The 57,671-nt window shown below is 62.7% G+C and carries 47 protein-coding genes and 1 pseudogene (1 of these 48 running past the window's edge); 17 read left to right on the top strand and 31 right to left on the bottom strand.

What is annotated here, in order from left to right; all coding sequences use genetic code 11:
- Positions 1 to 422: 422 nt before the first annotated feature.
- Positions 423 to 1,595: a porin gene (locus SB764_RS33795; protein ID WP_065057965.1), complete on the top strand. Its 1,173-nt coding sequence runs from the start codon at positions 423 to 425 to the stop codon at positions 1,593 to 1,595.
- Positions 1,596 to 1,694: 99 nt separating this feature from the next.
- Here the strand turns inward: SB764_RS33795 and SB764_RS33800 are convergent, their stop codons facing one another.
- The 4 genes from SB764_RS33800 to SB764_RS33815 all read right to left on the bottom strand — a co-directional run bounded on the left by SB764_RS33800 (position 1,695) and on the right by SB764_RS33815 (position 6,744).
- A complete protein-coding gene (locus tag SB764_RS33800; protein ID WP_410866074.1) occupies positions 1,695 to 2,090 on the bottom strand; it encodes a PPC domain-containing DNA-binding protein in 396 nt (131 codons plus the stop codon).
- A gap of 265 nt (positions 2,091 to 2,355) precedes the next feature.
- Positions 2,356 to 3,513 (bottom strand): porin, encoded by a 1,158-nt coding sequence (locus tag SB764_RS33805; protein WP_065057963.1) that lies wholly within the window; start codon positions 3,511 to 3,513, stop codon positions 2,356 to 2,358.
- Between the two features lie 540 nt (positions 3,514 to 4,053).
- On the bottom strand, positions 4,054 to 5,607 hold the full coding sequence (locus SB764_RS33810; protein WP_410866075.1) for a DHA2 family efflux MFS transporter permease subunit: 1,554 nt from the start codon (positions 5,605 to 5,607) through the stop codon (positions 4,054 to 4,056).
- 195 nt (positions 5,608 to 5,802) lie between these two features.
- Complete coding sequence (locus SB764_RS33815; protein ID WP_065057961.1) at positions 5,803 to 6,744, bottom strand: carbon-nitrogen hydrolase family protein; 942 nt, start codon at positions 6,742 to 6,744, stop codon at positions 5,803 to 5,805.
- Between the two features lie 78 nt (positions 6,745 to 6,822).
- Between SB764_RS33815 and SB764_RS33820 the strand changes: the two genes are divergently transcribed.
- The 8 genes from SB764_RS33820 (at position 6,823) to SB764_RS33855 (ending at position 13,235) form a co-directional block, all read left to right on the top strand.
- Positions 6,823 to 7,764 (top strand): LysR family transcriptional regulator, encoded by a 942-nt coding sequence (locus SB764_RS33820; protein ID WP_321852766.1) that lies wholly within the window; start codon positions 6,823 to 6,825, stop codon positions 7,762 to 7,764.
- Between the two features lie 176 nt (positions 7,765 to 7,940).
- The gene (locus SB764_RS33825; protein ID WP_321893531.1) at positions 7,941 to 8,258 is read left to right on the top strand and encodes a YXWGXW repeat-containing protein; all 318 of its coding nucleotides are present in this window, start codon (positions 7,941 to 7,943) and stop codon (positions 8,256 to 8,258) included.
- Positions 8,259 to 8,398: 140 nt separating this feature from the next.
- The gene (locus tag SB764_RS33830; RefSeq protein ID WP_373681590.1) at positions 8,399 to 9,154 is read left to right on the top strand and encodes an RNA polymerase sigma factor; all 756 of its coding nucleotides are present in this window, start codon (positions 8,399 to 8,401) and stop codon (positions 9,152 to 9,154) included.
- Positions 9,151 to 9,657: a hypothetical protein gene (locus SB764_RS33835; protein WP_410866076.1), complete on the top strand. Its 507-nt coding sequence runs from the start codon at positions 9,151 to 9,153 to the stop codon at positions 9,655 to 9,657. The genes SB764_RS33830 and SB764_RS33835 overlap by 4 nt, the downstream gene beginning before the upstream one ends.
- Complete coding sequence (locus SB764_RS33840) at positions 9,654 to 10,202, top strand: periplasmic heavy metal sensor (RefSeq protein WP_321868329.1); 549 nt, start codon at positions 9,654 to 9,656, stop codon at positions 10,200 to 10,202. Before SB764_RS33835 ends, SB764_RS33840 begins: the two co-directional genes overlap by 4 nt.
- Positions 10,203 to 10,312: 110 nt before the next feature.
- Entirely contained in the window at positions 10,313 to 11,776 is a 1,464-nt protein-coding gene (locus SB764_RS33845) for a DUF1800 family protein (RefSeq protein ID WP_410866077.1), read from the top strand.
- 3 nt (positions 11,777 to 11,779) lie between these two features.
- The gene (locus SB764_RS33850) at positions 11,780 to 12,931 is read left to right on the top strand and encodes a DUF1501 domain-containing protein (RefSeq protein WP_410866078.1); all 1,152 of its coding nucleotides are present in this window, start codon (positions 11,780 to 11,782) and stop codon (positions 12,929 to 12,931) included.
- Positions 12,932 to 13,019: 88 nt separating this feature from the next.
- Complete coding sequence (locus tag SB764_RS33855; RefSeq protein WP_065059919.1) at positions 13,020 to 13,235, top strand: YXWGXW repeat-containing protein; 216 nt, start codon at positions 13,020 to 13,022, stop codon at positions 13,233 to 13,235.
- 106 nt (positions 13,236 to 13,341) lie between these two features.
- Here SB764_RS33855 and SB764_RS33860 read toward each other — a convergent pair whose 3' ends face one another.
- Positions 13,342 to 14,754, bottom strand: coding sequence for a carbohydrate porin (locus SB764_RS33860; RefSeq protein WP_410866079.1), 1,413 nt, complete (start codon positions 14,752 to 14,754; stop codon positions 13,342 to 13,344).
- Positions 14,755 to 15,927: 1,173 nt separating this feature from the next.
- Here SB764_RS33860 and SB764_RS33865 point away from each other — a divergent pair.
- Positions 15,928 to 17,190 carry a multidrug effflux MFS transporter gene (locus tag SB764_RS33865; RefSeq protein WP_321941475.1) on the top strand — a complete coding sequence of 421 codons (1,263 nt, stop codon included), beginning with the start codon at positions 15,928 to 15,930 and terminating at the stop codon, positions 17,188 to 17,190.
- 6 nt (positions 17,191 to 17,196) lie between these two features.
- Here the strand turns inward: SB764_RS33865 and SB764_RS33870 are convergent, their stop codons facing one another.
- Positions 17,197 to 17,697: a plasmid fertility inhibition factor family protein gene (locus tag SB764_RS33870; protein WP_110326723.1), complete on the bottom strand. Its 501-nt coding sequence runs from the start codon at positions 17,695 to 17,697 to the stop codon at positions 17,197 to 17,199.
- 227 nt (positions 17,698 to 17,924) lie between these two features.
- Here SB764_RS33870 and purU point away from each other — a divergent pair, with 227 nt between their 5' ends.
- The 3 genes from purU to SB764_RS33885 all read left to right on the top strand — a co-directional run bounded on the left by purU (position 17,925) and on the right by SB764_RS33885 (position 20,411).
- Positions 17,925 to 18,803, top strand: a complete 879-nt coding sequence (gene purU / locus SB764_RS33875; RefSeq protein ID WP_410866080.1) for a formyltetrahydrofolate deformylase — start codon at positions 17,925 to 17,927, stop codon at positions 18,801 to 18,803.
- Between the two features lie 36 nt (positions 18,804 to 18,839).
- A complete protein-coding gene (locus SB764_RS33880) occupies positions 18,840 to 19,157 on the top strand; it encodes a hypothetical protein (protein ID WP_065059925.1) in 318 nt (105 codons plus the stop codon).
- Positions 19,158 to 19,304: 147 nt separating this feature from the next.
- Positions 19,305 to 20,411, top strand: coding sequence for a GlxA family transcriptional regulator (locus SB764_RS33885; protein ID WP_080180220.1), 1,107 nt, complete (start codon positions 19,305 to 19,307; stop codon positions 20,409 to 20,411).
- 10 nt (positions 20,412 to 20,421) lie between these two features.
- On the opposite strand, the gene SB764_RS33890 is transcribed toward SB764_RS33885, so the two are convergent.
- The 13 genes and pseudogenes from SB764_RS33890 to SB764_RS33950 all read right to left on the bottom strand — a co-directional run bounded on the left by SB764_RS33890 (position 20,422) and on the right by SB764_RS33950 (position 36,422).
- Positions 20,422 to 21,414 (bottom strand): GlxA family transcriptional regulator, encoded by a 993-nt coding sequence (locus SB764_RS33890; RefSeq protein ID WP_065059926.1) that lies wholly within the window; start codon positions 21,412 to 21,414, stop codon positions 20,422 to 20,424.
- A 138-nt stretch (positions 21,415 to 21,552) separates the two neighbouring features.
- Positions 21,553 to 22,449 (bottom strand): choline ABC transporter permease subunit, encoded by an 897-nt coding sequence (gene choW / locus SB764_RS33895; RefSeq protein WP_065059927.1) that lies wholly within the window; start codon positions 22,447 to 22,449, stop codon positions 21,553 to 21,555.
- A pseudogene (locus SB764_RS33900) lies at positions 22,442 to 23,719 on the bottom strand (quaternary amine ABC transporter ATP-binding protein); the annotation flags it as partial. The pseudogene SB764_RS33900 and the gene choW, both read right to left, overlap by 8 nt.
- A gap of 223 nt (positions 23,720 to 23,942) precedes the next feature.
- Positions 23,943 to 24,803 carry a glycine betaine ABC transporter substrate-binding protein gene (locus tag SB764_RS33905; protein WP_065059928.1) on the bottom strand — a complete coding sequence of 287 codons (861 nt, stop codon included), beginning with the start codon at positions 24,801 to 24,803 and terminating at the stop codon, positions 23,943 to 23,945.
- Between the two features lie 124 nt (positions 24,804 to 24,927).
- A complete protein-coding gene (locus SB764_RS33910) occupies positions 24,928 to 26,076 on the bottom strand; it encodes an FAD-binding oxidoreductase (protein ID WP_410866081.1) in 1,149 nt (382 codons plus the stop codon).
- A 31-nt stretch (positions 26,077 to 26,107) separates the two neighbouring features.
- Positions 26,108 to 27,349 carry an aromatic ring-hydroxylating oxygenase subunit alpha gene (locus SB764_RS33915; RefSeq protein ID WP_410866082.1) on the bottom strand — a complete coding sequence of 414 codons (1,242 nt, stop codon included), beginning with the start codon at positions 27,347 to 27,349 and terminating at the stop codon, positions 26,108 to 26,110.
- A gap of 50 nt (positions 27,350 to 27,399) precedes the next feature.
- A complete protein-coding gene (locus tag SB764_RS33920; RefSeq protein ID WP_110326721.1) occupies positions 27,400 to 28,191 on the bottom strand; it encodes an electron transfer flavoprotein subunit beta/FixA family protein in 792 nt (263 codons plus the stop codon).
- Complete coding sequence (locus SB764_RS33925; RefSeq protein WP_322007211.1) at positions 28,188 to 29,381, bottom strand: electron transfer flavoprotein subunit alpha/FixB family protein; 1,194 nt, start codon at positions 29,379 to 29,381, stop codon at positions 28,188 to 28,190. The genes SB764_RS33920 and SB764_RS33925 overlap by 4 nt, the downstream gene beginning before the upstream one ends.
- 4 nt (positions 29,382 to 29,385) lie before the next feature.
- The gene (locus tag SB764_RS33930; RefSeq protein ID WP_183713798.1) at positions 29,386 to 31,314 is read right to left on the bottom strand and encodes a (Fe-S)-binding protein; all 1,929 of its coding nucleotides are present in this window, start codon (positions 31,312 to 31,314) and stop codon (positions 29,386 to 29,388) included.
- A 3-nt stretch (positions 31,315 to 31,317) separates the two neighbouring features.
- On the bottom strand, positions 31,318 to 33,381 hold the full coding sequence (locus SB764_RS33935) for an NADH:flavin oxidoreductase (protein ID WP_110326715.1): 2,064 nt from the start codon (positions 33,379 to 33,381) through the stop codon (positions 31,318 to 31,320).
- A gap of 77 nt (positions 33,382 to 33,458) precedes the next feature.
- On the bottom strand, positions 33,459 to 33,992 hold the full coding sequence (locus tag SB764_RS33940) for a DUF5943 domain-containing protein (protein ID WP_065059933.1): 534 nt from the start codon (positions 33,990 to 33,992) through the stop codon (positions 33,459 to 33,461).
- A gap of 99 nt (positions 33,993 to 34,091) precedes the next feature.
- Entirely contained in the window at positions 34,092 to 35,063 is a 972-nt protein-coding gene (locus tag SB764_RS33945) for a dipeptidase (protein WP_110326713.1), read from the bottom strand.
- 75 nt (positions 35,064 to 35,138) lie between these two features.
- Entirely contained in the window at positions 35,139 to 36,422 is a 1,284-nt protein-coding gene (locus SB764_RS33950) for a serine hydroxymethyltransferase (RefSeq protein WP_176080153.1), read from the bottom strand.
- A gap of 542 nt (positions 36,423 to 36,964) precedes the next feature.
- Here SB764_RS33950 and SB764_RS33955 point away from each other — a divergent pair.
- The gene (locus tag SB764_RS33955; RefSeq protein WP_183713804.1) at positions 36,965 to 37,987 is read left to right on the top strand and encodes a GlxA family transcriptional regulator; all 1,023 of its coding nucleotides are present in this window, start codon (positions 36,965 to 36,967) and stop codon (positions 37,985 to 37,987) included.
- 99 nt (positions 37,988 to 38,086) lie between these two features.
- Here SB764_RS33955 and fdhA read toward each other — a convergent pair whose 3' ends face one another.
- The 8 genes from fdhA to SB764_RS33995 all read right to left on the bottom strand — a co-directional run bounded on the left by fdhA (position 38,087) and on the right by SB764_RS33995 (position 47,904).
- Complete coding sequence (fdhA, locus tag SB764_RS33960) at positions 38,087 to 39,283, bottom strand: formaldehyde dehydrogenase, glutathione-independent (RefSeq protein ID WP_110326705.1); 1,197 nt, start codon at positions 39,281 to 39,283, stop codon at positions 38,087 to 38,089.
- 160 nt (positions 39,284 to 39,443) lie between these two features.
- Entirely contained in the window at positions 39,444 to 39,887 is a 444-nt protein-coding gene (locus SB764_RS33965; RefSeq protein ID WP_065059938.1) for a dihydroneopterin aldolase, read from the bottom strand.
- Positions 39,884 to 40,519 carry a sarcosine oxidase subunit gamma gene (locus tag SB764_RS33970; RefSeq protein WP_074982569.1) on the bottom strand — a complete coding sequence of 212 codons (636 nt, stop codon included), beginning with the start codon at positions 40,517 to 40,519 and terminating at the stop codon, positions 39,884 to 39,886. The genes SB764_RS33965 and SB764_RS33970 overlap by 4 nt, the downstream gene beginning before the upstream one ends.
- On the bottom strand, positions 40,509 to 43,517 hold the full coding sequence (locus tag SB764_RS33975) for a sarcosine oxidase subunit alpha family protein (protein ID WP_410866083.1): 3,009 nt from the start codon (positions 43,515 to 43,517) through the stop codon (positions 40,509 to 40,511). Before SB764_RS33975 ends, SB764_RS33970 begins: the two co-directional genes overlap by 11 nt.
- A complete protein-coding gene (locus SB764_RS33980) occupies positions 43,514 to 43,825 on the bottom strand; it encodes a sarcosine oxidase subunit delta (protein ID WP_065059941.1) in 312 nt (103 codons plus the stop codon). Before SB764_RS33980 ends, SB764_RS33975 begins: the two co-directional genes overlap by 4 nt.
- Positions 43,826 to 43,847: 22 nt before the next feature.
- On the bottom strand, positions 43,848 to 45,092 hold the full coding sequence (locus tag SB764_RS33985) for a sarcosine oxidase subunit beta family protein (RefSeq protein ID WP_065059942.1): 1,245 nt from the start codon (positions 45,090 to 45,092) through the stop codon (positions 43,848 to 43,850).
- A gap of 40 nt (positions 45,093 to 45,132) precedes the next feature.
- A complete protein-coding gene (locus tag SB764_RS33990) occupies positions 45,133 to 46,518 on the bottom strand; it encodes an L-serine ammonia-lyase (RefSeq protein ID WP_065059943.1) in 1,386 nt (461 codons plus the stop codon).
- 243 nt (positions 46,519 to 46,761) lie between these two features.
- Positions 46,762 to 47,904, bottom strand: coding sequence for a porin (locus SB764_RS33995; RefSeq protein ID WP_110326697.1), 1,143 nt, complete (start codon positions 47,902 to 47,904; stop codon positions 46,762 to 46,764).
- Positions 47,905 to 48,260: 356 nt separating this feature from the next.
- Here SB764_RS33995 and betI point away from each other — a divergent pair, with 356 nt between their 5' ends.
- The 3 genes from betI to betA are packed head-to-tail and all read left to right on the top strand — an operon-like array spanning position 48,261 to position 52,091.
- Complete coding sequence (betI, locus tag SB764_RS34000) at positions 48,261 to 48,872, top strand: transcriptional regulator BetI (protein ID WP_065059945.1); 612 nt, start codon at positions 48,261 to 48,263, stop codon at positions 48,870 to 48,872.
- 16 nt (positions 48,873 to 48,888) lie between these two features.
- The gene (gene betB, locus SB764_RS34005; protein ID WP_065059946.1) at positions 48,889 to 50,358 is read left to right on the top strand and encodes a betaine-aldehyde dehydrogenase; all 1,470 of its coding nucleotides are present in this window, start codon (positions 48,889 to 48,891) and stop codon (positions 50,356 to 50,358) included.
- An 11-nt stretch (positions 50,359 to 50,369) separates the two neighbouring features.
- A complete protein-coding gene (betA, locus tag SB764_RS34010; protein ID WP_074982577.1) occupies positions 50,370 to 52,091 on the top strand; it encodes a choline dehydrogenase in 1,722 nt (573 codons plus the stop codon).
- A gap of 127 nt (positions 52,092 to 52,218) precedes the next feature.
- Here the strand turns inward: betA and SB764_RS34015 are convergent, their stop codons facing one another.
- The 4 genes from SB764_RS34015 to SB764_RS34030 all read right to left on the bottom strand — a co-directional run.
- Entirely contained in the window at positions 52,219 to 53,865 is a 1,647-nt protein-coding gene (locus SB764_RS34015) for an APC family permease (protein ID WP_410866084.1), read from the bottom strand.
- A gap of 217 nt (positions 53,866 to 54,082) precedes the next feature.
- Entirely contained in the window at positions 54,083 to 55,033 is a 951-nt protein-coding gene (locus tag SB764_RS34020; RefSeq protein WP_183713814.1) for a choline ABC transporter substrate-binding protein, read from the bottom strand.
- A 418-nt stretch (positions 55,034 to 55,451) separates the two neighbouring features.
- A complete protein-coding gene (locus SB764_RS34025; RefSeq protein WP_065059949.1) occupies positions 55,452 to 56,633 on the bottom strand; it encodes a transglycosylase SLT domain-containing protein in 1,182 nt (393 codons plus the stop codon).
- An 832-nt stretch (positions 56,634 to 57,465) separates the two neighbouring features.
- On the bottom strand, positions 57,466 to 57,671 hold the 3' portion of the coding sequence (locus SB764_RS34030; RefSeq protein WP_410866085.1) for a hypothetical protein. 205 nt of this gene lie beyond the right edge of the window; 206 of the gene's 411 nt are visible here — the last part of the coding sequence; its start codon lies beyond the right edge, outside the window; it ends in the stop codon at positions 57,466 to 57,468.

Here is a 57,671-nt window from a genome sequence, read left to right on the forward strand (position 1 = left end):
AGCGCGTCAATCAGCGCGTCAATCAGCGCGTCAATCAGCGCGTCAATCAGCGCGTCAATCAGCGCGTCAATCAGCGCGTCAATCAGCGCATCAATTAGCGTCGCTCCCGCGCCACACATTCTGCAACGTGGCGCGGTTCGCCTGCCCTGTGCATCCGCTTTCAAGACCTTTCGGTGTGCTTCTCCGCGCACCTCGCCGCCCCTGTTCCGCGCGGTGTTCACGCCTGCCGTGCGCGATTCTAAATTTTCCGCATCAACAACTTAAACCATGTTTCATTTTTCAGGCCGTTTTCGACACGGACCTGTAATTGCATTTCCTTAAATTCTCGGTTCCCGCCGCACGGGCTCACAGCCCCCCATCGGACTACTAATCACACGCTCTCCTGTCCGCGCGGCGAAATTCTTTTCATCTACGGAATCGACATGAAAAAAGCGTTGTTGAATACTCTCGCCCTCGCCACCGTGGCAGCGTCGTCGATGGCGCACGCACAAAGCAGCGTCACGCTGTACGGTACCGTCGACGCAGGGATCGACTACATCAGCAACCAGAAGTCGTCGGCGGGTCACGGCACGGCCTGGGCCGTGCAGTCGGGCAACCTGAGCACGAGCCGCTGGGGTCTGCGCGGCTCCGAAGATCTCGGTGGCGGCCTCAAGGCGATCTTCCAGCTCGAGAACGGTTTCTCGGTCGTCAACGGCAAGGGTTCGAACGGCGGCTATCTGTTCGGCCGGCAAGCCTGGGTCGGCCTCGCCAGCGATCAATACGGCTCGCTCACGCTGGGCCGCCAGTATGACGCGCTCGTCGACATGATCGCGCCGATGTCGGCAACGGGCTCGGGTTTCGGCGGCAATATCGCCGATCACCCGTTCGACAACGACAACCTGAATAACGACGTGCGCATGAACAACGCCGTCAAGTACCGCAGCCCGATCTACTCGGGCTTCCAGGTCGAAGGCGCCTACGCGTTCAGCAATCAGGGCGGCGGCTTCTCGATGAACAACGCGTACACCTTCGGCGCGTCGTGGAACGGCGGCCCGATCAACCTCGCGGTCGCGTACTTCCAGGGCAACAACCCGGGCTCGACCACGGGCGGCGCACTCTCCGCGGGCAGCAGCACCGACAACGATCCGATGTTTGTCAGCGCGCGTACGCGCACGCTCGGCGCAGGCGGCAGCTACACGATCGGCGCGGCCAAGGTGGGCGTGGTGTTCACGCGCACCATGATCGCTTCGCCGACGGAAATCGCGCAGGGCGGCTCGCTCAACACCTTCGACGCCGACTACCTCACGTTCAACAACTACGAAGTGAACGGCCGCTACCAGCTCACGCCGCAATTCAGCCTGGGCGGTTCGTACACCTACACCGACGGTTCGCTGAGCCGCGCGGCAGGCAATGCGTCGCCGCACTGGAACCAGTTCATGCTGCAGGCCGACTACGCGCTGTCGAAGCGCACCGATCTGTATCTTGAAGGCACGTATCAGCGCGTCTCGGGCGCGAACGGCATCGCCGTGCTGGGCAACGCGTCGATCTATAACCTCGCGGCTTCGTCGAGCAACACGCAAGCCGTGGTGGCCGCGGGCATGCGTCTGAAGTTCTAGGTCGCGCGCAGCGGTATAGCGGCTTAGCCGACAAGAAAACGGCGGCACGGTCATCGACCGTCCGCCGTTTTTTCACGTCCGCGTTTTTCGCGCTACACGTTACGCCTTGCGCACGACGAGTTCCATGAAGCCGGTTTGCGCATCGTGCTCGCGCGTGAACGCGTAGTCGGGCAACAGCATGAGCAGCACTTCGGCGGTTGTGCGCACGATGCAGCCGTGCGCGACGTGGCCGCCCGATACGCGGCCGTATGCGTCGGACACGCTCGCATGCAGATGGGCGCCGTCGCGCGACAACGAACCGGCCAGCGTGAGAATTTCGAAATCGCCGCGCAGCGACGCCGGTGTATCGACGCCCGCATAGCGCAGTTCCACCGCGCTCAGGCTGCCGATGCCCTGCACCACGAACGCCGCCTGCACGCCGTGCCGGGCGAGCGCGGCGGCCAGTGTTTCGCGCAGATCGTCTCCGGGCGACAAACGTAAGGGCAACGCTTGCATCGGCGGACTCCGGTGTGAGATGGCGACTCACAGGGTAAAGCGGTTCCGTGCGCGCCGCAATAACTGACGATGCGTTCGTACGCACGATCGGGCGGCGCAAAAACACGCGCCACCAAAACAAACTGGCCCGCCAGCGAAACGCGCCTTGTGAGCGCGATCCGCATGACGGGCCAGTTCGATCGCCAGTCGAGCAGCGCGGGACCGGACCGGCCGATCCGGTTCGCGCGCCCTTCGTCTGACGATGAAGGCTTACATCAGGCTTCGATTAGAAGCGGTGACGCAGACCAACCGTAGCAGCGATCTGGTTCGGCGTCGTCGACGGCGACAGCGTGTTGATCATAGCCACGTTTGCCTGGTTGCCCAGCGAACCCGATGCGTGCTGGTAGACGCCTTCGACGTACACATCGGTACGCTTCGAGAGCGAGTAGTCAGCTTGCAGCGAAACGGTGTGCCACTTCGGATCCGTCGAGCCAGCCGAGTTCTTCAGCTTGCCGTCCGTGAACGTGTACGACGCGTCCAGGCTCAGAGCCGGGGTCAGCGCGTAACGGCCATTCAGTTCGAAGTTGTCGAGGTGCAGGTTCGTGTTGTTCGCGAACGTGTACAGCGTGTCGCCGCCTTGCGAGCCAGCGATCAGGCCTTCGTACTGCGTGTGGGTCCACACGAAGCCGACCGTTGCCGGGCCGTACGAGTAGTTCACGCCAGCGCCGAACGTGCGTTGCGTTTCAGCCGACAGGTTCGTGTTGTTGCCTGCGCCAGCCGAGTTCGCGCCGCTCGTGTTCGAGTTCGTGCGCGAGTTGTTCATTTGCAGGTAAGCAGCGGCTGCGTTCAGCGGGCCGTTGTTGTACGAAGCACCGACGCTCCATGCGCGGTTGTTCGAGAACTGGCCGGCGTCGTTGCTGAAGCCGTACAGGCCGCCGACCTTGAAGCCAGCGTAGTTCGCGCTCGTGTACTTCACTGCGTTCTTGATCGAGAACGAGTGGTCGAGGTTGTCGTTGTCGAACGGGTGAGCGGCCAGGTTGTTGCCGTAGCCAGCGCCTGCTTCCGACAGCGGCGACAGGTAGTCAACCATCGAGTCGTACTGGCGGCCCAGCGTCACCGTACCGAAGCGATCGCTTTGCAGACCAACGTAAGCCTGACGGTTGAACATGGTGTTGCTTTCCGTGTCCTTGCCGTTGTTCAGGTTAAAGCCGTTTTCCAACGTGAAGATCGCATGCAGACCGCCACCGAGGTCTTCGCTGCCCTTCAGGCCGAAGTACGTGTCGGACAGAGCGCCGCTGCCCTGGTTCCATTGCGAATGGCCGCCTGCGTTGTTCGCGTAGACGATACCCGCATCCAGCGAACCGTACAGCGTGACGCTGCTTTGTGCGTGAGCCGAAACTGCGAAGGCGCTCAGGACGCCCGCGATAATCAGAGTGTTCTTCATGACTTTCCTTAAATTGACATTCAGACTGACCTGAATGGATCCGGGTATTGGAGCCATCCCGGCAATCTCGCAGCGAAGTTTAAGTGCCAAAGTGCGCAAATCGCAGTACGCAAGTGCTGGAACAGATATTTGCGAAATCTGGAAATATCCGAAAATCGACGCTTAAAACCTTGTGCGCAAAGGGAAAAATCGAATCGCCCGCGTCATCTGTCTGTCACACGGCTGTGGCAATCACGCGACGCCACTGTCAAGATCACGAACTTGATTATTGTCAAAAGTGCGTTAATTCAAGGCTTGAGGCCATGGTAATATTTCCGGGTCTGAAGAAACTCCGGAACAGTTGCAACGGACAGGTGGGGTGGTCCGTTGCTGCGGGCCGCCCCATTTTTATTGGCGGCCCATGCGGCCAAACGTCGCGATTTCGCTGCGACAATGCGCTGTCAATTACGCCCGGCTTTCGCGTGCGTTTCAATCCCCGATTAAAAAACAACGGCCCGAAATATCGGGCCGTATTCATTTAAACGCAAAAAGTTCCCGTAATCAGTGGGCGCCGGCAGTATTTGAAGAATCTGCGGAACTTTTTGAAGGGCGCGTAATCCAGATGAGTGGAATAATGCCGATAAATATGAACGCCGAGATATAGAAAATGTCGTTCAGCCCCATTACCGCGGCCTGTGCATCCACCGAGAAGTTGAACAGCCCATAGGCCGCGTCGGTGCTCACGTGCAGCGACTGGCGCGCCGACTCCACGCTCTGCATGAAGGCCGGATTGGTCACGCTGGCCTGCTCCGTGAGCCGCACGTGATGCAGGATCGTGCGGTCGTTCCAGGCGTTGCCGATCAGCGAGGTGCCCACCGCGCCGCAGAATGTGCGCGCGAAGTTCGAGAGCCCGGCGGCCGCCGGAATCTTCTCGGGCGGCAGCCCCGAAAGAATGATCGAGGTAAGCGGCACGAAGAACATCGCCATCGGAATGCCCTGCAGCAGCGTGGGCAGCACGAGGTCCCAGTGCGAGACGTCGGTGTAGAACTGCGTGCGCATGAGGAACACCGCGGCGAAGCCGATGAACGCGAGCGTGGCGATGTAGCGTGGGTCGCTACGCGGCAGAATGCGCCCGATGATCGGCGTGAGCACCACGGCGAAGATGCCGAGCGGCGCGGTGGTGAGACCCGAATCCACGGCACGGTAGCCGAGATAGCCCTGCATCCATTGCGGCAACAGCACGAGCGTGCCGAAGAACATGCCGTAGGCCACCGAGATCGAGATCGTGCCGCCCGCGAAATTGCGCTGCGAAAACAGGCGGATGTCGACCACCGGATTCTTTTCGGTCAGTTCCCACACCACGAAGAACGCGAAGCCCACCAGCGCCACGATCGCGAGCGCCACGATCAGCGGCGAATCGAACCACGCGAGATCCTTGCCCTTGTCGAGCATGATCTGCAGCGAGGCCACCCACACGACGAGCAGGATCAGCCCCACGCCGTCGATCGGCATGCGCCGCGTGGCCGACTCGCGGTCGCGATAGATGAACCACGTGACGGCGGCGGCGAACAGGCCCACCGGCACGTTGATATAGAAGATCCACGACCAGTTGTAGTCGTAGGTGATCCAGCCGCCGAGCGACGGCCCGGCGATCGGCCCGATCAGCGCGGTCATCGACCAGAGCGCGAGCGCCGTCGACGACTTCTGTTTGGGCCACGAGCCGAGCAGCAGCGCCTGCGAAAGCGGCGCGAGCGGTCCGGCCACCACGCCTTGCAGAATGCGCGCGGCGAGCAGCGTGGGCAGGTTCGGCGCCATGCCGCACAGCCACGAGGCCAGCACGAACAACAGGATCGAGGTGACGAACAGTTTCACCTGGCCGAAACGCTGCGTGAGCCAGCCGGTGAGCGGAATGGAAACGGCGTTGGCGGCCGCGAAGATCGTGATGACCCACGTGCCTTCGTCGACGGACACGCCGAGGTCGCCGGAAATGGTCGGGATGGCGACGTTCGCGATCGACGAATCGAGCACGTTCATGAACATCGCCAGCGACACGGCAATGGTGCCGAGCGCGAGCTTGCCGCCGCTGAGCGGCGCGGTGGATTGCGGTGCAGACATGGAGCGTGCATGGAGTGATGGGCGGCGCCTCGCGGGCCACCCGGGAGCCTAACGGCCCCTCGCACGCCGATCAATGTCGCCGCGCGCATCAATCAATGACGCGGGCGGCAACAATGCGGCGCGCGAATCGCTTTGCGCCGCGCATGTTTCATCAGCAAATTACTTAGCGATACGAATCAACTCGACGCAGGCGATTCACAGGCCGCCAGGCTCGCCGCCCGTGAACTGCACGCTGCGCTTCGCGCGCTCGTCCACGTTCAGCGCGAACACGTCCGGACGGGCGTAATGGCCCACCACGTCGAAGTCGTAGCGCGCGCGGATCAGTTCGTCGGTGTCGATCTGCGCGACCACGAGGCCGGTCTCGCCGTGCAGCGGTCCCGCGAGGATTTCGCCGAGCGGCCCGACGATCACGCTGCCGCCATTGATCAGCGGACGCGCCGGATCCCAGCCCGGCACCTCGATGCCGAGCGCCGACGGCGACGGTTGCACCTGGCACGCGCTGATCACGAAACACCGCCCCTCGTGGGCAATATGTCGCATCGAGCATTGCCAGATCTCGCGCTCGTCGACGGTCGGCGCGCACCAGATCTGCACACCTTTCGCGTACATCGCCATGCGCAGCAGCGGCATGTGATTCTCCCAGCAGATCGCCGCGCCCGCCACGCCCGCCGCCGTGTTCACCACGGGCAGCGTCGATCCGTCGCCCTGCCCCCAGATCAGCCGTTCGGTGCCGGTCGGCATGAGCTTGCGGTGCTTCGCGACCAGCCCCGCCTGCGGATCGAAAAAGAGCGCCGTGCAATACAACGTGCTGCCCGCGCGTTCGATCACGCCGATCACGATCGACGCCCCGCAGCGCGCTGACAATTCGGCGAGCGCGGCCGTTTCCGCGCCCGGCACGTCGATGGCGTTCTCGTAGTAGGCCGCGAACGCCTCGCGTCCCTCGGGCAGACGGTAGCCCAGCCGCGTGCCGAAGATCTCGCCCTTCGGATAGCCGCCGAGCAGCGCCTCGGGCATGACCACGAGCTGCGCGCCCGAGTCGCGGATCGCCGCCTCGAACGACAGGATGTGCTCGAGCGTTGCGGCCTTGCCCTGCGCCGACGAGCCGATCTGCAATGCCGCCACCTTCGATTTCGACATGATGTTCTCCGTATGTGTGCGTGTCCGTATCATGGCGGGATCGCCACCGCGCGCCCACCGGCGCAGTCCATTTCAGCTATGCCTGCGAGTGATATCTCCGACGTCGACCTGAATCTGCTGAAGATCTTCGAAGCGCTCTTCGAGGAAGGCGGCGCGAGCCGTGCGGCGATCCGCCTCGACATGACGCAGCCCGCGGTCAGCGCGGCGCTCAAGCGTCTGCGGGAGCTCTATGCCGACCGCCTCTTCACGCCGACCGGACGCGGCCTCGCGCCGACCGCGCGCGCCCGCGAGCTGAAGCCGCTGATCAGCGAAGCGCTCGACAAATGCCGCCAGTCGCTCGCGATCGCCTCGCCGCACGCGACGCACTTTCACGGCCGCGCCGTCGCCATCGGCCTCTCCGACGACTTCGAACTCGCGCTCGGCCAGCCGATCATGATGCACCTCGCGCGGCACGCGCCGGGCCTGCGTGTGATCTTTCGCCAGACCTACAGCCAGATCGTGAGCGACAGCCTCGCCAATCAGGAGATCGATCTGGCGATCGCGGCGGGCGGCTTTTCCGCGCGCGGGCTCAGCCATCAGGCGCTCGGTCAGGGCGATTACGCGTGCCTGCTGGACGCCGCGTCGTGCCCGCCCGGCGACAGGAACACGCGTGAGAGCGACGGCCTGACGCTCGATGCCTTCGTCGCGCGCGGCCATATTCTCGTGTCGTCGGGCGGCGTGGTGGGCATCGTCGACGAAGCGCTCGCGGCGCACGGCCTGAAGCGCAACGTGATCGCATCGACCACGCATTTCGCGGCGTTGCCGCATCTGCTCGCGGGCACCCGGGCCGTGGCCACGATTCCGCGCCACGCCGCGCGCGCCATCGCGGCGCTCACCGGCCTGCGCATGGTGGCGTGCCCGCTCGCGCTGCCGGGCTATCCGATCGAACTGGGCTGGCGCGCCAGCGCGATGCGCGACGCGGCCATCGTGCGCGTGCGCGATGCCGTGGCGGCGTGTGCGCCGGCGTTGCTCGCGCCGTAATGCTTGCACCGTAAACCGGACGCAAGGATCGCGCTCGAAGCGCCAAAAAAACCGGCCCGCACGCCACATCGAAAAAATTTTCACCTCTCCCGCGACGGATTTCTCCGCCTCACTCCGTTCAATTCGCACAAGGGCCACGCCAGCACCGCGCCCGTCACGAAAGAGGGAGAGTTTCCATGTCGAACCCATCGCTTCGCACGCTCGTCAGCGCCGCCGTTCTGGCGCTCGCCAGCGTTTCGTTTGCCGTGCCGGTCACCGCATTCGCGCAGACCGTCATCATCGCGCCGCACGCGCCGCCGCCGATGCGCGTCGAAACCGTACCGCCGCCGCGTCCCGGCTTCGTCTGGGATCCGGGCCACTGGCACTGGGCGCACGGAGACTACGTCTGGCGTCCCGGTCACTGGCAGCCGGTGCGCGCGGGCTACCGCTGGGTGCCGGGCCACTGGATCGCGCACGGTCCGAACTGGCGCTGGGTGCCGGGCCACTGGGCCTGAACCCGTCCAGGTGAATGACTCCGACCGAACCCGCGCACGATCATGAAGATCCTCATCCTGCTCACGCTCGCGGCGGCCATCCTGACCGGCTGCGTCGTGGTACCGGCCCGTCCGGCCTACTACCGGCCCGCGGTCGTCGTATATTGAACGTTCGCGAACCGGCCGACGCCGCTACGGCGGCGCACCACGCACCGGCCCACGCCCTGGGAGGGGACGACGATGAGACTCGTGCGGCGCAGGCAGGCGGCACCGCGCCCGATGCCGCGGCGGCGGTTGCTGCACCGGCAGCGGCCCCATCCGCGCCACCCGCATCCGCCGCGCCGCGGCGCCGCGCCTTGAACGAGCGCGACCCCGACGCGGAACTCGTCGCGCGCGTCGGCGCACGCGACGCCGGCGCGGTGCGCACGCTCGTCCTGAGCAAGCTGCCGCGCCTGCTCGCGCTCGCCACCCGCATGCTCGGCGACCGCATGGAAGCCGAAGACATCGCCCAGGAAGCCTTCGTGCGCATCTGGAAACAGGCGCCTCACTGGCGCAGCGGCGAAGCGCGCTTCGACACCTGGCTGCACCGCGTCGCGCTCAATCTCTGCTACGACCGTCTGCGCGGCCGTCGCGAGGAGCCCGCCGAGACGCTGCCCGACGAAGCCGATCCGGCCGCCACGCCCGATCTGCGCATCGAAGCCCGCACGCGCGACGAACGCGTGCGCGCGGCGCTGGCCGCGCTGCCCGTGCGGCAACGCGAAGCGCTCGTGCTCACGTACTATCAAGAGCTTTCGAATCTCGAGGCGGCCGGCCTGATGGACATTTCGGTCGACGCGCTCGAAAGCCTGCTGGCGCGCGCCCGGCGCACCCTGCGCGCACAACTGGCCGGTGATGGCGCCGGCAAGGACTCCGCATGACACCCGAACGATTCCACACTCTCGTCGAAGCCTGGGGCGCCGACCCGCGGCGCTGGCCGCAGGCGGAACGCGCCGACGCGCTCGCCTGGGCGCGCACGCATCGCGCCGAAGCCGATGCCGCGCTCGAAGCCGCGCTCGAACTCGACGCGTGGCTCGCCCGCGACATGGTCGCGCCGCCCTCGCGCGCGCTCGTCGAGCAGATCGTGGCGAGCGCGCCCGCGCCGGTGCCCCAGCGCCCCGTTCGCGCCGATGCATCGTCGAAACGCCGGCGCTTCTGGTGGTCGGGCGCGGCGTTCGCGGGCGCGGGACTCGCGGGCGCCGTGGCGGGCGCGCTCGCGATGTCGCTGATGCTGCTCGGCCATCCGGCAGCGTCCGCGTACGGCCCGCATGGTGCGCTCGAATCGCGCGACGCGGCCCGGGACGCCGCGCACGAATTCACGCACGAAAGCAGCTATCTGGGATCGAGTGTCGGCGATGCCGGCGACGACGGGAGCGACGAATGAACGGCCGTTCCTGGAAAGCGCTGCTGGTGGGATCGGTGCTGCTCAACGTGTTTCTGCTCGGCGCGATTGCAGGCGGCGCGTGGCGCTGGTTCGCCGCGCGCGGTGCGATCGATACGCTAACGCAGATGCAGACGCAAAGCCCGCCGACGCCGATGGCGCGCGCGGCGCTGCGTTTCGCCACCGACGGCCTGACGCCCGAGCGTCAACAACAGTTCATCGACGCGCTCAAGGCCGCGCGCCGCGCAGGCCGCGAGGATGCACGCGCCGCTCGCGAAGATCGCCGCGAGGTGCTCGATCTGCTTGCCGCGCCGCAACTCGACCGCGCCGCGCTCGACACCGCGCTCGCGCACACGCGCGAAGCGGACAGCGCCTTGCGCGCGAAGGTGGAAAGCGGCGTCGCCGACTATGCCGCGACGCTCACGCCCGACGAGCGCCTGACGTTTGTCGAAGGTTTGAGGCGCAGCGGTCAATGGCGACTGCCCGCGCCGCGCAAAGCGCCGCGCGCCGCCGCGAGCGCGGCCAGCGAAGCGGGCGAGACGAACTGACGTCGCGCGGCATCGCGTGACAGAACCAGCGCAAAAAAATCGCGATCCTCGCGACGGATTCCCGACGCCACCGCGTTTAAGGGAAATACGCCACGTCACGAGGAGCGCGCATGAACAGCTTGCCGACCGCCCGCGCCGCCGCGATCGCCATGAATCGCTTCGGCCTCGGCGCGCGCCCCGACGAAGCGCCGCCCGACAATCCGCCACATTGGCTGCTCGATCAGTTCGCGCGCTATGAAGCGCTGCCCGCCGCCTGGCGCGATCAGCCCGGCGCGATCGCGCTTACGACGCGCTTCGGCGAGGAGCGTCAGCAAGGTTTGAGCGGCGATATGGCGGCCAACAGCGCGATGAAAGACGCCGCCAGCGACGCCGCGCCCGCCACATCGACTCAGGCCAAACGTCAAGCCGTGAATCGCACGATCCGGCGCGAAGGCGTCGAGGTCTATCGCAGCGCCGTGAACGCGCGCCTCGACAGCGCCTTGCAGACGGACACGCCCTTCGTCGAGCGCCTCGTCCACTTCTGGTCGAATCACTTTGCGGTTTCCGTCGACAAACCCGCGCTCGCCGGACTCGCCGGTTCGTTCGAGATGGAAGCGATCCGCCCGCACGTGCTCGGCACTTTCGACGCGTTGCTGGTCGCCGTCGAACAGCACGCGGCCATGCAGGTCTTTCTCGATCAGATCCGCTCGGTCGGCCCGAACAGCCGAGCCGCGCTGCGCGCCGATCAACGCGATCCCTCGCATCAACGCGGTCTCAACGAGAATCTCGCGCGCGAAATCATGGAGCTGCACACGCTCGGCGTGCGCACCGGCTACACGCAGGCCGACGTCACCGAATTCGCGCGCGCGCTCACCGGCTGGAGCGTGGCGGGCGTGCGCGGCCCGCAACCGGGCAACGCCGCGCCCGGCGCGTTCGTGTTCCGGCGCGCGCTGCACGAGCCCGGCACGCGCACCGTGATGGGTCGCCAATATGATCAGGATGACGAACGACAGGCGCTCGCGATTCTGCACGACCTCGCGCACGCGCCGCCGACGAGCCGCCATATCGCGTTTCAGCTCGCACGCCATTTCGTGGCCGACAATCCGCCGCCCGCGCTCACCGACCGCCTCGCGCAAGTGTTCGAGCAAAGCGGCGGCGATCTGCCGAGCGTCTATCGCGCGCTGGTGGAAGCGCCGCAAGCCTGGTCCGCCGACGACGCCAAGTTCAAGACGCCGTGGGACTGGACCGTCTCGTCGATGCGCGCGCTCGGCTGGCGCGATCGCGGCGGCTCGGGCGGCCTGAACGCCGCGCCGCTGCTCACGCAACTGGGCCAGCCCGTGTGGCGGCCCGGCTCGCCCGCGGGCTACGACGACATCGCCGCAAGCTGGGCCGCACCCGACGCGCTCGTGCGCCGCGTCGAAGTCGCGCAACGCTTCGCCGCGCGTGTCGGCGACACGCTCGACCCACGCACGCTCGGTCAGAGCGTGCTGCCCGGCACGCTCGGCGCGCCCACGGCCACGGCCGTCGCGCACGCCGAAAGCGCGCAGACCGCCGTCGCGCTGCTGCTCGTCTCGCCCGACTTTTTGAGGAGATAACGCATGCTCTCCCGCCGCCACTTTCTGCGCGTCGCCGCCGCCGGCGCGGGCGCGATGCTCGTCGCGCCGCAACTCGTTTTCGCGAGCGCGGCCACCGATCGCCGCTTCGTGTTCGTGATCCAGCGCGGCGCCGCCGACGGCCTGAACATCGTCGTGCCCTATGCCGATCCCGCTTACGCGTCGCTGCGCGGCGCGCTCGCCATCGACACGGACAAGGCCGCGAAACTCGACGGCACGTTCGCGCTGCATCCGTCGCTCGCGCAGACCGCGCAACTGTATCGATCGGGGCAGGCGCTGTTCGTGCACGCGATCGCTTCGCCGTATCGCGACCGCTCGCATTTCGATGGCCAGAACGTGCTCGAAACGGGCGGGCGCGCGCCGTATCAGGTGAAGGACGGCTGGCTCAATCGCCTCGTTGCGCAAATCGGTCCGACGCGCGGCGACAGCGCCATCGCGCTCGCGCCCACGGTGCCGCTCGCTTTGCGTGGCGCGGCGCACGCAACGTCGTATGCGCCCTCCGCGCTGCCCGCCGCGTCGGACGATCTGCTCACGCGCGTCTCCGCGCTTTACGAGAGCGACGTGCAATTGCGCGGCCTCTGGACCTCGGCGATGAACGCACGCGGCCTCGCGGGCGACGCGAGCGCGAAGCAGGACCCGGCCAGTCTCGGCAAGCTCGCCGCCGATTTTCTGGCGCGCCCGGACGGCCCGCGCATCGCGATGATCGAGACCGGCGGCTGGGACACGCACAGCGCGCAGAACGCGCGGCTCGGCAATCAGCTGAAGGCGCTCGACACGATGCTCGCCGCGCTGCGCAGCGGGCTCGGTCCGGTATGGGACAAGACCAGCGTGCTGGTGGCGACGGAGTTTGGCCGCACCGCCGCCGCGAACGGCACCGGCGGCACCGACCACGGCCAGGGATCCGTGGCGATGCTGATGGGCGGCGCGGTCGCGGGCGGACGCGTGATCGCCGACTGGCCCGGCCTGCGCCACGCCGACCTCTACGAAGGACGCGATCTCAAACCGACTGCTTCGCTCGATGCGCTCATCGCAGGGGCCGCCGCGGAAAGCCTCGGCCTCGATCCGCAACGCACGGCTGCCGCGCTGTTCGCCGAAGCAGGCACGACGCGGCCGATGACGGGTTTGATCCGCACATGACAAGACGCCTGGCGCGACGCAATTCGCAGCGCCGGACGCATCCCCGCACGACCAACAAGCCAATCACACATCAAGGAGGAACCTGATCATGAAAACGAAGCCGATGCTGCTCACCGCTTTGTTCACGAGCGCCGCGCTGCTTTCGGCCTGCGTGGTGGAGCCCGCGCGGCCGCCCGAGCCGGCCCCGCGCGTCGAGGTCGTGCCGCCCGCGCCGTCGCCCGGTTATCACTGGGTGAAGGGCCACTACCGCTGGGAAGGCAATCACTGGGCGTGGGTGCCTGGACACTGGGTTGCGGCTTATTGATCGCCACGAATCCGGACACAAAACCGGACACGAAACAGGACACAAACCCGGACACAAAGCGATAAAAAGGCGCGCCACGCACGGCGCGCCTTTTTATTGGCATCGATCAGAATGCAACGACGGTCCTCACGCCGACCACCGCCTCGTCGCCGATACGACGGGACGTATTCTGCGGATCGGGCACGCCGCCGCCCGGACGGAACACGTACTGAAAGTCGGCCTGCACCTGCCACCACGGCGCAATCTGAAACTGATACGTCGCTTCCAGCACCGTTTCCGAACTGAGCGCCGGATAGCCTGGCGTCACAGCCGCCGTATCGTTCGCGAGACCTCGCGCGTGCGAGCCGATTTTCGCGTAGCTCACCGCGAGCCCCGCCACGTCGTTGTCGCGGCCGGTGAACGGCGCCTTGAGCGTGACGCCCGCATTGACTGCGAGATCGACGAGATTGCGATCGCCCGGCGCGCCCATCACGCGTGCGAACACGCCAAGCGATTGCGGACTGTCCGCCGAGGGACGCCAGACCATCTGATCGGCCACGGCGTACAGGCCGTAATCGCCGCGATGCGATTGCGCCATGCCCGTGCTCGCGGGATTGGCGAGCGAAACACCGCCGGTATCGAATTGCTGATCGGCGAAATGTTGCGTGTTGTACCAGAACCCCAGTTTGTAGGTACCTGGCAATCCTGATGATTTGGCATCGGGCGCAGATGTATCGGACGCATTCAACGCATATTGCACTTCGCCGATGAACAGCGCGCCATCGTGCAGATTGAAATTCGTGCCGTGCGCGTCGCCGTTGCTGTTGGCGCTTCCGCTGCCGATGCCCGAAGGATTGCCGTCGAATACGCCCGCGAGCACGGTCCACGCATTCGACGGCGTCACGCGCAACCGTACGCCGAGCGACGAAAGCGGATACGCGGGGCCGCCCGCGGGCATATCGACGGACGGCAGCACCGGCCAGCCGAACGTGGCGTTCATGAACGCGCCCGCGTACTCGCTGGCCATGAATTCCTGATCGGCGCTTTGCTGGCCGATCTTGATGTCGGCCTTGCCGCTCGCGAACGACTGCTGATACCAGAGTTCCCACAGACGCGTGCCGGCATCGGCTTCGACACCGGACACCGCCTGCAGCGCCTGAAGATTGCGTTGCGTGAGGCTCGTGCCGTGTATCTGCAGCGCGGAAACATTGAAGACGCCGCCAAACCAGCCGAACGCTTTTTGCGTATCGACGCCGACGCTCAATTCCGTGAATCCGTCGTACGCGCCGCTCCGGTGCGTGCCGCCCGAGAGATTGTTCAGATACTCGCTGGTTTCCTGCAGCCCGAACGTCACGCCACGCGCATCGAGCCAAGGGCGCAGCCCGCCCAGATCGCCGAACAGCGTCGAGCGGCTCCACAAACCAGTGGGCGCATCCGCACTTTGCGCGAATGCGGACTGCGCGAGGCAAAGTGCGATCAGCGCGCCAAGGCGAACGGGCGTCGCTGCCTGCATCACTGCGCGTTTGCGGGGCATTTTCATGATTGTCGCGGCGAGTGCGTCCGGCGCAATTGCCTGGACGATTGCGAGGTCATTAAGCGATTTCTTTTTTAAAGCCGCGTGAAATACGGCAAATACATCTCGCGCGACCACGCCACGGTGCGATACCGAAAAATTTTTGACGAACATAAGCCCACCTCCGTCCGGCCAGACGAGCCGGAACGGCGAATGATGACGCGACGGCGCAACGCAAAACGCGTGTGCGCGCGACACGATTCAATTCAACAAAGGGAGCGTGCTGATGGCGACACCAATGCGAGCACAAGCCCGACAATCGGCGCGACGATGAAGCGCGCTAACCCGACAAAGCGAGCTAGCGGCGAAGGACATGTCCTGTGCGACGAATTCGCGGCTAACTCGCGGCTGCGACGCCGGCGTGGACCGGCATCGAACTTCCACTGCTAGAGCTTGTGTCCACGAGGGACTCCTTTCGTTGTGACGCGGCGGATTGTATTCGGGTCTTCTGCAGAACCGCAAGCAAAAAAAGCAGCCGATGGGGCATCGCGTCCGCTTCAATCGAATTGATTCTCAATGCACAGGTTGGCTGTGCAATTCGCCGTACGATTCTCGCAATATTGCGTGCTCCGCCTACCACGTCCCTTTCAAACTCCCAGCTTCATACCGACCGGAAGTTTATTCGATGCGCGGCGTAAGACCGTGTTGACGCGCCATGTGCAGCCGCCGTCTCGTCGGCAGGCCGATCGAGCGCGCCGTAGCGATCTCTCTTCAGCACCTTTGAATCGCGTCTCCCGGATGCCGCTTTCGCACGTCCGTTCGCACGCATGCCGCCGCCGCAGCGGCATTTGCCGCCTTTCAAAACGCATCGGGATGGGCGTAATGCGTGGTTATCTTTTTGCTCGCGACGACGCTCGTCTGCGTAAAAATCGCGAAGATACTGTTTTTTGCCTGATTTTCAGGGCGCGAACGCGTAAAAACCCACGCATTTCGCATGCGGCCGAAAGTTGTCGCCGATGGCCACAACGCGGCGATGTCGATCCGCGCGAGCCACGTCGAGCAGACTCGCGCAAGCACAGGCACAATATCGGCTATTCACGCGGTCAAAACACGCGGCGTGCGCGGATCTCGCGCGCGCCGCGCGCCTGCATCCGGCCCCACCCCCGCCGCGCCGCCGCATTCCGCCTCTTCGACGCTGTGATGAACCACGATAACGTTAATCCGCCCGCCATTGCCCGGCGCGCGACGAATACGCCGGGCTTTTTGCTGTTCATGATCTGCCTGTTTTCCTCGGCCGGACAACTCGCAATCGATATTTATGTGCCGGCACTGCCCGCCATGGCGCACTTCTTCACGACTTCGCCGCAAGCGATCCAGTCGAGCGTTTCCGGTTATATGGCCGCGTACGCGCTCGGCCAGCTGATTTTCGGCCCCATTGCCGACGCCCACGGACGCAAGCGCGTACTCGCGTTCGGCATTGCGATCTTTACGATTGGCTGTCTGCTGTCGCTCGTCGCGCCGAATCTGGAAACCTTCGTGCTCGCGCGCTGCCTGCAAGGCTTCGGCATCGCGACCACGAATCTGCTGGCGAAAGCCATCATCACCGATTCGTTTTCCGGCACCGCGTTGCTGCACGCGTTCACGTATATGTCGATTGCGTGGGGACTCGCGCCGATTATCGCGCCCGTGATCGGCGCGCATTTGCAGACGTGGTTCGGCTGGCGTTCGTGCCTCGTGTTTCTGCTTGTTTGGGCCGTGGTGATGTGGGGCGTGCTGTGGCGCTATCACGATACGCTGCGCCAGCCGGTGAAGCTCGAAACGCGCACGCTCATCGCCAATGCGCGCAAGGTGCTCGCGAGCCCGGTGTTTCAGAGCTGTTTTCTTGCGCAAGGACTGTGCTACAGCATCTTGCTGGTTTTCAATATCGTCGGGCCGTTCATGGTGCAGAGCACGCTGCACAAACCGCCGACGTTTTTCGGCTATCTCGCGCTCGGCATCGGTCTGATGTATTTCCTCGGCGGACTTTCGAACCGTCTGCACGGCCCGCGTATGCCGACGCCCGAAGTGCGTTTGCGCGCCGGTTCGTTCGCGATGGCGGCGTCGGCCATCGTCATGCTCGTGCTCGCGCTGACCGTTGGCTTGCGCGTGTGGACGCTCGCCACGCCGGTGCTGTTCATGGGCTTCTGCGCGGGCGCGATGTACCCCACGCTGATGGCCAAGGGCAACTCGCTGTTCCCCGAAGTCGCCGGGCTCACGAGTGCGATTCTCGGCTGCGCGCTGCTGCTGGTTTCCTCGGCGATGATGGGACTTGCGGGTTTTGTCTCCGTGCAGATTCTCACGCCGCTCGCGGTGTTCTTCGTCGTGCTCGCGCTGACGGTCGTGATGATGGTGTCGAAGCTGTTGCGCCATCTCGCGCAGCTGGAGAACGTGCAGGCGTTGCAGCGCGAGGGGAAGGCGGCGTAAGGACACTCAGGCGGGCGCAACCGGAATCAGCTCCGCCACCCGCCTCCACTTGTGCGCGCCGGTCCCCGCGTGGCGCGCGAGCCGCGGCGCTTCGTCCACGCGGCATTCCACCGGAAAGCACGATGCGCCGTGCGCTGCGAGCCAAACCGTGCGGATCACACCGTCGCTCAACGCCACCCACGGCGTCTCGCCTCCGGCGCAGCGCACTTCGGCCAGCGGTACCGGATCGTACTCGCCGAAACTGAACCCCTCGGTCGCCAGATCGAAGCGCCCGTCGACGCGCCAGGTAAGCATGCTGCCGTCCGCATACGCGGCATGCGAACCTTGCGGATCGCGACGCCATAACGCGAAAAAGCGTTCGCGCTCCACTTCCACCACGGCGCGCTCCTCGTTGCCGTAATTCGAGCGAATCACTGCCATATAGACGTCGTCAAACGACGTGCGCACGCGAAACAGCGCGTGGCAGTGCTCCGCCGCGCCTGCGCGCAAGCCAACGAACGTTTCCATCACTCCCTCCCGGTCAAAGCACCGCACTTCGCCTTTTAATCGTCACCGGACTAAAAACCGGCAACGCGATAAAAAGCGACACCGCGCGACTCAAACACGACCTGGCGTTTCCATACGTGCTAAAGAGCGCAACCGTTCTATCTGTGATGCACCAAACAATGGCTTACTCGCGACATCGCCTTTCGCGTGCGATGCGAAAGGCGCACCACGATAACCGGAGAATCCGCATGTCCGCCGACGTTCGTCCGCATCAATACGTCCTCACGCTGTCCTGTCCGAGCGCCGCTGGCCAGGTGGCCGCCGTCGCGAGCTTTCTGGACCGGCACCACTGCTATATCGACGAGCTCACCGTTTTCGACGACGACATCAGCGAACGCTTTTTTCTGCGCTGCGTCTTTCACGAAGTCGTGCGCGACACGACGGCAAGCTGCAATCTCGCAAGCCTGCGCGACGAATTCGCGCCCACCGCGCGCGAGCACACGATGACGTGGTCCATCCACGATCTTCAGGTGCGTCCGAAAGTGCTCATCATGGTTTCGCGGCTCGAACATTGCCTCGCCGATCTGCTGTTTCGCTGGCGCATGGGCGAATTGCCGATGGATATTGCCGGCATCGCGTCGAATCACCGCGATTTCGAAACGCTCGCACATCAGCACGATTTGCCGTTTCATTATTTGCCGATCACGCCCGACACGAAACGCGAGCAGGAAGCGGCGATTCTCGATCTATTCGATTCGACCGGTTCCGAATTGCTCGTGCTCGCGCGCTATATGCAGATTCTTTCCGACGAAACGAGCCGCCGCCTCGCGGGTCGCGCGATCAATATTCATCATTCTTTTCTGCCCGGTTTCAAGGGCGCGCGGCCTTATCACCAGGCGCATGTGCGCGGCGTCAAACTGATCGGCGCGACGGCGCATTTCGTCACCGACGACCTCGACGAAGGACCGATCATCGAACAGGAAGTGCAGCGCGTCGATCACAGCTTCGATCCGGAACGGCTACTGGCTGTGGGGCGCGACGTCGAATGCGTGGTGCTCGCGCGCGCCGTGAAGGCGTTTCTGGAGCGCCGCGTGTTCATCAACGACGGGCGCACGGTCGTGCTCTGACGCACCTGCCTGAGCGACCGCGGCAGACTCGTCGCGATGGCGCCGCTGCGCCTGCGCCGCGAGTGCCGCGAGGGCTCGATCGCTCATTTTTTCAGCCACGCGCCGCGCATAATCATGATGCCGCGGCTCCAGCGCGGCGCCCAGCCGGCGCGCCTGCCAATAGCGCAACAGCCCGATGCGCCCGTGGCCCCGACCGATGCTGTGCTCCAGCAGCGCGAGCGCCGCGGCGGCATCGCCATGGCAGGCGCGATCATTCAGCTCGACAGTTTGGGCACGCGGCACGCGGGGCTCCTTTCGGTGCAGGGAACACTGACCACGCAGTTGACCAAAGGCCGCTGCAAACCGATAGAATGAAAACGCCAGCGCGACGGTACGCCGTCGCCAGCACGCCCGCGATATGCGCTTTTGCGAAAGTCGATGGCGGAAAAACACAAGCGCGCGCCCTTTCGATCGGCGACGCTTGCGAAAACCGCCTCGCGCCTCCCACTTTCACGCGCCGCCATGTCTAACCCGCTCCCGATCGTTCCCTCGCCCGAGACCGCCGAGAAGGCGCGCATCCGCTTCGGCATCGTGCTGTTGCCCAATTTCACGCTGACCGCCTTTTCCGGTTTCGTGGACATGCTGCGCCTCTCCGCCGACGACGGCGATTTCAGCAAGCCGGTGCGCTGCTCGTGGCGCGTGCTGGGCGAAACGCTCGCGCCGGTACGCGCGAGTTGCGGCATTCAGATCACGCCATGGGAAACCTTCGACAACGCGGAGCCGGTCGACTACCTCGTGATCGTCGGCGGCCTGCTGCATTCCGGACCGCAGGCCAGCGAGGCCACGCTGCAATACATCCGCCGCGCCGCCGCGGGCACGACCACCGTGGTCGGCATCTGCACCGGCGTATTCACGCTGATGCGCGCGGGCGTGCTCGATGCGCACCGCATCTGCGTGAGCTGGTTTCACTATTGGGACTTTATCGAGCGCTTTCCGTCCGTCAATGCGGACGCGATCGTGGCCGACCGTCTCTTCGTGATCGACCGGCGGCGCATTACCTGTTCGGGCGGACGCGCGTCGATCGACGTGGCCGCCGCGATTCTGTTGCGCCATTTCGATCACGCCACCGTGCAAAAAGCGCTGCGTATTCTGCTGGTGGGTGAAATGCAGAAAGGCAACGCGCCGCAGCCGCATCCGCCGGGACTCGAACCCGCCACGCATCCGAAAGTCAAACGCGCGATCCTGCTGATGGAGCAACAGGTGGGACGCAACGTGCCGCTCGAAGAACTGGCCTGCAAGCTCAATCTTTCCGCGCGGCAGCTCGAACGTCTGTTCAAATCGGAAACGGGCAAAAGCCCGCGCACGTTCGCCAATGCGCTGCGCCTGCGCACCGCTGCGTGGCTGCTCACGAGTTCCGACCGCACGGTGGCCGATATTGCATCGAGTTGCGGCTTTTCGGACGCCTCGCATCTCGGGCGAGAATTCCGCAAGCAATTCGGCGTGCCGCCGAATATGTTTCGCGAGCAACGCAGCGGCCAGGAACCGACGCAATTCCCCGATCTCGACGCATTCTTTCGCCCCGATTCCTCGCTGACAAGCGACGTGGAACCCGGCGCGTCGCTGCACTAGGCGCTGATCGTTAGCCCGGCGCGCGCCGCTCGTGACTAGGCGCGTGTCCGAATTGCACGCGATACGCCTTGCTGAAATGACACGGCGAATTGAATCCGCAAATCGACGTTACGCGTGCAATCGACGTATCGGTCGTACGCAGTAATTCGCGCGCGCGTTTCAATCGCAAACTCAAATAATAATGTGTCGGCGACACGTTCAAATATTCCTTGAACATGCGCTGCAAATGGCGTTGCGATAGCCGCACGAGGCGCGCGAGTTCTTCAAGCGAAAGCGGCTCCTTGATATTGGCTTCCATGAGGCGCACGACTTCCACGAGTTCCGCACGCGAAAAACCAACGCGCGCATCCACGGGAATCGGCTGCAGATCGGTCGAGCCGCGAATGCGTTCGAGAATGAATTGCTCGGAGACTTTTGCCGCCGCTTGCCGTCCGAGACGCGCGCCAACCAGTTCAAGCATGAGATCGAGCGGCGCGGTGCCGCCGGTGCACGTGAGCCGGTCGCGATCGATCACGAAGAGCTCGTCGGCAAATTGCACGTCGGGAAACGACTCGTAGAACGTCGAGAGATTTTCCCAATGCACGGCGCAACGATATCCGTCGAGCAAACCGCTCGTAATCAGCGCATAAGCGCCCGTGCAGATACCGCCGAGCGGAATGCCGCGCGCGGCGACCTCGGCCAGCACGGCGCGCACGCGCTCGTCCACGGCTTCCTGAATGCGAATGCCGCCGCACACGATCAGCACGTCGGGCAGCTTGTTCAGATCGAGGCGTTGCGCGGGACGTACCGCAATGCCGTTGCTCGCGCGCGCAGGTTCGCCGTCGAGCGTATAGACCGACCATCGATAGTGATCGCCACGGCCCACGTAATTGGCCATGCGCAAGACTTCGACCGCGCTGGAAAACGCGATCATTGAAAAGTTCGGCAAAGTCAGGAAACCGAAATGCTCGAACGTCGATTCAATCGCCGCTTGCACGGCGGTCGAGGCGAGGGCGGACGTCACATTGCGCTCCTGCTGGGCGCGCCGGGCCGATATTCACGTGCCCGCGACGGACAGAAATAAACCGGCTTTCGCACGCAATCGCCACAAGCCGGGCAAGCAGTCCGCGCGCCAACACCGCGGCGCGCGGAACGCCATACTTCAAGCCTCGGCAATCATCGGCCGCGGACGAAACAGTTGCTTGATGCCGGAGAACAGCGGCGCTCTCACGGCGCCGGGTGCGCGGCCAAAGCTCTCGGTAATCCGGTCTAGCATGATGGCGAGCAGCACGACCGACAAACCGCTCTCGAAACCGAGCCCGATATCGAGGCGTTGAATACTCGCCAGCACGTCGTTGCCGAGACCGCCCGCGCCCACCATCGACGCGATGATCACCATCGACAGCGCCATCATGATCGTCTGGTTCACACCTTGCATGATCGACGGCAGCGCATTGGGAAACTGCACCTTGTAAAGCAGTTGCCACGGCGTGCAGCCGAATGCCTGACCGGCTTCCACGATTTCGCGGTTCACGTGCTTGATGCCGAGGCTCGTGAGCCGCACGGCCGGCGGCATCGCGAAGATCACCGTGGAGAGAATGCCCGGCACGCGGCCAAGACCAAACAGCATCGCAGCGGGAATCAGATAAACAAAAGCCGGCATCGTTTGCATCAGGTCGAGAATCGGCCGCACGATGGTTTGCACGAGTTTGTTCTTCGCGGTCCAGATACCGAGCGGAATCCCGACCACGAGACTGATCAATGTCGACGACAATGTCAGCCCAAGCGTGACGACGGTCTGATCCCAGAAGCCGGTCGCGTAGATCAGCAATAGCGACGCCGTAGCGAACATCGCGAAACGCCAGCCCACGCGCCACAGGCCGACAGCAATGAAGAACGCCATCAGCGCCCACATGGGAATGGCCTGCAAGCCGTGCTCGATAAACGCGGCAAAGCTCTCGATGGCCTTGCCGACGGCGTCGAAACTATTCGCGTCGTGATCGAGCAGATAATGAACCGACTGATCGACCCAGCGGCCAAGGGGAATGATCTCAGACATGGGCACTCCTGTTACGCGTAATGACCTTCAGGACCGCAGCCTGATCGATGGACCCGCAATAGCGGCCCTCTTCGTCGACCACGGGCAACGCGGTGACGTTCGCGCATACGCGCGAGACGACCTGTTCGAGCGGCGCGGCGAGCGAAATGCATTCCACCTTGCGCACCGACGGTTGCGCCACGCCGATCGCATCGCGCGTGACAAAGCCGCTGATGCGGCGTTGCGCGTCGAGCACGAACGCGTAATCGGCGCTGCCGTTCAACGAAGCGGCCACGCTCTTCGGATCGAGCGCGTGGACGAGCGGCACAGCTTCGCGCTGCATGAGATCGCCTGCCGTGAGATAGCGGCTGGTATCCACGCCATCGAAAAACGCACGCACATATTCATCGGCAGGATGACTGATGATTTCCTGCGGCGTGCCGATCTGCACGATACAACCGCCTTCCATGATCGCGATGCGCGTGCCGATGCGCAGCGCCTCTTCCAGATCGTGCGAAACGAACATGATGGTGCGCTGCTGTTCCTTCTGCAATTGCAGCAACACGTTCTGCATTTCCTTGCGCTTGAGCGGATCGAGCGCGGAGAACGCTTCATCCATGATCATCAGCGACGGATTCACGGCCAGCGCGCGCGCAAGGCCCACACGCTGCTGCATGCCGCCGGAAAGCTCGGCGGGCAGCTTCTGCGCGAAGGCGGCCAGCCCGACCTGCTCCAGCACCGCGAGCGCGCGTTGCTCGCGCTCCTTGCGCCCTACGCCGGCCACTTCGAGGCCGAACGCGGCATTCGACAGCACCGTGCGTTGCGGCATCAGCGCGAATGACTGGAACACCATGCTCATGTCGGTGCGGCGCAGCGAAACCAGCTCGGAACGCTTCACCGCCGCAATATCGCGGCCATCGATCACGACTTTGCCCGCCGTGGGTTCGACGAGCCGGTTAATCAGACGAATCAGCGTGGACTTTCCGGAACCCGAGAGGCCCATCAGCACGAAGATCTCGCCTTCCTGCACCGAGAACGACGCCTTGTTCACGCCGAGCACGTAGCCGGTCTTTGCGAACATCTCGTCTTTCGTCGCGCCGCTCATGAGCAAATCGCGCGCGGTTTTCGGATTCGGTCCGAAGACCTTACTGAGTCCTTCGACTACGATCTTGGGGGCTTTCATCGATTCCGTCTCCTCGTGCCGCACGCGCCGCACACTGTATCTACATGGTTGCCAGAAAAAACCCCGCGGGGATGGCGATTTGCGACAGACGCTTACGCAAAAGCGACACGGCTATTCAACGCCTGCTGCAATCGGCGCAGCAAGCCGGCCGCGCCACCGCGCGCACCTGAACGGGGCACTGTGTGGGCGAAACACCGCTGAAAACGAGCTGATTGAAAAACGAACCAAGGCGCGTTGTGCGCCTCGCGCATGCTGCATTGCACCCGGCGCGCCGTCGCGAAACATCAAGCCTGTTCGCTTCGCGACGCACGCACGGGGCGCTGGCTCACGCTTACTGCGCCGCAACCCAGGTATTCACGCGGTCGCCATGAGCGGCGATCCATGTATCGGCGGCGGCATCCGGTTTTTCGCCGTTTTGAATCGCGAGCATCACGCTATCGATTTCGCCCGGCTTCCATTGAAACTTCTTCAGGAACGACACGACTTGCGGTGCCTTCGTTTCCAGTTCCGGATTCGCCACGTTGTCGACATGCTCCGCCGCGCCATACACATTCTTCGGATCGTCGAGGAAGCGCAGTTTGTATTTCGCAAACATCCAGTGCGGCGTCCAGCCCGTGACGATCACCGGCTTTTTCGCATTCAACGAACGCGCGAGTTCCGCCGTCATCGCGCTGCCCGAACTCGGCATGACGGTGTAGCTCAGATCGTATTGCTTGACGGCCTGATCGGTCTTGGTCATCACGCCCGCACCGGCGTCAATGCCCACGATACGGCCACCGAATGCGCTCTTTTGCGCATTGAGATCGTCGATGCTTTTCGCGCCGACATAATCGGGCACGACGAGCCCGATTTTCGCGCCTGGAAAGTTCGTGCCAAGATCGACGACCTTGTCCTTGAACTGCGCCCAGTACGCGCCCTGGGTCACCGGCAGCCACGCGGAGAGCGTCGCGTCGAGGTCGCCGCGCGCCACGCCCTGCCACATGATGCCCGCGGCCACGGGCACGAGTTGCACCTGATAGCCGAAACGCTTTTCGATAATGCGCGCCGCGACGTTGGATGTCGCCACGCTATCGTCCCAGCCTTCGACGTAGCCGATTTTCAGCGTCGGCTTGCCGTCGGCCCACGCAGGGGCGCTCAGGCCCACCATCGCCGACAGCACGCCGGCCCACACATATTTTCCTGGCAGCTTCAAGGTCGATCTCCTGTAACCGGGCAACGCGCCCCGTGCACCTCCAGATTCCCCCGCCACAATTTGCCGATATCGTCGAATTCCGACGCAATCTTGTCGTCTAGCGACGCGGGCTTTTTCCCTGCTTTTATTTATCGACGACGAGATCCGAAAGCGGCTTCGAACAGCACAGCAACGCCATGCCCTGATCGATTTCGCGCTGACGAATGCCGCCGCTGTGCTTCATCTCCACCTGCCCGGAAACGAGTTTGACCTTGCAGGTTCCGCACATGCCTTGCGCGCACGACGAGGCGAGACGCACGCCGGCCTGGCGCGCCGCTTCGAGCACGGTTTGCTGCGAGTTGCAGGCAATCTCGCGACGGCTTTTTGCGAAGGTGATCGTGTACGTGGTCGCGTCGGCGAAAGTTTGCGTGGCAGCCTGCGCGAGTTCGTGCGTCTGCGTGTCGGGTTCGTCCGCCGTCAGTGTTTCGAACGAGAAACTCTCTTCGTGATAGTGCTCGCGTGCATAGCCCGCTTCGTCCAGCAGATTGCGCACGGCCTGCATATAAGGCGCGGGCCCACAACAGAAAATCTCGCGCTCCATGAAATCCGGCGCGATCAATTTGAGCAGGGGCAGCGAGAGAAAGCCCGTCACGCCATGCCAGTCCGTCCGTGCGCCCACGCGTTCGCAGACGAACGCGGTGCGAAAATGCGCATGACCCGATGCAATCAATTCGAGTTCTCGCGCGAAGATAATGTCGTCCGGCGTGCGTGCGCTATGCGCGAATACGATATCGCGGTCCTCAGCAAGATCGTGATGCGCACGGCTCATCGACATCAGCGGTGTGACGCCCGAACCCGCCGAGAGAAATAGAAATTTGTTCGCCGGATGCCGTGCACACGTGAAATCGCCCGCGGGACCGAGCACGCGCAAGGTCGCGCCCGGTTGCAGATTATCGTGCAGCCAGTTGGAGACCTTCCCGCCCGGCACGCGCTTCACCGTAATGGAAATAGTATGCGGCCGCGCGGGCGAAGACGAAATCGTATAGCATCGATTCACCGACTCGCCGTCTATTTCGAGTTCGAGCGTCACGAATTGCCCGGGTTCGAACGAGAACGTGCGCCCTTGCGGCGAGCGCAGAAAAAAACTCTTCACGTCGTGCGTTTCCTGCCGCACGTGACAGCACACGAGGGTTTCCTCGACGTCGCTCGTCCAGCGTTCGGGCAGCGTGCCCCAGAACGCCGGGCGCGTCACCCGGCTGTCCGTGGGATCGAATTGGGCCGCATCTCGCATCATGTCAGACTCTCCGCGTCATACGCGTTCTACGTTATGCGCCGATCTTCTCGGCAAGACGGCCGACATACCAGGCCGTGAACTTCTCCACCAGCCCTTCCGTGTACGGCGAATACGGGCCCGGCTCATACGCGCTGCTGGCCGCGCCGCGCTGCGAATATTCCACCAGCGTGCGGTCCTGGTCGTTGGTCGCGTTCCATACCGCCGTGAGATTCGCCACGTCGTAATCGATCCCTTCGCGCGCTTCCTGATGGACGAGCCAGCGCGTACGCACGAGCGTTTCGCCCGCCGACAACGGAATCACCGAAAACGACACGATGTGATCGCTCATGAAGTGATGCCACGAATTCGGCTGCGTCCAGAACGACAGACCGCCCAGATCGGCATTGCGGAATTCGCCGAGCAGTTTCTTCGAGGCCACTTTCGCATCGAGCGTCTGCGATTCACCGCTGCGATCGAGCGGCAGTCGTTGCGTGCGAAATCCCGTGACGTCCAGCAGTTTTTCGATTTCCACCGACGGCAGATTCATTTTCTCCCATTGCTGCGCGCGTTCCGTGCAGGTGCGCTCGAACGCGTCCATGCCTTCGGCGTTTGCCGTCGTGCGCTGGTAGCCGAAGCCGTATTCATAGAGCGAAATCGTGAGTTCGGGATGGTTGGCAACGCAGTGATAACACTCGCGATTGTTTTCCATCACGAGCTTCCAGTTGCCTTTCTCGATGATGTCGACCTGCGCGGCGACTTTGCACGCCGGCAAATCGTGCGGCAACAGATACGGCTCCATGGCGGCGCGCATCATCGCGAAGTCGGCGGGCGGATCGTCGGCGAGACACACGAAGATCAAGCCGGCCAGGTTTTGCACGTGCACCGGCTTCAGGCTGTGCTTGCAACGGTCGAATTGCTCGCCCATATGCTCGGCGAACATCAGTTCGCCGGTGAGGTTGTACGTCCAGCTGTGATACGGGCAAACGATATTGCCCACGGTGCCTTTCTGCTCGTTGCACAAACGCGCGCCGCGATGGCGGCAAACGTTATGAAACGCGCGCACCTGCATGTCGTCGTCGCGCACGATCAGAATCGAATCGCCACCCAGTTCCACGGTCACATAATCGCCCGGCTCCGGCACTTCCGGCTCCACGGCGACCTGAATCCAGTGTTGGCGGAAAATCGCCTCCATATCGAGCGCGAAAATTTCTTCGCTGCGGTAAAACGGTGCTTCGAGGCTATACCCTTCTTCGCGGCGCGCCAGCAGTGCGCGAATGTCTGCCGATACGTTCATCGTGTGCTCCGGATTTTGCATCCCTGGTTCTTGCCGACAGACCGGCAAATTCAGTAATCGATGAGTTGATGCTCGCGCAAATACGCGAGAATCACTTGTGCTTTTTCGACCGAACTCCCTTCAATTACGACGTTGCCGCCGCGGCTTTCGGTCGTGGTGGCGGAAAGCATGCGCGCATGGCCCGAACGCTTTTCGGCGGCGGCGAATTTCACCGGTTTGCGCTCCGCCGGCCCGACACGCCACGCGCCCGATTCGTCAGACTTGAAACGTCCGATCACGGCAGGCTGGATCGTGCCGGCACGCATGCGCGCGTAGGCATAGCGCGGTTGAGCGTTCGCCAGCGGATGCACCGCAATCACGGCGGGCAGCGCGATCTGCACGCGGCGACGCAACCCTTTCGGCAAGAACTGGCGCACGATGGCGCTGCGACTCGCCGCGTCGACGTCGATGTCGACCGCACCGCCGACGATCGGCAACGCCAGCGCCGCCGCCACGCCATACGGCAACATGCCCGAATCGTGCGCGCCTTCCGCGCGCGTGCCGGTCAGCACAAGGTCATAGCCGCGCACGCGTTCGGCGAGCACGCGCGCCGCGTCGTCGTGTTCCGCACAGGCGAGCACTTGCACTTCGCGCGCGCCGAGCGCGAGATAGTCGTTCAAAGCGGGATCGTGCGGATCGCCCGCGTGAATCACGTCGATCAATGCACGATGGCGTTGCGCGAGTTGGCGCCCGAGTTCGAGCGCGAGCGCATCGTTACGGCTATAGCGCGGCGTACCGCTCACCGGATGGCGTCCTGTCGAGACGAGCACCGCGATGCGTTCGATCCGTCCTGGTGCGTTCATGCGGCCACTCCTGCGGGATGACGTTCGCGCGCGACGACGCGCGTTTCAGCGGGCGTCGCGCGACTCGCGCCGCGCGCCGCCTGCACCTGTTCGATCAACGCGGCGATTGTCGCCTGTGCATCGCCCACCACGGTGAGATTCGCGCGTTTGGCAATGGGCGCGCTGCCGTCGAGATTCACGGCGATCACGTGACGGCAATCCTTGATACCCTGCAAATGCTGCACGGCGCCGGAAATGCCGAACGCGATATACACACTGGCCTCCACCGTCTTGCCAGTCGCGCCCACCTGCTTGTCGCGCGTGAAATGACCGTTGTCGACCGCCACACGGCTCGCGCCGATCGCTGCGCCGAACACGCCAGCAAGGCATTCGAACTGAGCGACATCGCTTACACCGTTGCCCGCGGCGACGATAAAGTCCGCCTCTTCCAGCGCGACCTGCGCAGCATCGATCTCTTCGATGCCGAGATCGCGATACGGTTGAGAAAGATCGCTTGCCGGTCGAATGAAATCGCCAGCGAGGCGCTCGCCCGCACCGATAAACGGCAGCTTCGCTTCCACCGCATTGGGCGCCAGCAGCATCACATCCGGCAGGGCGCGCGTCGCGAATGCACGCTTCGCCTGCTCGTAGACCCCCACATGTTTCGCGTCGATTTCCACCACATGCGTGGCCACGCTCGCGCCGGTCGACGCGGCATAACGGCGGCCGAGATCGCCGTCGCCGCTCGCGTTGTCCGGCAGCAGCACGTGACGCGGCGCAAGCGCCGCAGCACACGCCTGCAGCGCGCGCAATTCGCTTTCCGGCGCGAACGTGCGGCGGTCGTAGTCCGTCAATTCGATCAGTTTGTCCACGCCCAGCGCGGCCGCGTCGTCCTTGAGTTCACCGAATACCAGCAGCGCGACTTCGGTTTGCGCATCGGCGAGCAGCGCGGCGGCCGCAATGACCTGGCACGCGTGATCGTCGAGCGCACCTCGCTCCGTATGGGCCGCGGCCAGAATGATTTGATTCGGATGCCTGATCGTTCTTTTGGGTTTGGCGATATCACCGTGCGCACGATGCGCGTCCCACTGACCATCGCCTGTATTGGCACTTCCGGTCTCGCCCAGCGTGATCCGCTTGAGCCCCGTCGCCGTGACAATAAAAGGCCGACGCGGATCGATCCGCTTGATTGCGTTCGTCGTTGCGTTCATCGATTTACTCCAGCGAAGCGGCTACGAGTTCGGCCACGTCAAGCACTTCCGCGCGCGGGCCCACGACGCCTTCGAGCATTGCCGTGCAATTCGGGCATGCCACGGCGACGACGTCCGCCCCCACTGCGCGCGCGTCGGCCATACGGATATCCGGAATGCGCTGCTTGCCCGGAATATCCGTAAGCGGCGCGCCGCCGCCGCCGCCGCAGCATCGTCCGCGCAGACCGTTGCGCTCCATTTCCACGACCTGAATGCCAATGGTCTTGAGCAATTTGCGCGGCGCTTCGATCTCGCCGTTGTAGCGGCCCAGATAACAGGGATCGTGGTACGTCGTGCGTTTCTCGCGCAGCGCTTCGGCTGCCTTCGGTGCGATGCGACCGCTCGCGGCCAGTTCGGCGAGCAAGGTCGTGTGATGCAGGACGTCGTAGCGCGCACCCAACGCGCGATATTCATTGCGCAGGCTGTGCATCACATGCGGATCCGCGGTGACGATGCGCGCGAAACTCAGCGTCGCCAGCGTGCGCATCATCTGCTGCGCCATGTGCTGGAACGTGGCCTCGTCGCCGAGACGACGCGCGACGTCACCCGTATCCGCTTCCTGCGCGCCGAGCACCGCATAATTCACGCCCGCCTTGTTCAGCACTTTCACGAACGCCCGCAGCGTGCGTTGATAACGCATGTCGAACGCGCCTTCGCCCGCCACGAGCAGCACGTCAACGCGCTGGCCCGCTTGCGCGATGGGTGCATTGAGATCGACCGACCAGTCGTAGCGAGCCGCCTTGTCGTAGCCGCCCGCCGTCCCCGTCTCGCGCAGATTCGCCAGCACTTCCGGGCCTTTGCCCGGCACGGTGCCGTGTACGAGCGTCTGATTGCGACGCATATCGACGATGGCATCGACATGCTCGATCAGCATCGGGCACTCCTGCACGCACGCGCGGCAGGTGGTGCACGACCACAGCGTTTGCGCTTCGATCAAGCCGGAGACGATCGGACCATTCGGCGTGCCGCGATGCTGGCCGACGGGAATGCCCGGCGTCGGACTACCTGCATACGCGGCGTCCGTTCCGCCCGCCATGCCCACGACGAGGTCCTGAATCAGCTTCTTCGGATTGAGCGGTTGACCGGCCGCGAAGGCGGGACACGCCGCCTCGCATTTGCCGCATTGCACGCAGGCATCGAAACTCAGCAATTGATTCCAGCGAAATTCCACCGCCTTCGCTACGCCATAGTCCTGTTGCTGCTCGACATCGGCGAGTTTCAGTGCAGTGGGCGGCGTGGCGGTGCCATTGCCAGTCCACGCTTCACGTGTAGCGGCGAAGCGTTCCTGGCGCGGATGAAACGCGAGATGCAGCAAACCCGCCACGGCGTGTTTCATCGGGCCGCCTTTTGCGGCGCCAAACGTCATCGCGAACGCACCCACACCGATCAGTGCCGCACACAGCACCGCGAATCCGCCCGACATCGCGCTCGCGGGCACCAGTGTAAAGAGCGCGATGCCCAGCGCGAACGAACCCAGCAGCCACGGCAGTGCATTCCACGGACCGCGAGAAAGTCGTGCGGGCCGCTGCTTCGCACGACGTCGACGCCACACGAACACCACGCCGATCAGCATGGCGATTGCCGCGAAAAAAATGAGCTTGTCGATCCACGGCGAATAAATAGCCAGCCCATAATTGATGAACACGAGCGCCAGCGCCGCAATCGCGCCGCCTGCCGTCGCCACGTGCGTCTTGGCGATATAAGGATCACGCGCGACCACATGATGCAGATCCACGAAATAACGCTTCGGAATGCTGAACAGCTTGTCGACGCCAGTAGACGAAGGCGCTGCTGCGCGTCCCACTCGCCAGTATGACGCGCGCCTCGCGACTGCGAACGCCAGCCCCGCCATCGACAGCCACAGTAGCGCGGTAATCAGCCAGGTCGGGTTCATGGTTCAGAAGTCCTTCGCGAGGCGCAGCGCGTCGTAAATTGCACCGTGGATGTTGTGCATCGAAATGCAGTCGCCCACGCGGAACAGCAGGAAACGGCCATTGCCCAGCTCTTCGGACAACGAGGGCTGCGGTTCGGCAGCAAACAGTTTGTGCACATCCACCTGGCCGCGATTGAGCGATTCGGGTTTGAGTTTCCAGTACAAAGCGTCATTGGGCGTGCTGCCGTTTTCGATCACCACCTGATCGACCGCGCGCTCTTCCTGCTCTTCCGTATATTCGTTGCGCAGTACGGCGATCTTCTTGCCGTCTTCCTCGTACACGCGGTCGAGCCAGTAATTCGGCGTGTGAATGACGCCTTGCGCGTAAAGTCGGCGATAGAAAATCGGGAATGTCGTGCCGCCCACGTCGTCGGCCACTTTCACGTCCGGCGTCACGATCTCCACCTTCGAGCCCCGGCTCGACATGAAGTCGGCCACGCCCGCGCCCGCATGCGTGCTTACGCCGTCGTAGACGAGCACATTCTGCTTCGGCGCCACGCGGCCCGAAAGAATGTCCCACGAACTCACCGCGAGCCCCGTGTCGACGCCCCACGCAGGCACCTGTTGCGTGAAGGCCGAGCCCCCGGTCGCGAGCACGATGATGTCGGGCCTCTCAGCGAGAATGGTTTTATCATCCGCTTCCACGCCCAGGCGACGATCGACGCCAAGACGCTTCGTTTCCATATCGAACCAGCGTACGATGCCGGCCATCTGCTCGCGCTGCGGCGCTTTCGCGGCAAGCAGAATCTGACCGCCAACGGCGTCGCCCTTTTCGAACAGCACGACGTCGTGACCACGCAAACGCGCTACGCGCGCCGCTTCCAGTCCCGCCGGACCCGCACCCACGACGACCACCTTGCGCTTCGCTCCGCGTGATTTTTCGATCACATGCGGCATGGTCGCTTCACGCGACGTCGCCGCGTTCTGCACACAGAGCACGTCGAGCCCGTTGTACTGGCGGTCGATGCAATAATTCGCGCCCACGCATTGCTTGATTTCGTCTTCCCGGCCGTCGCGAATCTTGATGACCATATGCGGGTCGGCAATCTGCGCGCGCGTCATGCCCACGAGATCGACCATGCCGTTCGCGAGCAGGCGCTCGGCCTGGCCCGCATCGCGAATGCTCTGTGCGTGCATCACGGGCAGATTGACCACCGACTTGATACCCGCGGCGAGATGCACGAACGGCTCAGGCGGCAAGGCCATCGGCGGCATGCAATTCGCGAGCGTGTTGTGCGTATCCGCGCCCGAGCCGATCACGCCGATATAATCGATCAAACCGGTTTCCGCCATGGCCTGCGCGATCTCTTTCAATTGCTCGTGATCGAGACCATCTTCGTGGAATTCGTCGCCACACATGCGCAAGCCCACGCAAAAATCCTTACCGACCGCTTCGCGCACGGCTTCGAGCACTTCCACGCCAAAGCGCAAACGGTTCTTCAGCGAACCGCCCCATTCGTCGGTGCGAAAATTGGTGCGCGGGCTCCAGAATTGATCGATCAAATGCTGATGCGCGGCGGAGATTTCGATGCCGTCCATCCCCGCATCCTTCACGCGCTTTGCAGCCGCCGCAAAGTCCGCGATGATGCGGCGAATTTCCTCCACCTCGATGATCTTCGCATTGCCGCGATGCACCGGTTCGCGCACGCCCGACGGCGTCATCAGATGCGGCCAGTGCTCGCCATGAAACGCCGAACGGCGTCCCATGTGCGTGGCCTGAATCATGATCTTCGCACCGTGACGATGCATCGCCTCGGCCAGACGCGCGAGCGGATCGATAATCTTGTCGGTCGAGAGATTCACCGACTTCCACCATCCTTGCGGGCTGTCGATCGACACCGGACTCGAGCCGCCGCACACCGCGAGGCCCACACCGCCCTTGGCTTTCTCTTCGTAGTAGCGGATATAGCGGTCGCCCGGCAGCCCGCCCGGCTCGGCATAGACCTCGGCATGGGCAGTGCTCACGATGCGGTTGCGCAGCGTAAGCTGATTGAGCGTCAAAGGTTTGAACAAGTGGGGATAGCGCATCGCTGACGGCCTCGGGTATTCGGGTAATTCGTAATGCGGGCTTTTTTTAAGGCTGATGATCCGGTCGCGAGAATGCGTCAGGACGTGATTGGCGAAACCTCGAAGACGCAATGCGCATGACCTTCGGCGGCGCATTGCACCTCCCTGGATTGCGCACGCGGCGCATGCGCGCCGGCACCGGCCGTGTCGTTGACCCAGTCCATCGCACCTGCAAACCAGCCCGCGAACATGTAGCAGAGCTTGCCGTGCTTACCCGGCTGCGCGAGCACGAACGAGGAATGACGCAATTCGATGCGTGCGTGCGCCGTAGCGGGATCGGCTTCGACGATCGTGAAGAGGCCCCAGCCGCGTTGCGAGAGGCGCTTCAGATAATGCTCGAAGACGGCCATGCCGCTCATTCCGTGCTTTTCGGCTTCCTTCGCGCACCAGTGATACGCCGATTTATAGCCCGCCTTATAGAGAATCTCCGCGTAGGTCTCGCGGCCCAGCGCCTCTTCGACTGCCGTGTGATTGTTGGTGAAGAAGTGGCGTGGCACATACAGCATGGGCAGTGCGTCCGTGGTCCAGACGCCGGTATTCGCGTCGACGTCGATCGGCAATTGCGGTTGCATTTCGTGGGGCTCCGGAATAATCGTTTTATCGGTTTGCAGCTTTTAGGGTTCGGAATGGCTAAACGTATTTTTGTTTTCGCGTTACGAGACGTCTGAAAATCACGCGCCCCAGACGTCGCGAAACACTCGCACCCAGTTTTCACCCATGATCTTGCGGATACGCGATTCTTTCCAGCCGGCGCGTTCCATGGCCGCCGTGAGATTCGGAAACTCGCCGATCGTGCGAATGCCTTCCGGATTCACGACCTTGCCGAAATTCGTCAGACGGCGATAACGGCCCTTGTCGTGCGTGAGCCAGTCGAAGAAGTCCACGCTATAACCCTGCGTGAAGTCGGTGCCGATGCCGACCGTATCCTCGCCGATCAGATTCACCACGTAGTCGATCGCTTCGATATAGTCTTCGACGCTCGCGTCGATGCCGCGCTTGAGGAACGGCGCAAACATCGTTACGCCGACAAAGCCGCCCGCGTCGGCGATTTCCTTGAGCTGCGCGTCGCTCTTGTTGCGCGGATGTTCCTTCAGGCCCGAAGGCAGACAGTGCGAATAGCAGACCGGCTTCTTCGAAAATGCGATGGCTTCCGAAGACGTATTGCCGCCCACGTGCGAAAGATCGACCATGATCCCCACGCGATTCATTTCCGTGATCACTTCGCGGCCGAAATCGGAGAGGCCGCCGTCGCGTTCATAACAACCGGTGCCCACGAGATTCTGCGTGTTGTAGCAAAGCTGCACCACGCGCACGCCCATATCGGCGAATGCTTCGATATAGCCGATGTTGTCCTCGAACGCATGCGCGTTCTGGAAGCCGAGAATCACGCCCGTGCGGTTTTCCTTTTTCGCGCGCAGGATATCGTCGGTCGTGCGCACGAGCGTGAGCAATTCGCCGTTGTCGCGAATCTGCTGTTTCATCTGCGCAATATTATCGACGGTCTTCGTAAAGCTCTCCCACACGGACACCGTGCAGTTCGCCGCGGTAATGCCGCCTTTGCGCATGTCTTCGAATACCGAGCGGTCGAACTTGGAAATGTTCAGACCATCGATGATGATGCTGTTTTCGTGCAGATTGCTCATTGCTGACTCCGAAACGGGCGTGGGGTTTGAATGGGTAGGTGTTGCGCGTGAAGCGAATGATGCATACGACGCCGGTTATGCGTGCGTGTAAATCGGGAAGCGCTCGCAGAGCGCGAATATCTCGCGGCGCACGCGCTGCTCCGTGGCGGCATCGCCTTCGGGATGCGTGCGCAGCGCATCGACGACCTCGAGAATCAGCCTGCCGATGTCACGGAATTCCGCCACACCGAATCCGCGCGTCGTTCCCGCCGGCGTCCCCAGACGAATGCCGGAGGTGACCGTGGGCTTTTCGGTATCGAAAGGAATGCCGTTCTTGTTGCAGGTAATGCCCGCGCGCTCGAGCGCCTGTTCGACCTGCGCGCCATTGAGGGCCTTGGGCCGCAAATCGACGAGCAGCAGATGGTTGTCCGTGCCGCCCGTCACCAGATCGACGCCGCCCGCCTTGAGCACCTCGCCGAGTGCGCGCGCATTGGCGAGCACGCTGTCGATATAGGTTTTGAAACTGTCGTGAAGCGCTTCGCCGAACGCCACCGCCTTGCCCGCGATCACGTGCATCAGCGGGCCGCCTTGCAGACCCGGGAACACGGCCGAGTTGATCTTCTTCGCGATCTCCTCGTCGTTCGTGAGCACCACGCCGCCGCGCGGGCCGCGCAGCGTCTTGTGCGTGGTCGACGTCACCACATGCGCATGATCGACCGGATTCTGATGACGGCCGGCGGCGACGATGCCCGCGATATGCGCCATATCGACCATCAGCTTCGCGCCGACGCGATCGGCAATCGCGCGAAAGCGCGCGAAGTCCAGCGCGCGCGAATAGGCGGAAAAGCCCGCGATGATCAGGCTCGGCTTGTGTTGTTGCGCCAGTGCCTCGACCTGGTCGTAATCGATCAGCAAGGTGTCGCGATTCACGCCGTACTGCACGGCGTTGAACCACTTGCCCGAGAGCGCCGGCTTCGCGCCATGCGTGAGGTGGCCGCCTGCGTCGAGCGACATGCCCAGCACGGTGTCGCCCGGCCTGGCAAGCGCAAGCATGACGGCGCCATTGGCCTGCGCGCCCGAATGCGGTTGAACGTTGGCAAAGCCGGCGTTAAAGAGTGTCTTCAGACGATCGATGGCGAGCGCTTCGATTTCGTCTGCAAATTCGCAGCCGCCGTAATAGCGCTTGCCCGAATAGCCTTCGGCATATTTATTCGTCAGCACCGATCCTTGCGCTTCGAGCACCGCGCGCGACACGATGTTTTCCGACGCGATCATTTCAACCTGCGACTGCTGACGTTCGAGTTCTTTCAGAATGCTGCCGCGCACGGCCGAGTCGTGCTGCGCGAGCGTTTGCGAGAAGAAAGATTCAGTGTGCGACATAAGGCGTCCGTGACGAATGGAACAGCATTTCCAGTAACGCGCAAGGCCCGCCCCGCCTGGCTTTGCAGCCGCTGCGCAAGGTTCTGGCCGACGGCTCTATTCTTGTCGTTCGAATTCCCCGCCGATGTATGAATTCAGACGCGTTCTTTTCCTTTTCCGCCATCCGCGTCCATTTTTCACAAGTCAGCGCGCAAGCCATTCAACGCATGGCGTGCGCAAGCGGTCGATGCAAGTGGACTTAAAGTGGATATGTCAAATCGAATATTTCCCGATCCGAAACAAGTTTTCGATGCACCGCGCGTGGGCGACGTGCAGGTGATGGTGCAAGCTGTCCATGTTTGCTCACGCTTTGCCAGTTAAACGGGCAACGCTGCACCAGCTTCGCCGCACGTTCGTGTTTTTTACGCCTGAAGGATTTTTGACGTCGTGGACTTAGGGTTTTGCCGCATGGCACACTGCCCTTGCCCGATTCCAGAATTGCGGTAGCCTGGCCCGGGACCCCGGCCTTCTCAGGCTGCCGACTACAAGGAATGGCCCCCCACATGTTGCCCGACCGCACAGCGTCGTTAGCGCACTTCGCGTTCATGCCGCTGCCCGACTTCACGATGATCGCGTTCACGAACGCCATCGAAGTGCTACGCATGGCTAACTACCTGAGCGGGCAACCCCTCTACCGCTGGTCGATCATCAGCCCGGACGGCGGCCCGGTCGCATCGAGCAACGGCCTGTCCATCGACAGCGGCCCGGCCGAATGCGCGGGCCAGCCCGATATCGTGTTCGTCTGCGGCGGTGTCGACGTGCAGCGCGCGACCACCGCGGCGCATCTTGCCGTATTGCGTCGCTTCGCACGCTCGGGCGTCGTGCTGGGCAGCCTGTGCACCGGCACCTATGCGCTCGCCAAGGCCGGACTGCTGGCCGGCTATGCATGCGCGATTCATTGGGAAAACATGTCGGCGCTGAAGGAGGAATTTCCGTCTACACGCTTTCTCAAAGAGCTATTCGTGATCGACCGCGACCGTGTGACCTGCACGGGCGGCGTCGCGCCGCTCGACATGATGCTCAATCTCATCACCACGCGCGTGGGGACGGCGCGCGTCACGCAGATCGCCGAACAGTTCGTGGTCGAGCACGTTCGCGACACCAGCGCGCAGCAGCGCATGCCGCTCGTGGCGCGACTCGGGTCCGCGAACAAATCGCTTTTCGAAGTCATCTCGCTCATGGAGAACAACATCGAGGAGCCGCTTTCGCGCGAGGAGCTCGCGCGGCTCGCGAACATGTCGCAACGGCAATTGCAGCGACTCTTTCACGAGCATCTGGGCATGACGCCCACGCATTACTATCTGACCTTGCGCCTGCGCCGCGCGCGTGAATTGCTGCTGCAAACCGATATGTCGATCATGCAGATCACGATGGCCTGCGGCTTTCAGTCGGCGTGTCATTTCAGCAAGAGCTATCGCGACGCATTCGGCAGCGCGCCCACCGGCGAGCGTCGCAAGCGCCTCGCGCCGCTTTCGGGCGCGGATACACCGAAGCCCTTATTGCCGATGCTCAGCGCACACGTCTAGCGATGCCATGCGTTCAGGCAACGCAAAGCGGGCGACCGGCTTTAAACCGGTTGCCCGTTTTTTATTGCGCGAGGGCGCAAATAAATCGAATGCTTCCGATCACGCGGCCAGCATGCCGTGCGGATCGATCACAAACTTGCGCGGCGCGCCGCCATCGAATTGCTTATAGCCTTGCGGCGCTTCGTCGAGCGAAATCACCGAGACGTTAACGATTTTCGCAATCGGCAAACGGTCGAACAGAATCGCCTGCATGAGATTGCGGTTGTATTTGAGCACCGGCGTCTGACCGGTATGAAACGTATGCGATTTCGCCCAGCCGAGGCCGAAGCGGATGCTCAGGCTGCCGTGTTGCGCGGCGAGATCGCGCGCGCCCGGATCGTCGGTGACGTAAAGACCGGGAATGCCGATCATGCCTGCGGGCCGCGTGATTTCCATCAGCGAATTGAGCACGGTTGCGGGCGCCTCTTCCGCATGCCCCGATGCGCCGTGACCATGCGCTTCGAAACCCACGCAATCGACCGCGCAATCGACCTCGGGTTTGCCGAGAATCTGCTCGACCTGCTCGCCGAGCGTGGCGTCTTTCGACAGATCGACGACTTCGAATCCCATCGCTTTCGCATGCGCGAGACGTTCCGCGTTCATGTCGCCGACGATCGTGCAGGCCGCGCCCAGCAGCCGCGCCGATGCGGCCGCCGCCATGCCGACCGGTCCCGCGCCCGCGATATAGACCGTCGAACCCGGCTTCACGCCCGCCGTCACGGCGCCGTGATAGCCCGTGGGCAGAATGTCGGAGAGACAGGTGAGATCGCGAATCTTCGACATCGCCTGATCGCGATCGGGGAATTTGAGCAGATTGAAATCGGCATACGGCACGAGCACATATTCGGCCTGACCACCGATCCAGCCGCCCATATCGACATAACCATACGCGCCGCCCGCACGCGACGGATTCACGTTCAGGCACACGCCGGTATTCTGGTCCTTGCACATCGCGCAGCGTCCACACGCGACGTTAAACGGCACGGAAACAAGATCGCCGAGTTTGAGCGTTTCGACATCGTTGCCGATCTCGACCACTTCGCCCGTGATTTCATGGCCGAGCACGAGGCCGACCGGCGCCGTCGTGCGCCCGCGCACCATATGCTGATCCGATCCGCAGATATTCGTGCTGACGACCTTGAGAATCACGCCATGACCGATCTTGCGGCCGCTCGGATCCACCATCTTCGGATAATCGATCTTCTGCACGTCGACCTTGCCCGGGCCCATGTACACGACGCCTCGATTGCCACTCATCGCTTGTCTCCGTTTCGTTGTTGATGAAAAGCGCCGCTGCGTCTTTGCGCACGCGCTGCAACGGCGATGATTCGAGCGTAGCGCCGTGTGCCCTCTTCAAACCATGCAAAACCCGACGCGCGTTTGCACCACGCCGACACTCAACTGCACCACGAAGTGGCTATGCGTGCGCGTGCATCTGCGCTGCCGTTGCGCTCCATTGCAGATAATCCGCACGCGTCCAGTCGAGCGATACGCCCACGCGGCGCGTGCCGGGCCGGATCTTCGGCTTGTGCACGGCCAGCGTGAGCGTCTCGAGCGCGGGCCATTCGCGAAACGACAGCGCCGCCACATCGGCTACCAGCGTTTCGAGCAAACGCGTATGGGATTTGTGCGCGAGAAAGTCCGCGATGCGCGCACACCAACTTTCGTAATCGATCCAGTCGCCTTGCTCTTTCGGCGCGCGGCCATATCCGAGCTGCGCGTCGATCACGAGCGGCTGCGGCTGCCCGTGTTCATGCGGATGAATGCCGATACGCGCCGGCACACTGAGCGCGTCGACGAACACGCTCCAGCCGCGCCCGCATGCAGGCGCATTGTCGAAGGTGCCATCGACGATCTTCATGGCGCGAGCGATGCCGCGGCATCGAGCATGATGCGGCAGAAGTAATCGGCGAAACTGCGTCGCACGACCAGTTCGTAGCGATCCGCCGCAATCGGAATCAACACGATCGAGGCCTTGAAATACAGGCTTTGCGCGCATTGTCCCGGTTTGAACAGCGACGGATGCAGATCGAGCGGACAGCCGCGCGACAGCACGTCGCGCACACGCGTGCCTTCGACTTCGACCACGGTATAGCCACTGCCGACGTCGACGGCCGCCGCGTAGCATTCGCCAATTTCCGGCGCGAGTTTCGCTTCGAGCACACCCGCAGGCACAGGCGCACTCGAACGCACGAGCCATTCGTCGGGGCCGAGCCACAGCACGTCGTAATTGGCGCTGCGCGCAACGGTATTCGGCGCGGCGGGCGGACGGCAACCGACCGTCCGCTCGAATGCCTCGACAAAAGCTGCATCGCTCAATTCGCCGCGCACATTCACCAGATCGCGAAACGGCTGCTCGCGCATCGCGAAGGCCTTCGATCCGCGTGCATCTTGCACCTTCAACAGATCTTCCACGCCGATAAACGGCGACTCCAGATTCACGCTCACGGCACGCTCCGCGAGGGGCATCGGATCTCTCGTTTCATTCCACATGCTGACGCACCCCTTCGATGTCGTAGAAAACCGGGCTGACGATCTTCGCGCCCACGCGCCGCCCATCGGCGAGCGGAATCACCACGCGTTCGCCCATCCTGTCCAAACCGCCTTTAATTACCGCGAGCGCAATCGAGCGATCGAGTATCGGGCTCTGATAACTCGACGTGACATGACCGAGCATGGGCGTCGTGCCGTCGTTTCGAGCGCGCGCGTTTTCGTCGACGATCTGGCTGCCTTCGGTCAGCACGAATTGCGGATCGTCGGTGAGCAGACCGACGAACTGCTTACGCCCTTCTTTTGCCGTATCGGAACGCTTGAGCGAGCGGCGGCCCAGGAAGTCCTTGGTTTGAGAAACCAGACCGCCCATGCCGAGATCGAACGGCGTCACCGAACCATCGGTGTCCTGGCCGACAATGATGTAACCCTTCTCCGCGCGCAGCACGTGCATCGTTTCCGTGCCATAAGGCGTGATGTCGAATTCGGCGCCCGCGGCCATCAACGCTTCCCACACGGCGCGCCCCGCATTCGCCGGCACATTCACTTCATAAGCGAGTTCGCCCGAGAAGCTGATGCGCATGACGCGCGATTTCACGCCCGCGACCGTGCCATTGCGATACGACATGAACGGAAACGCCGCATTCTCGAAGTCGATATCTCCGCAAACCTTTTGCAGCACCTTCCGGCTCTTCGGGCCGACCACCGCGAAGGTCGCCCAGTGATCGGTCACGGAAGCGAGCCGCACCTTCATATCGGGCCATTCCGTTTGTAGCCAGCGTTCGAGCCACGTGAGCACGCGCGCCGCGCCGCCGGTCGTGGTCGTCATCATGTAATGCTGCGGGCCGAGGCGCACCGTCACGCCGTCGTCGAACACCATGCCGTTTTCATCGAGCATGAGGCCATAGCGGCATTTGCCGACTTCGAGTTTGCTCCACGGATTCGTATACACCCAGTTGAGCAGTTTCGCCGCGTCCGGTCCTTGAATATCGATTTTGCCGAGCGTCGACGCGTCGAGTATGCCGACGCCATTACGCACCGCGAGACATTCGCGCTTCACCGCCGCGTGAAGATCTTCGCCGCCCTTCGGGAAATACCACGGGCGTTTCCAGTTGCCCACGTCCTCGAACAACGCGCCGTGCTCGACGTGCCATTCGTGAACGCAGGTCTTGCGCACCGGATCGAGAAAGTCCCCGAGTTCGCGGCCCGCAAAGGTGCCGAACGTCACCGGCGTGTAATTCGGGCGGAACGTCGTCGTGCCGGTTTCCGGAATCGTTTTACCGAGCGCCGCCGCGAGAATCGCCATGCCGTTGATATTGCCGAGCTTGCCCTGATCGGTGCCGAAACCCATCGCCGTATAACGCTTGACGTGTTCGACCGATTCAAATCCTTCGCGCGCGGCCAGCAGAATATCGGCCGCCGAAACGTCATTCTGGAAATCGACGAACTGCTTCGGGCCGCGCGACGCTTCCGTGCGGCTGCCGACGAGCCACAGCGGCTCGAGCGGCGATTCGCTCAATTCCGCCACCTTGGGCACATTCGGACGCGCGAGCTTGAAGCCGAGACTTTGCGCCGCGTCGAGCCCGGCATCGACCGCGAGCGTGAGGCCGCGCGCCAGACTGAATTCGCCAACCGCCGCGCCCACGCTGACTTCGGGCTGCACGCGCTTGCCCGGCATGAAGCACGCTTTCGTATCGTTCCAGAGCGCCTTGCCGCCCGATTGCGCGAACAGATGCAGCACGGGGCTCAAGCCGCCCGACATCGCCACGAGGTCGCACGGAATCGTTGCCTGCTTCGCGCCGGTTTTGCCGTTCGCATACGCGACCACGTCCACGGCATTCACGCGCAGGTTGCCGTGCGCCGTCATGATCGCGGCATTGTTCATCACCTTCACGCCCTGGCGGCGCGCGGCACTTTGCATTGCGCCGCTGCCTTGTGCGCGCGAATCGACGAGCGTCACGTTTGCACCGCACGCCTTGAGATCGAGCGCGCAACGATAGCCCGCGTCGTTATTCGTGAACACCACCGCATTACGGCCCGGAATCACGCCATAGCGATGCAGATAAGTCGATACCGCCGACGCGAGCATGACGCCCGGCAAATCGTTATTGCCGAATACAACCGGACGCTCCTGCGCGCCGGTGGCGAGAATCACGCGCTTCGCACGAATCTTCCACAGCAGTTCGCGCGTGCCGTGACGCGTGGACACCGGCAGATGCTCGGTCAACCGTTGAGCAACGGTCACGAGATTGTGATCCTGATAGCCGAATGCCGTGCTGCGCGAGAGAATCTTCACGTCCGGCATGGCGGACAATTCGGCTTCGATCTTTTCGACCCATTGCAGCGCGGGCTTGCCGTCGATCTCCGCCTTGCAGCCGAGCAGGCTGCCGCCGAGTTCGCGCTGATCGTCGATCAGCATCACGCGCGCGCCGCTCAACGCGGCCGTGTGCGCGGCCGCCAGACCCGTCGGGCCGCCGCCGATCACGAGCACGTCGCAATGCGCGAAACACTTGTCGTAACGATCGCCGTCACGCACTTCAGGCGATTTGCCGAGACCCGCCGCGTCGCGAATCTTTTCTTCGTATTTCGGCCACCATTTACGCGGCCACATAAACGTCTTGTAGTAAAAGCCCGCGGGCAAAAAGCGCGAGAACTTTTGATTGATCGCCATGCGATCGTTTTCGAGGTTCGGCTCGGCGTTGACGCTATTTGCCACCAACCCCTGATACAACTCGATCTCGGTCGAGCGCGCATTCGGCACGGTATGCGCGCCGCGTTCGAGTTGCACGACGGCATTCGGCTCGGCCACGTCGGCCGTCACGATACCGCGCGGGCGATGGTATTTGAAACTGCGCGCCACGAAATGCACGTCGTTCGCGAGCAGCGCGGAAGCGAGCGTGTCGCCCTGATAACCCTGATACGTGCGACCGTTGAACGTGAACGTCAGCGGAATCGCGCGGTTGATGCGCCCGCCGGCGCCGAGGCGGTTCTTCTGGCTCATCGCTGTGCGCTCCCTTTTTCCAGATCTTTTTCGTTGCTCGCGTGATTGCCCGCGCCAAACTTCTCGTAGCTTTGAATCTCGTACGTCACCGTATCGCGCGTCGCCATGAACCAGCGGCGGCAACCTTGCGCATGCAGCCATTGCTCTTTATGCACGCCGCGCGGATTGTGGCGCATGAACAGATAATCGCCCCACTCCTTGTCGCTCAGCGCGTCGGTATCGAGCGGGCGAGCGATTTCCGCTTCGCCGCCGCAGGTGAATTCGATTTCGGCGCGCGGCCCGCACCAGGGGCATTCGATCAGCAGCATGATGTGTCTATCCTGTGTGCGGTTAATGCGCCACGGCGGCAGCGCCGTGTTCGTCGATCAGATGACCGGTGTAGAAACGGTCGAGCGAGAACGGCGCATTCAGCGGATGCGGTTCGTCGTTCGCAATGGTGTGCGCAAAGACCCAGCCCGAACCCGGCGTCGCCTTGAAACCACCCGTGCCCCAACCGCAATTGAAATACAGGCCCTTCACATCGGTCTTGCTGATAATCGGGCAGGCGTCCGGCGAGACGTCGACAATGCCGCCCCACTGGCGATTCATGCGCACACGCGAAAAGACCGGGAACATTTCGACGATCGCCTGCAACGTGCCTTCGATAATATTGAAACTGCCGCGCTGGCCGAATCCGGTGTACTGATCGACGCCTGCGCCAATCACGAGATCGCCCTTGTCGGACTGGCTGATATAGGCGTGCACCGCGTTCGACATGATCACCGTATTGACGACCGGTTTGATCGGCTCCGAAACGAGCGCCTGCAACGGATGGCTTTCCAGCGGCAGGCGCACGCCGGCCATATCGGCGAGCGTGGTGGTATTGCCCGCGGCGACCACGGCCACTTTCTTCGCCTTGATAAAGCCTTTCACCGTATCGACGCCCGTCACGCGGCCGCCGTCGCGGCGAATGCCCGTGACCTGGCAGTTCTGGATAATGTCCACGCCGGCACGGTCCGCGCCGCGCGCGAAGCCCCACGCCACAGCGTCGTGACGCGCCACGCCCGCGCGGCGCTGAATCGACGCGCCCAGCACCGGATAGCGGCTATTCAGATTGATCGTCGGCTCGATTTCCTTGATCTGTTCCGGCGTGAGGAATTCAGCGTCCACGCCGTTGAGCCGGTTCGCATTCACGCGGCGCTCTGTATCGCGCACGTCCTGCAGCGTATGGGCGAGATTCATCACGCCGCGCTGACTGAACATCACGTTGTAGTTGAGATCCTGTGCGAGACCTTCCCACAGCTGCATCGCTTTTTCGTAAAGCGCGGCCGACTCGTCCCACAGATAATTCGAGCGCACGATGGTCGTATTGCGCGCGGTATTACCGCCGCCAATCCAGCCTTTCTCCAGAATGGCGACATTCTTCACGCCGTGTTCTTTGGCGAGGTAATACGCGGTCGCGAGACCATGTCCGCCGCCGCCGACGATCACCACGTCGTACTCCTTTTTCGGCTCGGGACTTCTCCACTGCCGCTCCCAGTTCTCGTGATACGACAACCCGTTGCGGAACAGACTGAATATCGAATAGCGGCTCATCTCGCAGACCCCTTTGCGTGTTTCCGTTTGCGCGTTTCCATTAGCATTCGATGACGTTCACGGCGAGTCCACCGCGTGACGTCTCCTTGTATTTCGTCTTCATGTCGGCGCCCGTTTCGCGCATCGTCTTGATGACGTTGTCGAGCGTGACGTAATGCTGGCCATTGCCCTTGAGCGCCATACGCGCGGCGTTCAGCGCCTTGATCGCGCCCATCGCGTTGCGCTCGATGCAGGGAATCTGCACGAGGCCGCCGACGGGATCGCACGTCATGCCGAGGTTGTGCTCCATGCCGATCTCGGCGGCGTTCTCGACCTGCAAAGGCGTGCCGCCCATTACGGCCGCGAGCGCGGCGGCGGCCATCGAACAGGCGACGCCCACTTCGCCCTGGCACCCCACTTCGGCCCCTGAAATCGAGGCTGTTTCCTTGTAGATGACGCCAATCGCGGCGGCGGTCAGCAGGAAATCCACGATGCCTTTTTCGTTCGCACCCGGCACGAATTTCACGTAGTAATGGAGCACGGCGGGAATCACCCCGGCCGCGCCATTGGTCGGCGCGGTGACGACGCGGCCGCCCGCGGCGTTTTCTTCATTCACCGCCATCGCGTAGAGATTGACCCAGTCGAGCATTGAAAGCGGGTCACGCAACGACTCCTCGGAGCGCGCGCGCAATTGCACGGAAAGATCGGCAGCGCGGCGCTTGACCTGCATCGGACCGGGCAATTGGCCGTGCATCTTGCAGCCGCGCTCCACGCACGCAGCCATCGTGCGCCAGATCGCCATCAAGCCTTCCCGCACCTCGTCCGGCGATCGCGTCGCGCATTCATTGGCGAACGTAATCTCCGCAATGGATAGCCCGCTTTCATTGCAGACGCGCAGCAGATCGTCGCCGGTGCGAAACGGATACGGCACCTCATGCGCCGTGCGCACGCCATTGACGCGATCGCCCTCGCGATTCACGACAAAGCCGCCACCAACCGAGTAATACTCCTTCTCCACCAGCAACTGGCCGTTTTCATCGAAAGCCTGAAAGCGCATGCCGTTGGAATGCAAGGTATTCGCGCCGCCCATCGTGCGACGAAAGAAACCGATGCCTTCTTTTTCGTCGAAACGAATCGACTGCTTGCCGAGCAGCATCAGGGTTTTCTCGCGGCGAATCGCGGCAAGGCGCGGTTCGATCTGATCGGGATCGATCACATCGGGCAGATGCCCTTCGAGACCGAGCAGCACGGCCTTGTCGGTTCCGTGGCCCTTGCCGGTGGCGCCCAGCGAGCCGTACAGCTCGACCTTCACGCGGCGCACGAAGGCCAGCAAATTGGCGTCCTCGATATGGGACACGAAGCGGCAAGCGGCAACCATCGGACCGACGGTATGCGAGCTCGACGGGCCAATCCCAATCTTGAACAGGTCGAAGACGCTGACATTCATCTGACTTCTCCGGCTTGGCGTGGCATGAGTGACGTTGGAATCAGTAGACCAAATTGGCGCCCGGATCAGATAGAACAAAAGCGCCATTGCGCGTGGACGGCCCCGCCAGACGGGGCGTCGGGGCGTCTGGCCGGACGGGTTGACGATGATTCGCGGTCAAAAAGCGCAAGCCGGCATGACGCCGGCCTGGTGCGGAAAATTCGATTTGCTGCACCGCGCAAACTGCGGCGAACGATTAAAGTTTCAGAACGAATGGCGCATACCGATTCGCACATCGGCCTGCGTCGTGGTCGAAGACGGCGTGAAGCTGTAGCCGATCACGGCATCGACGCCTTGCGAAGCCTTCAGCCAGTCGCCGGACAGATAAACTTCGGTGCGTTTCGAGAGCGCGTAATGCAGCCCCGCCGAAAGCTGATTCCAGTGATGGCCGTCGAAGTGCGTGTACTGGTAACCGCCAATCAGCGCGAGCGCGGGCGTGATTTGCCAGTCGGCGCCGCCTTCGGCCACGAGCATGTGTTCGCTTTCGCCAAACGCCTTGATTTGCGTATAGGTGAAATCGCTCATCAGCGTGACGTCGCCAATCACATAACTCGTGCCGATGCCGAATGTGCCTTGTTTATCGACGGGAAACGCGCTGTCCGCGTATAGATCGGTGACCGCGCCCGTGGTGGGATCGACGCTCACGGTCGGGCGGCCGAAGAAGGTATGCACGCCGATCATCGCGTAAGGATCGAAACCGTAAATTCCGGATGGATTATTCAACTGCGTATAAGCCGCGCCCATCGCGAATGCACCGTGCTGATATTGCGCGCCCACGCTCCACGCGCTGCCCGTGTGAAAATCGCCGGGCGTATTGCTGAATGAATACATGCCGCCGAACTGGAAACCGCCATACGTGTTCGACATGAACTTCACCGAGTTCGGCAGATGGTCGCCATTCATGCGGTCGAAGTCGCCCTGATTGATGGCGTAGCCGCTCGCCCACGCGGTAACGTTGAAGAGATAGACCATCTCCTGCGTCATGTCGATTTGATTGCCGAACGTGAGCGTGCCCCAATCGCTCTGCAGACCCACATACGCCGCGCGGCCGAATAGCGAGCCGCCATTCGCGAGCGTGCCATTGCCGAGGTGAAATCCGCTTTCCAGATCGAAAACGGCTTTCATGCCGCCGCCGAGATCTTCCGTGCCTTTGATGCCCCAACGGTTCGCGTACGAAATGCCGTCGTCGAATTTGACTTGATGCGAGCCGCCTGCATTGGTGACGTACGTCACCCCCGCATCGATGATGCCGTACATCGTGACGCTGCTCTGCGCATGACTCGAATTCGATAGTGCGGACAGCGCCAGTGCGATTGCGGTCAGTACCAGTGCGTTTGCTTTTCTCATGGTGTCGGTTTCTCTTGACTCGCGATACGGTTGAAAAGTGCCGCAATTCAGGGCCTGGCAGCGCGCCGGGCAGCAGTGCGGACGGAGCAAACGTAAGCGTCCAAATCGCGCGCAACTTGCGCACACACGACGCGCACTGGCGCTATCGCGACATGCCTGATGCGTGAGTACCCCTGTAAGCAGCGCTCGAATCCATACGCAGCAAGGCTCGCGAGACGATGCGCACGATCCCAACCATCGACAATCCGACGCGCGCTTTTGAAAATGCGCCGCAGCGCGCGCGCAACGTTTTTATTGATTGATCATTCAATAAAAAATAATTAGAGTGGAGTCCTCCCCGTGCGTCCTGAATCACCATGCCCAAGATCGGAATGCGCGACCTGCGTCGCGCCCAACTCATCGATGCCACCCTGCAGACCATCGACCAGTCTGGTTTGTCGGGTACGACGCTTGCGACCGTCGCGCAGCGCGCGAATATCTCGACCGGCATCGTGAGCCACTATTTCGGCGGCAAGGACGGGCTGCTCGAAGCCACCATGCGCCATGTGCTCCGCGATTTGTGGGAAGCCACCATGCGCCGCCGGCTGGCCGCGAAGCCCGAACCACGCGCGCGTCTGCGTGCGATCGTCGCCGCTAATTTCGATGTCTCCCAGGTCAACACGCCGGTCATGAAAACGTGGCTCGCGTTTTGGGCCGAGAGCATGCATCAGCCCACGCTGCGCCGTTTGCAACGCGTGAATACGCGCCGGCTGTATTCGAATCTGTGCGCGGAATTCGAAAAAGCCCTGCCGCGTGCCGCGTCGCGGCGCGCCGCCACCGGGCTCGCCGCCATGATCGACGGCCTCTGGCTGCGCGGTGCGACCACCGGCGAACCCTTCGACACGAAAGCCGCCTTGCGGCTGGCCAACGATTACATCGACTTGCTGCTCGACGCGCGCGCGAAGGCGCGCACGCGCAAGTCGGCCTGACTACGGAGTCCTGGCGATGCCCCATTACCCGCTCGAGCGCCTCTTCATTCACGGCGCGTACGTCGACGCCACCAGCGGCGAAACCTTCGAAACGTTCAACCCCGCAACCGGTGAAGCGCTCGCGACCGTGCAGCAGGCGAGCGCCGCCGATATCGAGCGCGCCGTCCAATCCGCGCGCGACGGTCAACGCGTGTGGGCCGCAATGACGGCCATGCAGCGTTCGCGCATCCTGCGCCGCGCTGTCGAGTTGCTGCGCGAACGTAACGATTCGCTCGCCGAACTCGAAACGCACGACACCGGCAAGCCCATCGCCGAAACGCGCGCCGTCGACATCGTCACGGGCGCCGACGTGATCGAATACTATGCGGGCCTCGCGCCCGCACTCGAAGGTCAGCAGATTCCGCTGCGCGAAAGTTCGTTCGTGTATACGCGGCGCGAACCGCTAGGCGTGACGGCGGGCATCGGTGCGTGGAATTACCCGATCCAGATCGCGTGCTGGAAATCGGCGCCCGCTCTTGCGGCCGGCAATGCGATGATTTTCAAACCCAGCGAAATCACGCCGCTTTCCGCTGCGAAACTCGCGGAGATCTATCTGGAAGCGGGCGTGCCGCCCGGTGTCTTCAACGTGGTGCAAGGCGATGGCCGCGTGGGCGCGCTACTCAGCAATCATCCGGGCATCGAGAAGATTTCGTTTACCGGCGGCGTGGAAACCGGCAAGAAAGTCATGGCCGCGGCGGCTGCCTCGTCGCTCAAGGACGTGACGATGGAACTCGGCGGCAAGTCACCGCTGATCGTGTTCGAAGACGCCGATCTCGACCGCGCCGCCGACATCGCCGTGACGGCCAACTTCTTCAGTGCTGGCCAGGTGTGCACGAATGGCACGCGCGTTTTCGTTCAGGCATCTATACGCGACGATTTCGAATCGCGCGTCCTGCAACGCGTGGCGCGTATTCGCGTGGGCAAACCCACGGATCCGTCCACCAATTTCGGTCCGCTCGCGAGCGCGGCGCAACTGGACAAGGTGCTCGCCTTCATCGACAGCGGCAAACGCGAAGGCGCACGGCTGATTGCAGGCGGCTCGCGGCTGACTGAAGGCGACTTCGCGCGCGGTCAATACGTGGCCCCCACGGTCTTTGCCGATTGCCGCGACGAAATGAAAATCGTGCGCGAAGAAATCTTCGGCCCCGTGATGAGTCTGCTGACTTTCAGCAATGAAGAAGAAGTCATCGCGCGCGCGAACAATACGCTTTATGGACTCGCAGCGGGTGTCGTCACGGAGAATCTCTCGCGTGCGCATCGCGTGATTCATCGCCTGGAAGCGGGCATTTGCTGGATCAATACATGGGGCGAGTCGGCCGCCGAAATGCCCGTGGGCGGCTACAAGCAATCGGGCGTGGGCCGCGAAAACGGCATCACGACACTCGAGCATTACACGCGCCTCAAATCCGTCCAGGTCGAACTGGGACCGTATCAGCCCGTCTTTTGAGGGAGCCCGGCATGGCAGCGCAAGACTATGACTACATCATCATCGGCGCGGGCTCGGCTGGCAATGTGCTCGCGACGCGGTTGACCGAGGACCGCGATGTTCGCGTGCTCCTGCTCGAAGCCGGCGGCCCCGATTATCGTTTCGATTTCCGGACGCAAATGCCGGCGGCACTCGCGTATCCGCTGCAAGGGCGGCGCTACAATTGGGCCTACGAAACCGATCCCGAACCGCATATGAACAACCGGCGCATGGAATGCGGGCGCGGCAAGGGATTGGGGGGCTCGTCGCTGATCAACGGCATGTGCTATATCCGCGGCAACGCGCTCGATTACGACGGTTGGGCCGAGCGAAAAGGCCTCGAAAACTGGAGCTATCTGGATTGCCTGCCGTATTTTCGCAAGGCCGAAACGCGTGACATCGGCGCGAACGATTATCACGGCGGCGACGGGCCCGTTCACGTCACCACCAGCAAGCCCGGCGTGAATCCGCTATTCGAAGCCATGATCGAGGCGGGCGTGCAAGCGGGTTATCCGCGTACCGACGACCTCAATGGCTATCGCCAGGAAGGCTTCGGCCCGATGGATCGCACGGTCACGGCAAAAGGACGGCGTGCGAGCACCGCGCGCGGCTATCTGGATCAGGCGAAGCAACGTTCGAACCTCGATATCGTCACGCACGCCGTGACCGACCGCATTCTCTTTAGCGGGAAACGCGCGAACGGTGTGGTGTTTCTGGACGGCAATGCGCGCATCACGCGTCGCGCACGTCGCGAAGTGTTGCTGTGTGCGGGCGCGATTGCGTCTCCGCAGATCTTGCAGCGTTCGGGCGTAGGTCCCGGTGCATGGCTGCGCGAACTCGATATTCCGGTCGTGCTCGACTTGCCTGGCGTTGGGCAGAATCTTCAGGATCACCTCGAAATGTATATGCAGTACGCGTGCAAGGAGCCCGTTTCGCTCTATCCCGCGCTACTGCTGCACAATCAACCGGCTATCGGTCTCGAATGGATGTTGCGCGGCACCGGCGTCGGTGCGAGTAATCATTTCGAAGCGGGCGGCTTTATCCGCACGCGCGATGACGATCCGTGGCCGAATATTCAATATCACTTCCTGCCGGTCGCGATCAATTACAACGGCTCGAATGCGATCAAGATGCACGGCTTTCAGGCGCATGTCGGTTCGATGCGATCGCCCAGCCGCGGCCGCGTGAAACTGCGTTCGCGCGATCCGCGTGAGCATCCGTCGATTCTCTTCAACTATATGGCGGAAGCACTCGATTGGCGCGAGTTCCGCGACGCGATTCGCATCACGCGCGAGATCATCGCGCAGCCAGCGCTCGACCGCTTCCGCGGACAAGAGCTAAGTCCCGGCGCGCAATTGAAAAGCGATGCGGAGATCGACGCGTTCGTGCGCAGCCGCGCGGAAACCGCGTATCACCCGTCGTGTTCGTGTGCGATGGGCTACGACAACATGGCCGTCGTGGACAACGAAGGCCGCGTACACGGGCTGGAAGGCTTGCGCGTGGTCGATGCGTCGATCATGCCGCGCATTACTACGGGCAATCTCAATGCGCCGACTATCATGATGGCCGAAAAGATTGCCGACCAGATTCGCGGAAAGCAGCCGCTTGCGCGTTCGACAGCGGACTACTTCGTCGCGAATGGTTCACCGGCGCGCGGTGGCGCAAAGGATTGCACGACCACCCGGCCCGTGAGACATGCACACGCGATGTCTTGAAGTCACCAACTCAATTCGCTGACTCAGTCGTTCGTTAAATAGAAATGCCGAAGCTTCGCGAGAAGCATCGGCATTTTTTATGATGCTGAGGAAATAAAAAAACGCCGCGTCGAATCGGTGAAACAGTTCAAACGCCCGCGGCCCAATGATGCGAAAGCGCAATCGTCAACGCCGCCGCAATCAGCGCGCCATACGGTGCAAGATTGAGCCAGATGCTCCGCTTCGGCACGACCACTTCCATATCGAGTGCACTTCCCGCCGGAAATCGCCCGCGGTCCTGCAAATAATGACGAAACGCGAACACGGGCACGATCAGCAGCATCGCAATCAGACCATCGCGCAACGTGCCCTCGCCTTGCAGATTCGCGCCCGCGCCCACGAATACCAGATTCGCGTAGCCGCACAGCGCGCCCAGCGCGAGCAGCCATGTCGGACAGCGGAATGGGCGCTCCCATTTGCCGCGATCCATGCGGTGTATCCAGCCCGATTGCAGATTGAGAAATACGAACAACATATAGCAGACGTTGGAAATCGACAGCACCGTCATATAGTCCGACATGGCGAGCAGCACGAGATTGAAACCGAGATCGGTCCACATTGCGGCCGTCGGCGCACCGTGCTCGTTGACGCGCGAAAGATAGCGCGGCAGCCAGCCATCGATCGACGCCTGATACAGCGTGCGCGACGATCCCATCATCGACGTCATGACGATCAGCAGAATCGACAGCATCAGCATGACGACCACGGCGTTGCCGACCCATGCGCCACCGCCCACCATCGTGGCCATTGCGGTACCGACGCCGGTGCCATCGCCAATGCGCGGATCGAGCATCGCCTGCATGCCCAGCGAGCCCTGGAAGGCGAGCGGCACGAGCGTCATTACGACGAGACACAGGGCGCCCGACCAGAAGATCGCGCGCGCCGTGTCGCGACGCGGATCGCGGAATTCGCGCGTATAGCACACCGCCGTTTCGAAGCCATACGAGGCCCAGCCGGCCATGAACATCGCGCCCAGTGCCATCACCACGCCCTGTCCGTTCCATGCGCCGAAGAACGATGCGGTGAGATTGCCGTGCGCGTCGTGGCCGAGTGGCAGCAACGGAAAGAGATGTGTGGCGGGCACGTCTCCCGTAATGAACGGCACGAGACCGACGATCAATAACGGCGTGAGCGAAGCAATGCCGAGTATCTTTTGCGTCTTCGCGGCCTTCGAAGCGCCGCTATGTTGGAGGCGAAACGTGATGAGCAGAAACGCGGCGGCGATCAGAAACGTTGCGTTGATGCGCAGCGTGAGGCCCGGCTTGATGAAGTCCAGATGCGCGAGCGTCAAGCGCCATTGCAGGATCGCCGCATCGGGCGAGAACAGGGCGGCGAGCGCGTAATTCGCGGCGAGTCCGCAGCCGAGCGCGAGCATGGGCGACCATGCGAGCCAGTTGCACCACACCGAAACGGGCGCAATCATCTTGCTGTAGCGCACCCAGCCAATCGCGCCATACACCGACGCGCCGCCCGATTTATGCGGAAAGAGTCCGGAAATTTCCGCATACGTTGCGCTCTGCACGAGGCCCATCGTGATCGACGCAATCCAGATCGCCCACGCGGGCTGGCCGATGGTCGCGCAAACACCGCCGATCGTGAACAGCACGCCCGCAGGCACGCCACTCGTCACCCAGAATGCGTCTTTCCACGTGAGGCCGCGCTGCAATGCGTGGCCCTGGGCGCTGCGAGCGCCGGCCTCGTCGGCCGAGCGCGGACGAAATCCCGCTTGCTCCATCTGCCTCCTCCTCTCGTTGAACGCTAAACAACCAAAATCACCGGGCCAATAGGGATAAATCGGGAAGTACGGTCATGACACGGCGTGAAAGCGAATGCGCGAAGATGCAGACGCGCACGCTATTCAACATGTATTTGCAGGTGCTTTCACGCGCGTCGACTCCCTATGCCGCCGCGCGTACTCGCAAGAGGCGCGCCCGGCTCGATATCTGGGCGAATCAGTTCGCGCCGAGGTAGGCGCGTACAGCCGGCAAACCGGGCTTGCCGTCGAGCGTCGTGACACCCGCGAGCCATTTGTCGAGCGCTTGCGGATTGCTCTTGAGCCAGTCGGCCGCCGCCTTGTTGGGATCTTCCTTGTTGGCGATCGGCACCATCAGATGATTTTCGATGGCGGTGGTGAATTGCAGATTCGAAACGAATTTCGCCACGTTGGGGCAACGCGCGCTGTAATCGGGCGGTTCGGCCGTGAGCACGCGCGCCGCGCCGTAATTGGGACCGAACACGTCGTCGCCGCCCGCGAGATAGTCGATCTTCATCTGCACATTCATCGGATGCGGCTCCCAGCCGAGAAACACAATCCACTGCTTCTCGCGCACGGCGCGATTCACCTGCACAAGCATGCCCGCTTCGCTCGACTCGACCAGCTTGAATTTGCCGAGGCCATATTGATTGCCGTCGATCATTTTCTGAATCAACTGATTGCCGTCGTTGCCCGGTTCGATGCCGTAAATGCGGCCCTGCAATTTGTCCGCGTATTTGGCGATGTCCTGAAACGAATGTAGGCCGCCTTGATAGACGTAATCGGGAACCGCCAGCGTGTATTTGGCGCCGGTGAGATTCGGCGTTTGCAGCACCCTGATGGTGCCCGCCTTCTTGAACGGCTCGATGATCGGGTCCATCGTCGGCGACCAGTAACCGAGGAATACGTCGATCTGCTTGCTCTTGAGTCCAGCGAACGTGATCGGCACCGAAGCGATCGTCTTCGTCGGCGCGTAGCCCAGGCCCGCGAGTATCGTCGAGGCGACGCCCGTGGTCGCAGCGATATCGGTCCAGCCGACATCGGCGAAACGCACGGCCTTGCACTCAGCCGGATCAGCGGCGAAGGCGCTCGAACAGGCGGCTGCGGCAAACAGGAGCGCGCAGGCTTGCAGTGTCTGGAATCGGCACATCTTGTTCTCCTCGAGATTGCACAGCGTCGGTCGGTTCCGCATGGACGGGCCGCCGCGACGCCGTGCAGCCCATGACACATGGTCGTCCGGCAAAAAGCCGGTCAACGTAGCAATTGCGACGAGCAATTGCGCGGAAACGACAAGACCTGCCGGCAATACGCGCAGAACAAGGGTTTATGTTGATTGAACGATCAATTTACCTGTGAAGGAACAGGCGATGCTTTCAGAGCGATTTCGGAACGGTGGCGGGACTCGATGCGCGATCGGACCGATTGCGGCGTGATCCGATATACACCGGATAATCATCAGGATATCGAAATAAATAAAGCGAATGGCTCGATAAGATTCATCGAGTCATTCGCTTTAGGGGCGCTTACAACACGGCAAATGCCGTATCCGACGGACTAGCCCGCTTGGCTTACTTCGTGACGTACCAGAGCGCGCTGGTGCCCGGGTTCGAGGCGGCCGGTTTCGAGGCGGGTGCGGGTGCGGAGTTCGACGGTGCGGGATTCGAAGGCGCAGTCACCGCCACCGGCTCGACTTGCGCCGCAACCTTTGACGACGCAGGAATCGGATGCGACATGGTCGCGTACCAGAGCGCGTCGGCGGATTTATCGGCTGCGTTGCGCGCGCCGGCTTGCGGCGCAGGCGACGGCGCCGCGCTGCTCGCCCCATTGGCCGCTGCCCCATTGGCCGCCGATTGCGTGGGCAATGGAGGCGGCGTGCCGGTTCGCTGCGCGGTCGCCTCCGCGCCGCCGATCTGGAAAATGAGCCGCTGCTCCGATGACACGATCACCGCATACGGCGGCTGCGCTTCCCAACGCAGCACGACACGCCCGCGCGGCGTATCGGCGAAGATCGCGGGCACACGCTTCATATCGCTGAACTGGACGTAGATCTTCGCGCCGTCGTCGAACACCTGCACGGGTTTCGCACCATCCGCGCCCGACACCGCCCAGCCGAAGTTGTACGCGCCAGGCGGCGCCGACGCGATCGCCGACGAGCCGGGCTTCGCCATCAACGCCGTCGGCACGCGCGGCGCGGCGCCCGCGTGCGGCTGGTTCACCTCCAGACTCGCAAACGGGTTGTAGTCCTGAGGCGGAATATATGAAGGCGGCAGAATAGGCATGGACGAATCCGGCGAACTGGAAAGCGATTGGGCAGCAGCATAAACCTTACGCGCATACGCGAGACGCTTATCCGCCGATGGGGAGTTATACGCGCCAATGGCATTCCATGTCGGGCCGAATTGGCGAATATTTTCCGCGAGTATCCAGGCGCCGACATAAGCATTGGTACAGGGATCGAACAGACTCTGCTCGGTAATACCCTCCTGCGCGAGCCGCGGCAGCCATGAACTGTTGATCTGCATGAGGCCGATATCGACCGTGCCATTGCTGTTGGTGTTGATGACGCGCGTTTGCGTGCCCGACTCCACTTGCGCAATGGCGCGCATCAGGCTCACGTTGACGTGCTGAAAGGCCGCGGCGTCATCGATGCAATCCGCGAAGGCGAGACCCGGCATCGCGCAGGCGATCAGCGCGCACAGCAGACCGCGGCCGAATGCGGCCGCCATCGAAATGATTTTCTGGTACTGCATGTTCTTTGAATGCCCGGTTCGCGCGTGGGTGAGCCGCGTTTGAATCGCTACGTCTCACTTGTGTTCAATCGTAATATCGGCCGATTTTAAAAAGGTTTGATGATAAATGCCAATCACGGGTAAGCGCGCTGATTCAGAACGCATCGAAATCGCGAAGAAAATGGCGAAATGAATTCGGGCGGGGTTGCGTGACGCGTGAATGGCGCTGAGCGGCGCCGAATGGTGGCCGAATGGTGGCCGAATCGACGAGGAAATAAAAAACCGGCCATGAAGGCCGGTCTTTTATGGGCGTGAATCCCACAGATTTGTGCCGTTAAGAACAAACTGGCCGCAGTTTTAAGCATAAGCTGGCCGCTGCGCTAGGAGTTCTCGGTAGCCGTACCACTACCCGTAAAGCGTAACTTGGCCGAACGAGCGAACATTAAGCATAAGTTGGCCAAAGAAAATCTCCCTGTTGGAGAAGCCAACTTTTACTGCACAATCGCCCGTAACCACGAGTTGTAAAGCAAAAACTGGCCGCTACGGGCACGAACCATTGTACATCGGGAAAAAGATCTACATCTCGTGGACACGTCCACGTCTCCGTACGCTATTCAGAACACTGCAGCCTTACGGTCATCGCCGGACGACGAGCGCATCTGTCGAATACCGTCCGGGCATCCCGCGCCCTATTGTCCCAGCTAGCCTGAGCCCCGTCGCGGCAGTAGACCTCCTACGAATCCAGCCCGCTGATTGCGCGGCATAGTGCCGTGCCATCGACTCCGTACGCCTGCTTCGAACATGCAATGGGCATCGCTCGATGGAGGCCAAACCTTAGTTGCCAACCGCCTGCTCAGATGGGCAAGCTCTTGATGTGCTTTGGTGTCTTAGGCGACTTTTGCAAGCCGTCCTTGAGCACCTGTAACTGCGCCAAAGAAAAATCAGGCGGAAATGCTTTGTATGTGCCGTTAGCTATGTGGGTAGCAACGTCGTGAGCAAAGAGTTCTTGTGCTCTCGCGTAGTAGACATAGCTGTCGTGCTGGATGAAAGGATGCGATT

The organism is Paraburkholderia sp. SIMBA_027, from assembly GCF_046535315.1.
Taxonomy (GTDB): Bacteria; Pseudomonadota; Gammaproteobacteria; order Burkholderiales; family Burkholderiaceae; genus Paraburkholderia; species Paraburkholderia tropica.

Bases quoted from the DNA above. Each gene is read 5' to 3' on its own strand.
- SB764_RS33795 (WP_065057965.1), top strand. From the start codon at position 423: ATGAAAAAAGCGTTGTTGAATACTCTCGCCCTCGCCACCGTGGCAGCG.
- SB764_RS33800 (WP_410866074.1), bottom strand. From the start codon at position 2,090: ATGCAAGCGTTGCCCTTACGTTTGTCGCCCGGAGACGATCTGCGCGAA.
- SB764_RS33805 (WP_065057963.1), bottom strand. From the start codon at position 3,513: ATGAAGAACACTCTGATTATCGCGGGCGTCCTGAGCGCCTTCGCAGTT.
- SB764_RS33810 (WP_410866075.1), bottom strand. From the start codon at position 5,607: ATGTCTGCACCGCAATCCACCGCGCCGCTCAGCGGCGGCAAGCTCGCG.
- SB764_RS33815 (WP_065057961.1), bottom strand. From the start codon at position 6,744: ATGTCGAAATCGAAGGTGGCGGCATTGCAGATCGGCTCGTCGGCGCAG.
- SB764_RS33820 (WP_321852766.1), top strand. From the start codon at position 6,823: ATGCCTGCGAGTGATATCTCCGACGTCGACCTGAATCTGCTGAAGATC.
- SB764_RS33825 (WP_321893531.1), top strand. From the start codon at position 7,941: ATGTCGAACCCATCGCTTCGCACGCTCGTCAGCGCCGCCGTTCTGGCG.
- SB764_RS33835 (WP_410866076.1), top strand. From the start codon at position 9,151: ATGACACCCGAACGATTCCACACTCTCGTCGAAGCCTGGGGCGCCGAC.
- SB764_RS33840 (WP_321868329.1), top strand. From the start codon at position 9,654: ATGAACGGCCGTTCCTGGAAAGCGCTGCTGGTGGGATCGGTGCTGCTC.
- SB764_RS33845 (WP_410866077.1), top strand. From the start codon at position 10,313: ATGAACAGCTTGCCGACCGCCCGCGCCGCCGCGATCGCCATGAATCGC.
- SB764_RS33850 (WP_410866078.1), top strand. From the start codon at position 11,780: ATGCTCTCCCGCCGCCACTTTCTGCGCGTCGCCGCCGCCGGCGCGGGC.
- SB764_RS33855 (WP_065059919.1), top strand. From the start codon at position 13,020: ATGAAAACGAAGCCGATGCTGCTCACCGCTTTGTTCACGAGCGCCGCG.
- SB764_RS33860 (WP_410866079.1), bottom strand. From the start codon at position 14,754: ATGAAAATGCCCCGCAAACGCGCAGTGATGCAGGCAGCGACGCCCGTT.
- SB764_RS33865 (WP_321941475.1), top strand. From the start codon at position 15,928: ATGAACCACGATAACGTTAATCCGCCCGCCATTGCCCGGCGCGCGACG.
- SB764_RS33870 (WP_110326723.1), bottom strand. From the start codon at position 17,697: ATGGAAACGTTCGTTGGCTTGCGCGCAGGCGCGGCGGAGCACTGCCAC.
- purU (WP_410866080.1), top strand. From the start codon at position 17,925: ATGTCCGCCGACGTTCGTCCGCATCAATACGTCCTCACGCTGTCCTGT.
- SB764_RS33880 (WP_065059925.1), top strand. From the start codon at position 18,840: ATGGCGCCGCTGCGCCTGCGCCGCGAGTGCCGCGAGGGCTCGATCGCT.
- SB764_RS33885 (WP_080180220.1), top strand. From the start codon at position 19,305: ATGTCTAACCCGCTCCCGATCGTTCCCTCGCCCGAGACCGCCGAGAAG.
- choW (WP_065059927.1), bottom strand. From the start codon at position 22,449: ATGTCTGAGATCATTCCCCTTGGCCGCTGGGTCGATCAGTCGGTTCAT.
- SB764_RS33910 (WP_410866081.1), bottom strand. From the start codon at position 26,076: ATGATGCGAGATGCGGCCCAATTCGATCCCACGGACAGCCGGGTGACG.
- SB764_RS33915 (WP_410866082.1), bottom strand. From the start codon at position 27,349: ATGAACGTATCGGCAGACATTCGCGCACTGCTGGCGCGCCGCGAAGAA.
- SB764_RS33920 (WP_110326721.1), bottom strand. From the start codon at position 28,191: ATGAACGCACCAGGACGGATCGAACGCATCGCGGTGCTCGTCTCGACA.
- SB764_RS33925 (WP_322007211.1), bottom strand. From the start codon at position 29,381: ATGAACGCAACGACGAACGCAATCAAGCGGATCGATCCGCGTCGGCCT.
- SB764_RS33930 (WP_183713798.1), bottom strand. From the start codon at position 31,314: ATGAACCCGACCTGGCTGATTACCGCGCTACTGTGGCTGTCGATGGCG.
- SB764_RS33935 (WP_110326715.1), bottom strand. From the start codon at position 33,381: ATGCGCTATCCCCACTTGTTCAAACCTTTGACGCTCAATCAGCTTACG.
- SB764_RS33940 (WP_065059933.1), bottom strand. From the start codon at position 33,992: ATGCAACCGCAATTGCCGATCGACGTCGACGCGAATACCGGCGTCTGG.
- SB764_RS33945 (WP_110326713.1), bottom strand. From the start codon at position 35,063: ATGAGCAATCTGCACGAAAACAGCATCATCATCGATGGTCTGAACATT.
- SB764_RS33950 (WP_176080153.1), bottom strand. From the start codon at position 36,422: ATGTCGCACACTGAATCTTTCTTCTCGCAAACGCTCGCGCAGCACGAC.
- SB764_RS33955 (WP_183713804.1), top strand. From the start codon at position 36,965: ATGTTGCCCGACCGCACAGCGTCGTTAGCGCACTTCGCGTTCATGCCG.
- fdhA (WP_110326705.1), bottom strand. From the start codon at position 39,283: ATGAGTGGCAATCGAGGCGTCGTGTACATGGGCCCGGGCAAGGTCGAC.
- SB764_RS33965 (WP_065059938.1), bottom strand. From the start codon at position 39,887: ATGAAGATCGTCGATGGCACCTTCGACAATGCGCCTGCATGCGGGCGC.
- SB764_RS33970 (WP_074982569.1), bottom strand. From the start codon at position 40,519: ATGTGGAATGAAACGAGAGATCCGATGCCCCTCGCGGAGCGTGCCGTG.
- SB764_RS33975 (WP_410866083.1), bottom strand. From the start codon at position 43,517: ATGAGCCAGAAGAACCGCCTCGGCGCCGGCGGGCGCATCAACCGCGCG.
- SB764_RS33980 (WP_065059941.1), bottom strand. From the start codon at position 43,825: ATGCTGCTGATCGAATGCCCCTGGTGCGGGCCGCGCGCCGAAATCGAA.
- SB764_RS33985 (WP_065059942.1), bottom strand. From the start codon at position 45,092: ATGAGCCGCTATTCGATATTCAGTCTGTTCCGCAACGGGTTGTCGTAT.
- SB764_RS33990 (WP_065059943.1), bottom strand. From the start codon at position 46,518: ATGAATGTCAGCGTCTTCGACCTGTTCAAGATTGGGATTGGCCCGTCG.
- SB764_RS33995 (WP_110326697.1), bottom strand. From the start codon at position 47,904: ATGAGAAAAGCAAACGCACTGGTACTGACCGCAATCGCACTGGCGCTG.
- betI (WP_065059945.1), top strand. From the start codon at position 48,261: ATGCCCAAGATCGGAATGCGCGACCTGCGTCGCGCCCAACTCATCGAT.
- betB (WP_065059946.1), top strand. From the start codon at position 48,889: ATGCCCCATTACCCGCTCGAGCGCCTCTTCATTCACGGCGCGTACGTC.
- betA (WP_074982577.1), top strand. From the start codon at position 50,370: ATGGCAGCGCAAGACTATGACTACATCATCATCGGCGCGGGCTCGGCT.
- SB764_RS34015 (WP_410866084.1), bottom strand. From the start codon at position 53,865: ATGGAGCAAGCGGGATTTCGTCCGCGCTCGGCCGACGAGGCCGGCGCT.
- SB764_RS34020 (WP_183713814.1), bottom strand. From the start codon at position 55,033: ATGTGCCGATTCCAGACACTGCAAGCCTGCGCGCTCCTGTTTGCCGCA.
- SB764_RS34025 (WP_065059949.1), bottom strand. From the start codon at position 56,633: ATGCAGTACCAGAAAATCATTTCGATGGCGGCCGCATTCGGCCGCGGT.